Origin of the sequence: Actinomadura sp. NBRC 104425, assembly GCF_030269545.1 — a bacterium.
Taxonomy (GTDB): Bacteria; Actinomycetota; Actinomycetes; order Streptosporangiales; family Streptosporangiaceae; genus Spirillospora; species Spirillospora keratinilytica.
On sequence record NZ_BSTN01000021.1, the window covers coordinates 57,331 to 106,741 of the forward strand.

The following is a 49,411-nucleotide window of genomic DNA, read 5'->3' on the forward strand; positions in this document are numbered from 1 at the left end:
GGCGGCGCGTTCGCGGCGGCGGGCGATGTCGATGCGGACGGCGACGCGGAGCAGGGCGATATGCGCCGCGAACAGGACGACGGCGGGCACGACGGTCCACCAGGGCGCCAGGCCGGTGGCGGCGACGACGGTCGTCACCAGGACGAGGACCGTCAAGCCGAACGTGCGGCGGCGGCGCCGGGCGATGACGGCGGCACGGCCGCGGCCACGGCGACGGCGCGGAGCGGGTGGAGGGGCCTCCTCTTCCTCCTCGACGGGGGTCTCCTCCGTGATCTCGTCTGTTCTCTTGGGACGTGAGGTGTCGCGCCGCAGCCACATGGGGACCAGGACGACCGCCCACACCGCGACGATGGCCAGGTAGAGTACTGCGCTGCTCACCGGCTCACCACCGGAGCCCGGCGAAGAGGCCGCAAGGCACGCCGGACCCGCGCACCGTCTTTCGGCACGCGCACGTGCATTGGGAGCAGGGCCACGCCCCGCACGGTACGAGCCGGTGTCAGACGTTGACGAGCATAAGGGGCGGTGTGTCGCGAGATCGATCCCGCGGTTACTCTTCGTTTGCCGACTCTTCTCCAGCGCAGGATTCTTACGGGGCGGGCGCAGACGATTGTCGGCGCGCCGCCAAGGGTCACGGAGACGAAGAGGAGCGGGGAAATTCCTGGCGGAGCGTGGCCAGCCAGCGGCTGCGCAGGCCGCCCGGCACGTCCTCCACGGTCAGCGCGTAGCAGATGTGGTCGCGCCAGGCCCCGTCGATGTGCAGATGGCGGCGCCGAATTCCCTCTTCGCGAAATCCGAGTTTTTCCACCACGCGTCGGCTGGCGGTGTTCTCCGGGCGGATATTCGCCTCCAGCCGGTGCAAACCGACGGTGAAGAAACAGTGGTCGACGGCCAGTGCGACGGCGGTGGGAATCACGCCGCGGCCGGCCACCTGCCGGTCGATCCAGTAGCCGATCTGCGCGGAGCGCGCCGAGCCCCACACGATCGCGCCGATGGTGAGCTGGCCGGCGAAGCGGCCCTCGTAGGTGACCACCCAGGGCAGGGCCAGCCCCTGCCGGGCCTCGCGGCGCATCGTGTGGACCATGCTGAGGTAGGGGCCGAGGCCGCTGCGGAACAGCGGCGTCTCGGGGTTGGTGGGCTCCCAGGGACGCAGCCAGTCGGCGTTGCGGACCCGCAGTTCCCGCCAGGTCGCGGCGTCACGGTGCCGGAGGGGGCGCAGCCCGACCGGGCCCTCGGACAAGGTGGTCGGCCATCCCCGCATTCGTTCCACGGCTCCATGATTCCCCTGTGGCGGGCTCGGACGCCATCAATTGTCGCCCACGATCCGGCGTGCGGCCCGCGCGCCGTCGAGAACCTGTTGTGCCCGGGGCGGTTGCGGCAGCGTCCCGCAGGACGTCTGAACGCGGCGCAGGGCGGCGGTCAGCGGCGGTGCCCGGCACGAGCCGGCGGCCGTCCTTTACCGGCGGCGATCACCCCCTCAGCCGCTCGGACGAGCTCCGATGCGCCGGGCGTCTCGGGCGCCAGGATGATCACGCGGAGGTGGCCGCATCCGGCCCGCAGGAGGCCACGGAACCCGGCCCGGGGTCCGGGAGCCGCGGCATCCTGGCGACGGGCAGGGGCTCTCCAGGTGGACGCCCCCGGTGGTCAGTCGGTCGGCCGCGGGTGGTCGCCGCCGCCGATCTGGTCGACGGCGTGCGCGAGCACCGGCCCCAGCACCGCCATACCGTCGCGGACGCCGCCGGTCGAGCCGGGCAGGTTGACGATGAGGGTGCGGCCTGCGACACCCGCCAGACCGCGCGACAGGACCGCCGCGGGCACCCGGTCGCGGTTGGCCAGCCGGATCGCGTCCGCGATGCCGGGGATCTCGCGTTCGATGACGCGCCGGGTCATCTCCGGGGTCTGGTCGGTGGGGGTCAGCCCGGTTCCGCCCGTGGTCACGACCACGTCGTAGCCTTCGGCCACCGCGTTGGCCAGCACCTCGGCGACGGGTTCGCCGTCCGGGACGACGACGGGTCCGTGCACCTGGCAGCCGAGGTCCTCCAGCAGTTCCACCAGCACGGGCCCGGACTTGTCGGCGTACACGCCCGCCGCCGCCCGGTTCGACACCGTGACCGCCATGGCCCGGATCATTCCTGCTCCCCCTCAACGCCGTCGTGTCGCATGCCCGCGCCCATCATGCCCGCCGCACGCGGCGACGGGACGGCGGCGGCCCGGGTCAGCGGTGCCAATGGCCGGTCTTGCCGCCGGTCTTCTCCTCGACCCGCACGTCCGTGATGACCGCGGCGGGGTCGAGGGCCTTGACCATGTCGATCAGGGACAGCGCGGCGACCGTGACGGACGTCAACGCCTCCATCTCGACGCCGGTGCGGTCGGCGGTGCGGACGGTCGCGGCGATGGCGACCCCGTCGTCGCGGACGTCCAGGGCGACCTCGACGCCGTGCAGGGCGATGGGGTGGCACAGCGGCACCAGGTCGGGGGTGCGCTTGGCGGCCATGATCCCGGCGATGCGGGCCACCGCGAGGGCGTCCCCCTTGGGCACGTCGCCGGTTCGCAACGCCTTGACGCACGCCTGCGACAACCGGACGAAGCCCGTGGCGACGGCCGAACGGGTCGTCACGTTCTTCTGCGAGACGTCCACCATCCGGGCCGCGCCGGTGTCGTCCAGATGGGTGAACTCCGAGCCCGTGCTCATGACGGCATCCTCATGACGTCGACCTGCGATCCGGCGGGCAGCCTGCCGGCGTCCTCCGGCACGACGATCAGGCCGTCGGCCGACGCGAGGGAGGCCATCTGATGGGAGCCCTGCGCCCCGAGCGGCACCACGGACGGCGGTTCGCCCCCCGGCTGGCGCAGCTTCCCCCGCAGGAACTGGCGTATGCCCGTCGGGGAGATGACGTCATCGGTTAGCACCGCCCGCACCACGGGGAGCGGGTCGGGGGGCAGGCCCTGCATGACGCGCAGGGCGGGCCGTACGAACACCTGGAACGACACGTAGGCGCTGACGGGGTTGCCCGGAAGGGTGAACACGGGTGTGCCTTTGAGAAGCCCGAACCCCTGGGGCTTGCCGGGACGCATCGCGACCTTGTGGAAGCCGACCGTGCCCGTCCCCGCCAGCACCTCCTTGACCACGTCGCGCGCGCCCATCGACACCCCGCCTGAGGTGACGATCGCGTCGGCTCGGGTCAGCTGGTCCTCCAGGGCGTCCATGACCTTCTGGGGATCGTCCCCCACGGTGGCCTGCCGGTAACCGACTCCCCCGGCCTCGGCCACCGCGAGGGTGAGCATGTAGCTGTTGGAGTCCCAGATCTCCCCGGGGGCGAGCCGTTCGCCGGGCTCGCGCAGTTCGGTGCCCGTGGACAGCACCACGACGCGCGGCCTCGGCCGTACGGTGACGCGCGCACGGCCCACCGCGGCGATCATGCCGATCTGCGCCGCGCCCAGGCGGGTGCCGGGCTCGGCCACGACCTGGCCCGCCGCGACGTCCTCACCGGCCCTCCTGATGGAGTTGCCGGGGGGCGCGGGCCGGGTTATGCGCACCGAGGCGGTACCGCCGTCGGTCCACTCCACCGGGACGACCGCGTCGGCCCCCGCGGGGATGGGCGCGCCGGTCATGATGCGCGCCGTCAGCCCCGGGCGTATGGCCGACACCCCCGGGTCCCCCGCGGCGATGTCGCCGACGACCGGGAGCACCACCGGATCGGTCTCCGACGCCCCTGCGACGTCGGCCGCCACCACCGCATACCCGTCCATGGCGGAGTTGTCGAACGGGGGAAGCGGCACGGGCGCCGGCACCGGCTCGGCCAGGACGGTGCCGTGCGCCTCCAGCAATGCCAGGTCCAGCGGCGGAAGCTCCCGGACGGCGCCCAGGATCTCCGCCAAATGCTCGTCGACGGTTCTCATGCCCACGGTCCCCCAGTGTGGCGCGCGGCCACGGCGGCTACGAACCCTCCGCGCCGTCGGCCGCGTCGTGCCGCTTGACGAACTCGCGCAGCCACGGGATGAACTCGGGTGCCAGGTCGGGGCGCTCGGAGGCGAACTGCACCACGGTGCGCAGGTATTCGAGCTTGTTGCCGGTGTCGTAGCGGCGGCCGCGGAACTTCACCCCGTACACGGTGCCGCCCTGCTCCTGCGGCATCTCGGCGAGGGTGCGCAGCGCGTCGGTGAGCTGGATCTCGCCGCCGCGCCCAGGCGGGGTCTTCTCCAGCACGTCGAACACGGCCGGGTCGCACACGTACCGGCCGATGATGATCCAGTTGCTGGGCGCCTCGTCCGCGGCGGGCTTCTCCACCAGGTCGGTGATGCGCACCACGTCGTCCTCGTCGGTGCCCTCGATGGCGGCGCAGCCGTAGGCGGAGACCTGGTCCGGCGGCACCTCCATCAGCGCCACGACGCTGCCGCCGCGCTGCCGGCGCACCTCGATCATGCGGCTGAGCAGCCGGTCCCGGGAGTCGATCATGTCGTCGCCGAGCAGCACGGCGAACGGCTCGTCGCCGACGTGCTGGCGGGCGCAGAGCACCGCGTGCCCGAGGCCGCGCGGCTCGCCCTGCCGGACGTAGTGCATGGTCGCCAGGTCGCTGGACTCGCGGACGGCGGCCAGGCGCTCCTCATCGCCCTTGGCGCGCAGCGCCTCCTCCAGCTCGTAGGCGCGGTCGAAGTGGTCCTCGATCGACCGTTTGCTGCGGCCTGTGATCATCAGCACGTCGGTGAGGCCGGCGTCGACGGCCTCCTCGACGACGTACTGGATCGCGGGCTTGTCGACAACCGGGAGCATCTCCTTGGGGGTCGCCTTGGTGGCGGGCAAGAATCGGGTACCGAGGCCCGCCGCCGGGACCACCGCCTTCTGCACAGGTACGAAGTCGGCCATAGAAAGACCCTAGTCATCAACGAGGACCGCAGCGTGCACCACACCGACGCCAAACTCTCGCGCCGCGCCGAACTGCTGGCCAGGCGCACGGCCATGGATTCGGGCGCGCGCGCCGCCGCGGCCCGTTCACTGCGGGACACGCTGTTGTCCACCCCCGAGGTGGAGATGGCGGGGACCATCGCGGCGTACGTGTCGATCGGCGCCGAGCCCGACACGCGGGGGCTGCTGTTCGCCTTGTGGAAGCGGGGCGCGTACGTGCTGCTGCCCCGTCTCCTGCCGGACCGCGACCTGGACTGGGCCTCCTACGAGGGGCCCGATTCGCTCGCTCCGGGGCCGCGCGGGCTGCTGGAGCCCACCGAGCCTTCCCGTGGGCCGGACGCTGTGGCAAGCGCGGACGTGGTGCTCGTCCCGGCGGTCGCCGTGGACCGCACGGGGATGCGGCTGGGCCGGGGCGGCGGTTCGTACGATCGCGCTCTGGCTCGGGTGGGCCCCGCCATCCTCACCGTGGCGCTGCTGTACGAGGGGGAGCTGGTCGACACCCTGCCCGCCGAACCGCACGACCAGCGGGTGCGAGCCGCCGTGACGCCGTCCGAGGGCCTTGTCCGCTTCCCGTTCTGAAGCTTCCCGTTCTGAAGCTTCCCGTTCTGAAGCTTCCCGTTCTGAAGCTTCCCGTACTGAAGCTTTCCGTACTGAAGCTTTCCGTACTGAAGCTTCCCGTCCTGAAGCTTCCCGTCCTGAAGCTCCCGTCCCAGAGGTCGCGCCGGGGGCGGCGCCATCGCGTACGGGCGGGACCGGGGCGAGTACGGGCGGAAGGTCCGCCGTGCGTAGAGTTTTGATCGTCCGACCCCGTCCGCTGCCCCGCGGTCGCGTGCCGACGCAAGGGAGTCCTTCAGATGACGAAGCCGTGGCGGATCCTCGCCCTGGCCCCGCTGGACCCGTCCCTGATCCGCGGCATCCTCGAACCGGTGGCGGGCGACGCGGCGGAACTCGTCTTCCCCGCGGAGCGGGAACGGAGCGCGCTCCTGGACGCGCTGGCCGACGCCGAGCTGGTGCTGGCGGACTTCAGCGGACGTCTGGCGCTGGACGCCGAGGCCGTGGCGGCGGCACCGCGGCTGGCGTTCGTGCAGATGCCCGCCGTGGGCACGGACAGCCTCGACCTGGACGCGCTCACCGCCGCGGGTGTGCCCGTGGCCAACGCGGCGGGGGCCAACGCCCGTTCGGTGGCCGAGTGGGCGGTCGGCGCCGCGTTCGCTCTCTGCCGCCACCTCGCGTGGTGCGACCGACGCGTCCGCGAGGGCGGATGGCCGCAGGTGGAGATGCTGGGGCGGGGCACCCGGGAACTGCGGGCCCAGCGCGTCGGAATCCTGGGGTACGGGGCGATCGGCTCCGAGACCGCCCGGCTGTTCCAGGCGCTGGGGTGCGCGGTGTCGTACTGGTCTCGCCGGCGGCGCCCCGACGCCACGGCCGCCTACCGTGAGCTGGACGACCTGCTCGCCAACTCGGACATCCTCGTGGTGACGCTGCCGCTCACGGACGAGACACGCGGCCTGCTGGGCCCCGACCGCCTCGCCCGCCTCCCCCAGGGGGCCATGCTGGTCAACGCGGCGCGCGGCGGCATCGCCCCTGACGAGGCGGTGCTGGCGGCGCTGGAGTCCGGGCGGCTGGGCGCCGCCGCGCTGGACGTGTTCGACGAGGAGCCGCCGCCCGCCGACAGCCCTCTGCGCCAGCACGAGAACGTGCTGCTGTCCCCGCATGCGGCCGGTACGACGCTGGACGCGCAGCTGGCGATCGCGTCGGCGGTGCAGGAGAACCTCGCCGCCGTCCTGGCCGGGCGCCCCGTGGCCAACGTCGTGAACGCCGTGGAGCCGCTGGTCCGGCGGCGCTGACGCGCACGGCGGCCGTCGCGGCGACGGCGTCGTTCACGTCCCGGGCCGGATCGCCCCAAGAGCCGGTTAAGCGGCGGCCCCCAGGGCAGTAAACAGGCTGGTTGGGGCATGTCCCGGCCCCCCGCTTCCGGATCGCCCCCAAACCGAATGTGTGTGTGAAGCACATAAATCGGTAGGATCGCGAACGATTTGACTTCGCGGCCCCGCAGGGGAGGGATGTGCGGCTCGAACTCTGGCTACTCTTCGGCTCGATACTCGTACTCATTGCAATCCTAGCGGTCCGGCTGTCCCACAGGGCGGGATTGCCGACCCTTCTGGCGTACATGGGCATCGGCCTGTTCCTCGGCGAGGCCGGGCCCATCGGCCTGCGCTTCGACAACGCCGAACTGGCGGAGGTGCTGGGGCTGGCCGCGCTCGTCCTGATCCTCGCCGAGGGCGGCATCACCACCAACTGGCGCAACGTACGGCCGTCCGTGCCCGCGGCACTGGCCGTCTCCACGCTCGGCACCCTCATCAGCGTGGTCATCGTGGCGGTCGCCGTGCACTGGCTCCTCGACATGGACTGGCACTTGGCGTTCCTGCTGGGGGCCGTCCTGGGCCCCACGGACGCGGCCGCGGTGTTCTCCGTGCTGCGCCGCCTGCCGCTACCGTCCCGGCTCGTCGGGCTCCTGGAGGCCGAGTCGGGATTCAACGACGCCCCCGTCGTCATCGTGGTCGTCTGGCTCAGCACCCACACCGGCATGCCCAACGTGGCGGAACTGGTCGGAATGATGGTGTACGAGCTGGCCGCGGGCGGCGCCTTGGGGTTCCTCATCGGCTGGCTGGGCGCGTACGCGCTGCGCCGGATCGCCCTGCCCGCCTCCGGTCTCTACCCCATCGCCGTGCTGTCCCTGGCGATCGGTTCGTACGGGGCCGCGGCCTTTGTGCACGCCAGCGGTTTCATGGCCGTGTACGTCAGCGCGTTGGTGCTGGGCAATACGCGGCTTCCGCACCGCCCCGCCACCCGGGGGTTCGCCGAGGGCATCGCCTGGCTGGCCCAGATAGGCCTGTTCGTGATGCTGGGGCTGCTGGCCGACCCCGAGGAATTGCCCGCGCAGATCGTCCCCGCACTCGTGGCCGGATTCGTCCTGCTGCTGGTGGCCCGCCCCGTGTCGGTGCTGCTGTCCACGGCGGGGTTCGGGCTGTCGCTGGGCGAGAAGGCGTTCGCCTCCTGGGCGGGCCTGCGCGGCGCCGTGCCGATCGTGCTGGCCACCATCCCGATGGTGGAGGACGTGGCGGGCGCCGACCGGCTCTTCTCCATCGTCTTCACCATCGTCGTGGTGTTCACCCTGCTGCAGGGGCCGACGCTGCCGCTGGCGGCCCGCCTGTGCCGGCTGAAGAGCGACCAGGAGGCCCGCGAGCTGGACGTCGAGGCCGCCCCGTTGGAGGAGCTGCACGCCGACCTGCTGGAGGTCCGGGTGCCCCGCGACTCGCTGCTGAACGGCGTGGAGATCTTCGAGCTGCGGCTGCCGCAGGGCGCCTCGATCACGCTGATCGTGCGGAACGGGACCAGTTTCGTCCCCGGGCCGACGACGGCGCTGCAGGCGGGCGACAGGATGCTGGTGGTCACGACCGCGGCCGTGCGGGAGGCCACGGAACGCCGCCTGCGGGCCGTCAGCCGCCGCGGCAAGCTGGCGGGCTGGTTCGGCGAGACCGGGATGTAGCCGGCGGCACCCGGCCGCCGGGGGCGCGACCTGCGGGAACAGGCCGCGCGCAAATCAGGTTCTACGCATGGGTACCATTAGCAGTCGTTCTAGGTGAGTGCCAGCCCGCGCAGCCGGGCTGAGTCAGCGAGGAGGAACCGTGCCGACGTATGAGTACGTTTGCACCGAGTGCGGCGAACCTCTGGAGGTCGTGCAGAAGTTCAGCGACGCCGCGCTGACGGAGTGCCCGGCGTGCAACGGCAGGCTTCGCAAGGTCTTCTCCGCCGCGGGCATCATCTTCAAGGGTTCCGGCTTCTACCGGACCGACAGCCGCAACTCCGGCTCGTCCTCGACCCGCGGCACCTCCAACGGCTCGAAGAGCTCCTCCTCCAGCACGTCCGAGTCGTCGAGCTCGAACGGCTCGTCCTCGTCGTCGGATTCCTCGTCGAGCTCGTCCTCCTCGTCGTCGAGCAAGGTCGCCTGACCCGCGGACGCACCCGTCCGAAGGATCATGGTCGGTTCCCAGGAGCCGCACCCGCCGCCCATGGTCCTTCGGACTCTTCCCCTTCCCGTTTCGCCTTCCCCCGACGCCCCGGCGCCTCCTCCGGCCCGTGACCGGAAGCGGCCGTCGCCGGGCTCGCCGGCTGCCCGTCCCCAAGGCGCGCGTCACGTTCACGACGCCCGCACAGGACGGATGCCGCCTCCTCCGCGAGGCGTAGCCGCGTTGAGCCGCCCCCATGCGCGGCGGCCTCTCTCCCCGCCCGCCTGACTCCTCCTCCCGCAGCGCCGGTCGCACTGGCAGAGCGGCATGAGCACCAGGCACGCCGCTCTTCTGCGCAGCACCGCCGTCCCATGCCCGCGTCCCCGTGCGTGGGCGACGAGACGCCTCCGCCACCGCCTCTACGCCTCGCGCAGTAGGGGACGGGGCGGAGGCGTGCTTCATCTGAGGTAGCGCCACTCCCGTCCAGCGCGGGACGACCGCCGCCGCGTCCACGGCGGACGATGGTCAGGCCCAGAGCGGAGCAGCGCTCAGCCACCCCTCGGGACGTCCACCCGCTCCGCGAACTCGCGATAGTACTTGACAACCCTCTAATCCCGAGACCCTCCACCCCGCAACCGAAACGCGATATATCTCAAATTTGCGGGAGAAGCCATGAACGCACCCCCTGATGCTCCCCCCGAACCCGGCGGCCCCGGCGGCCGCATCGCGGGGTTCATCGCCGGACGGCGCACCAAGTGGGTCGTGCTGGCCCTCTGGGTCGTGCTGCTGGCCGCCCTCGGCCCGCTCGCCGGCCGGCTCGGCGACGTCGAGGACGACGACGACGCCTCCTGGCTGCCCGGCGGCGCCGAGTCCACGCAGGTCGTCAAGTTGCAGGAGCGGTTCCGCGACGACGAGACGATGCTCGCCGTGATCGTCTACGAGCGGCCGTCCGGCATCACCGCCGCCGACCAGGCCAAGGCCCGCTCCGACCTCGCGGCGTTCGCCGGACTGCCGGGCGCGCAGCAACCGCAGGGGCCGTTCCCCAGCCGGGACGGCAAGAGCCTGCAGACCCTCGTCCCGCTCACCGACATCGACGCCGTCAAGGCCGTCGACGACGCCCGCGACCTGGCCCGGCGCGGCCCGCCCGGGCTGACGGCGCACGTCACCGGCCCCGCGGCCGCCCGCGCCGACATGATCAGGGTCTTCGACACCATCGACGGCTTCCTGCTCATGGCCGCCGGCCTCGTCGTGATCGTCCTGCTGCTGTTCATCTACCGCAGCCCGCTGCTGTGGATCGTCCCGGTGCTCAGCGCCCTGGTCGCGCTCGGCCTGGCCCAGTCGGTGGTGTACCTGCTGGCCCGGTACGCCGACCTGACCGTCAACGGGCAGAGCGCCGGCATCCTGACCGTCCTGGTGTTCGGCGTGGCCACCGACTACGCGCTGCTGCTGGCCGCCCGCTACCGCGAGGAACTGCACCGGCACGCCGACCGGCACGAGGCCATGGCGTTCGCGCTGCGCCGCGCCGCCCCTGCGATCATCGCCTCCGCCGCCACCGTCGCCGTCGGCCTGCTGTGCCTGCTGGTCGCGGAGATGAACTCCACCGCGGGTCTCGGGCCGGTCGCCGCCGCCGGCGTGATCACCGCGCTGGCGTCCATGACCACCCTGCTGCCCGCCCTGCTGGTGATCTGCGGACGGTGGCTGTTGTGGCCTCTGGTGCCCCGCTACGACGCCAGTTACCTGGCGCCCGAGGCGTACGAGGCCGAGCACGGCTTCTGGAGCCGCATGGCCGGGCTGGTCGGCCGCCGCTCCCGGGTGATCTGGGCCGTCACGTCGGTCGGCCTGGTCGCGCTGCTGTTCGGGCTGGGCTCGCTGCCGGCGCAGGGGCTGTCGGACGCCGGCCAGTTCGTCGACAAGCCCGACTCGGTGGCCGGGGCGGAGGCCGTCGCCCGGCACTTCCCGGCGGGCTCGGGCTCGCCCGCCGTCATCATCGCCAACTCCTCCGCCTCCCGGCAGGTCGCCGCCGCCGTCTCCGGCACGCCCGGGGTGGCCGAGCTGAGCCGTCCGGTCACCGCCGCGGGACTGGTGCAGTACGAGGCGACGCTGCGCGACCCCGCCGACAGCAAGGCCGCCCAGCGCACCGTCGACCGCCTGCGCGACGCGGTGCACGCGGTGCCCGGTGCCGACGCCAAGGTCGGCGGTACCACCGCCATCTCCCTTGACACCAACCGCGCCGCCGACCGCGACAACCTGGTCATCATCCCGGTCGTCCTGGCGGTGATCCTGCTCATCCTGGTCGCGCTGCTGCGGGCACTGGTCGCCCCGCTGCTGATGATGGCCACCGTGGTGCTGTCATTCCTGGCCTCCGTGGGCGCCAGCGCACTGGCCTTCCGGCACGTGTTCGGCTTCGAGGGGTCCGACGCCGTGTTCCCCCTGCTGGCGTTCATCTTCCTGGTGGCGCTGGGCGTGGACTACAACATCTTCCTGATGCACCGGGTGCGGGAGGAGTCGCAGGCCCTCGGCACGCGCCGCGGGGTGCTGCGCGGCCTCACCGTCACCGGCGGCGTCATCACCTCGGCCGGGCTGGTGCTGGCGGCCACGTTCGCCGCCCTGACGACCCTGCCGCTGGTCGGCATGGTCGAGATAGGCTTCGTCGTCGCCTTCGGCGTGCTGCTCGACACGCTGATCGTCCGGTCGCTCCTCCTGCCCGCCCTGTCGTACGACCTCGGCCGCCGCATCTGGCTCCCGGGCGCGCTGGGACGGCGCCGCCCGTCCTGCGAGCCGGACTCGTCCAAGGCCCTGACCCAGGTGAGCTGACCCTCACCACCGAAGGGGCCCGGCGCCGCGCCGGACCCCTTCGCATCGGCGCGCCGGACCCGTCCCGAAGATCATTCGGCAGGTTATCCACAATGGGCGGCGGGACTCCCGGCCGGACGCCGCCGATGGCTAGTGTCGGCGCCATGTCCACTGTTTCGCAGCCCTCCCCCTCCGAGCCCGCCGCCGAGATCGGGGTCATCGGCGGCTCCGGCTTCTACTCCTTCCTCGACGACGTCGAGGAGGTCGACGTCGCCACCCCCTACGGGCCGCCCAGCGACCGCATCGCCCTCGGGGTGCTGGGCGGCCGCCGGGTCGCCTTCATCCCCCGGCACGGCCGCGACCACCGCTTCCCGCCGCACCGCATCCCCTACCGGGCCAACATGTGGGCGCTGCGCTCCCTCGGCGTGCGCCAGGTGGTGGCCCCCAGCGCGGTCGGCTCGCTGGTCGCCGAGCACGGCCCCGGCACGCTCGTCGTCCCCGACCAGCTCGTCGACCGCACATCCGGGCGAGCGCAGACGTACTACGACGAGGGCGCCGCCATCCACCTGTCGTTCGCCGACCCGTACTGCCCGGCGGGCCGCCGCACCGCCGTGGCGTCCGCCCGCGACACCGGCTGGGAGCCGGTCGACGGCGGCACCCTCGTCGTCATCGAGGGCCCGCGGTTCTCCACCCGCGCCGAGTCGCGGTGGTATGCGGCGCAGGGCTGGACGCTGGTGGGCATGACCGGCCACCCCGAGGCCGTCCTGGCCCGCGAGCTGGCGCTGTGCTACACGCCGCTGTGCCTGGTCACCGACCTGGACGCCGGAATCGAGGAGGGCGAGGGCGTGACGATGGAGGAGGTCCTGCGCGTCTTCGCCGCCAACATCGACAGGCTGCGCGTCCTGGTCGCCGAGGTGGTCCAGTCCCTGCCCGCGACCCGTGACTGCTTCTGCCCGAACGTCCTGGACGGCATGAAGCTGCCCCTGGAGCTGCCGTGAGGGCGGCGCGTCTGCGGCGGCTCCTGGCGGCGCTGTCGGCCGCGCTCGCCACCGGCCTGGCCGTGCTGGCGCTGCGCCCGTCCCCGGCCGCCACCGTCCGGGTGCTGGCCGCCGCCCGCGACCTGCCCTCCGGCACCGTCCTGGGCCCCCGCGACGTGCGCCCGCTATCGCTGCCGCCCGACGCGGTCCCCGCCGGGGCGTTACGCGAGAACGCCGTCGGCCGCACCCTCGCCGGCCCCATGCGCCGCGGCGAGCCGCTCACCGACGCCCGCCTGCTGACCGGCGGACTCCTGCGCGGCTACGGAGCCGGCACGGTCGCCACCCCCATCCGCATCGCGGACGCGGGGGTGGCCCGCCTCCTGCGGCCCGGCGACCGGATCGACGTGCTCGCCGCGCCGTCCCCCGGCACCCCGTTCTCCCGCACGGTGGTCTCCTCGGCCCCGGTGGTGGCGGTCCCCAGGCTCCGCTCCGACCAGGGAGCCCTGATCGTCCTGGCCACAGACCGCACCCAGGCCGCAGCGCTGGCGGCGGCGGGCTCCTCCCTCTCCGTGACCATCTCCGGCGCTCCGGCCGACCCGCCGCAGAACGATGCCCGCCGATGAACCGGACGGCCCCCTATACCGGCGGACCCGGGAGTTGATATTCTCGCTCCGCAATCTGATAACTACGGAACGTCACGAGTGAGGGCATCGTGAGCGGCTTCAAGAAGTTCCTCCTGCGCGGCAACCTCATCGAACTGGCGGTCGCGGTCGTCGTCGGCGCCGCGTTCAGCGCCCTGGTGACCGCCTTCGTGAACGCCTTCATCGGTCCGCTCATCGCCCTGCTCGGCGGCCAGCCCAACTTCAGCGGCCTGGCTTTCACGATCAGCGGCACCACGTTCCCCTACGGCGTCTTCATCACCGCCGTCATCTCCTTCCTGATCATCGCCGCGGTCGTGTACTTCCTGGTCGTCCTGCCCACCAGCAAGCTGCTAGAGCGGATGAACAGGGCCGAGAAGGCCGGCGAGCAGCAGTGCCCGCACTGCCTCAGCGACATCCCCCAGATGGCCACCCGCTGCAGGTTCTGCACCGCCGAACCGACCCCTGCTTGACCCTGCGTCCCCGGCTCTCCGATAAGCAGTCCGCACAGTCCTCCGAGCCGCTCGCCAACCTCCCGACGCCGGCCGCTTGCCACCCGCCCGCTCAACACCACGCGGACCGACGCACCACACGCCCTCACCGCGCCCGTGCCAACGCACCCATCACAACACCCGCGCCCCTCAAACCACACCGCCAGGGTGTGTCCGGTGGATCATGATGGGCCCGCAGCAGTGCGGTGACCAGGGCGATCCCGACCGCGTTGCTCCGTTGGCAGGCGGCCGCCGCACCGCCCGCTCGCACATGACGGCGGCGAAGCCGCAGACTCGCAAGCACGCAGCGGACGACCCGGCACATCGGCCGCGCAGCTCGGCGCTACACGGAACGAGGCGGTACATGTGCTTGCCGTCCCAACCCTGGAAAGCACCACCGGCCAGTCCTACGCCATCCGGGACCCGAGCCGTGCTGCCGGACGCGCTCAGGCAGCTGATGCGGCAGTCGGTGCTGACCACCCGGTTCTCGGTGGGGTCGGCCGACGCGCTGCGCCGCACCCGCGAGCTGCTGCAGCAGGGGGGCATCTTCGCCGCGGCGCGCCTGGGCACCCGGCGTCGTGGGTCTGGCGTGTCGGCCGTCCGGCGTCACCGGCAGCCCGCGCCGCCGTGGCCGGTGAGGTCGTACCAACGCGTCGGGGCGCTCAGTCGTCCCCTTCGGTGCCGTATTCCCAGTGCCATGGCTCGAAGGGATTGCTGTAGGCCCAGGCGGGGTGGAACCAGCCGTACTTCTTGGAGTTGGCCTCCATCCAGCGGAACTGCACAGAGCCCGCGATCTGCACGCCGCCGCAGAGGTCGACGGCCTGCCCGCGGCCGTGGTTGCTGGTGCCGGGGACGGCCGCGAACCCGGGTCGCTCCGCGTACACCCGCTGCTGGTCCGCCAGGCTGCGATAGGAGTCGGTCACGCAGATGTTGCGTCCGAACCGCCGCTTGTAGGCGTCGTTGAGCTTGTAGAAGGCCAACGCCGCGTCCGCCCGCAACTGCTCGCCCTTCTGCGGCAGCGGGCACAGGTAACGCGAGGGGATCAGCCCGTTGGGGAATTTGCGGGCTCCCGCGGCCAGATTCTTGGGACACATCGCCTGCAGGCGCTTGTCGCGCTCGGCCTGCATCTGGTCGAGCATCGCGGTGAGCTGCTTGGTGAGCTGCGCCGACCTGTCCCGCAGGCTCTGGACCTGCTGCTCCAGCTTGGTCTGCGCCACGGCGTTGCGCGACTGCAGCTCCTGCGCCGTCGAGGCCAGCCGCTGCCGCCGCTGCTGCAGGTCGTCCGCCTGCTGCACCAGCGCCTGCCGTCCCCCTGCGATGTAGGCCATGTCCGCGGTCGACCGCAGCCCCTCGCCGGCGTCCCCAGAGAAGATCGACATCGCGCCCCCGGCCCCCGGCTGCTGGTAGGAGGCGTTGGCCAGCCGGGCCACCGGCTGCCGGATCCGGTTGAGCTCGGCCTCGGCCGCCGCCAGGTCCTTGAGCGTGTCCCGCAGCTTGGCCTGCGACTTGGCCAGCTCCCTCTTGCGGTTCTCCATCTGGCGGGTGGCCTTCTGCAGTTCCGTGCGCGCCTTGTCCGCCTCACGGCGCAGCGATTCCACGGTGTCGCGCTGGCGGGTGGCGGCACCCGTGTGCGGTGCGCCGATGACAGCGAACATCACCAGGAAGACCGCGGTCAGCGCCGCCGACCGAGGAACTGGCACGTCGGGTTCCTCCTGATGCCTGAAGCGGAGAATAGCGGCAGGAACGCTACTACAGCTTCACCATGAACTGGGCGTAACCGAGGTCATCGAACGCGGTAACCGTTCCTTTGACACCATTCGCGCAGGAACGGGTTCTCCGACCAGCCCGGAGGACACACCCGCGGCCGCTCCCACTGGCGCCACCGATCCTGCCGGGTCGGTGAAGCGGTCGGCCGAGGCCGCGCCGACACGGTGGCCTTGGACGACGGCGTCGAACGCGACGTCCGCACAGGCCGCGGCGTGGACGCCGACTGCGGTGTGGACGTCGGCTGCGGCGGCACGTACTCCCCGACCGTCGGACCGACGGACACCGGCGCCGGCGCCACCCGCGCCTGTGCCGTAGCGGCGCTCTGCGGCTCGGTAGGCGGCGTGTCCCGGCGCATCCCCACCACTGCGATCACCGCGACGACCGCGATGACCCCACCGCCGACGAGAAGCCCTCTGCGTGGCCTCCGCCCCTCGGCGCCCTTCGCCGTTGGTCCACCACGATGCCGTCCCGTCACGGCACCGAAGCGTACCGCCGGCGCCGGATCCGGCCTAGGGGACACCGTTCAAGGGGAAGCGATCGCTCGCCGCTTCCCCTACCCTGTAGGTGCCGTCCGCTAGGCTCTAGCGAGACAGGCCTCCGTAGCTCAGGGGATAGAGCACCGCTCTCCTAAAGCGGGTGTCGCAGGTTCGAATCCTGCCGGGGGCACCGATCCCGACAGTTCGCGAAGCTTCTCAGCGCCTACGTCAAAGTAGGCGCTGGGAAAGCGGAACACCGGCTGGACGTGGTGCCGTCCGGTGACGTGGACTTCGTGGACGAGCGACTGGATGAGCGCCTTGCGGGCGGCGGGTGCGCCGTGGTCGACGGCCTCTCGGATGCGGTCTCGTACCTTCGCAAGGTCGTTCTCGGTCGGCGTCTGCGGAACGTCGGCGAGGGCGTCGAGGATTTCGATCTTGCGTTCGCGGAGCTGAGCGACTTTGTCCGCGAGTTCGCGTACGCGGTGCCCGCAGGTGTCTTCGGGCAGGGTCTTGGCCTCGAAGGCATGCAGGTAGCGCTCGATGCCGGCCTCGGCGTCGGTGATCTCTGTTTCCACGACCTGGAGCTCTTTCTGGTCGATCTGTTGTCGTTCGGCGCGGCGTTCGGCCACTGCGGCGACGGCCTTCTCGAACAGGCCGACGTTTTGGTAGGTGGCCGGCAGCGCTTCGATGACGGCTTGGTCGAGTTGCTCGGCGGGCAGCTGTTCGGCGTTGCAGCTGTGGATGCCGTACCTGTTGCGGGAGTAGCAGGTGCAGTACCGGTAGGTGTACTTGTTGCCGGTGGCGGCGGTGCCCAGATAGTGCGTGCAGATGACCCGGCCGGTGAGCATGTAGTCCGAGGCGTTCGAGGCCCGCTTGTTGTGGTCCTCGCCACGGGCGACGAGGATCTCCTGGGCGGCCATGAAGACCTCCCGGTCGACCAGGGCGGTGTGCGGCGCGCTGTCGTAGTGGTCGCGGAAATAGACCTCGCCGAGGTAGACCCGGTTGCGCAGCACGGTCAGGACCGCGTCCCGGCTCCAAGGCATGCCGTTCTTGGTGCGGTGGCCGCGCTTGTTGAGCAGGTTGGCGATGGTCTTGGCGCCGACGTGCTGGTGGGCGTAGCGGTCCAAGTTCAGGGTTTGGACAGGGCCGGCCACCCGCCACGGCAAGCCCCCCGAACTCCACCTCCGCGCATCCACCATCTGGCTACGCAACCTGCCGCCTCTCCCACGATCCGAACTACGAACACGGCCTCGTATGCGGGCATGGCGTTCGCGGAAGTTCTGCTCGCCGCCGGCATGGTTCTCGGCAGCCTTGGCGTGTTGATCGAGGCGCTGCGCCGGCGGCGTTCGCAACCGGCATCGGCACCGGGCATGCCGGTGCCGCCCGAGGCGCTGGATCGGGCGCGCCTCCTGCTGAGCAAAGGCCGCCTGATCGAGGCGGTCAAGAAGGTACGGAAGGCCACCAGCCTGGGCCTTGTCGAGGCCAAACAGGTCGTGGACGCCCTGCGTGGCCATCAGGTGCCCTGACGCCTCACCGCCTCTCGTATGCGCGAACCCCGGTCCGATGCGGTCCTGGCATGGCGCGACCGGTCGGCGTGGCTCTCGCGCGCCGACCCGGCGGCACCTCGTGCTGTCTGCTGATCGGTTCGGTCGGTTGTTCCGCGGAGGTCTTCTGCCTGTGGGAGCGTCTCGCCGCTCTCGTGCTCGCGGGCCTGCCGGGTCGCCTCCGGGTACGTCTCTCGTTTGGCGTGCATGGGCGGCGCCCCCAGGCTTGCGCGGTCACTTTCGCTCCGGAACGATCGTGACCCCGATGGCGAGGCTGAGTGCGCCGATGATGGCGGCGGTGATGGTGGGGGCGGCGTCGCCGCCGGTGGCGAGTGCGAACCCGCCGATGCCGGCGCCGAGAGCGCTGGCGATGTAGATCGCGGATCCGTTGAGTCCGATGGCGACGGGGGCGAGTGTAGGCACGGTCGCGAACAGCCGGTGTTGCTGGGGGACGATGGTGAGGCCGACGGCGAGGCCGAGTGCGGCCATGGTGAGGGTCGCGGCACCGTCGAGGGTGCGGGTGAGGGTCAGGGCCGCGGTGACGATGGTGACGCCGCACGCGCCGAGCAGCAGTGTGGTCCGTGCGCTTTGGCGGCGGACGAGCCGGGGCACGAGGGCTGTTCCGGTGACCTGGCCGGCGCCGTAGGTGAGCATGGCCACGACGATCCGGGCTCCGGAGCTGTGCATGATCGCGGGTAGGTAGGCGATGACGAGGAAGCCCGGGGTCATGACGGTCACGGTGCCGGTCAGGATGCCGAGCACTCGGGTGTCGGTCAGGGCCCTGCCGCGCTGTCGCAGGCTGAGACGGGGGGCGTGGGCCGGGGGCAGGAGGCGGATGGCGAGAGTGGAGACGGTGGCGAGGGCGACGAGGACCCACATCGCGGTGCGCCAGCCCCAGGTCTGGCCTACGAGGATGCCGAAGGGCAGGCCAGCGACCAGGGCGACGGAGCTGCCGCCGGCGACGGTGGCCAGCGATCGGGCGCGGTGTTCGTCGTCGCTGAGGATGCCGGCGGTGCCGTAGGCGGTGGCCTGGTATGCGGCCGCTCCGAGCGCGGCGAGGACGCGGCCGGCGGCGACGGCGGCGAAGGTGGGTCCGGTGGCCTGCATGATCACGCCGGCGATGAACACGGCCATTCCGGTCGCGAGGAGGATGCGGCGGTCCCAGTTGCCGGTGAGTGCCGCGATGACCGGTGAGCCGATGGAGTAGACGAGCGCGAACAGGGTCGTGAGCTGGCCGGCGGTGCTGGCCGAGACGTGCAGGGAATGCGCGACCTGCGGCAGCAGCCCGGACAGGACGAAACCGTCCACGCCGAGGGTGAAGGTACCGATCGACAGGACCAACAGGGCGACGGTGCGCAACGCGCCCGTGGCCGCTGGACGGGGTGTCGTCGTGGTGGGCGGCTGCGTGCGCGCGGTGTTCATCGCTGCGCCTCCGTGAAGAACCGGCCGTGTGCGAGGTCGTCGAGCAGGCCCGGGCCGGACGGCTGCCAGCCGAGCAGGCGGCGGGTGGCGATGCTGGATGCGGGGGCGTCTGTCCCGACCACACTCGACAGCCGACCGAAGTGCGCCTCGGCCTGGTCGGCGGGCACTGAACGCACCGGGATGCCGAGCCGGCCGCCGATGAACTCGGCGATCGCCCGCAACCGGACTCCATCTTCACCGACGGCGTGCAGGACCGACCCGGCCGGCGCGCTGTCCATCGCCAGCCGGAACAGCCGAGCCGCGTCCTGTCGGTGCACGGTCGGCCAGCGCTGCGAGCCGTCCCCGACGTAAGCCGAGATGCCTGTCCTTTCGGCGGTGTCAATGAGCGCGCCGACGAAGCCGCGCCTGACCTGGTCGTGCACCGATGGCGCGAGGCGCACCACCGACACGCGCACGCCGCGGTCGGCCAACGCCAAGGCGGTCTGTTCCGCTCCGGCGCGTGCGGCGCCTGGCGAAGCGGGATCGGGCGGGTCGGCCTCGGTGCCCACCCGGCCCGGTGCCAGCAGGAGCGTTCCCGACGTGACGACGAAGGGCCGCCCCGAACCGGCCAGCACGTCGCCGATCGCCGCTATCGCGCGCCGGTCGGCGCCCGCCGCTTGGTCGTAGGGCTCGCCGTGCTGAAACGCCAGGTGGATCACCCCGTCGGCGGCCTTCGCGGCCGCGCGCAGGCTGTCTGGATCGTCCAGGTCCCCGGGGTGGACGTCGGCCCTCTGCGCGGTCAGTCGTTCGGCCGACTGCGGCGAGCGGGCCAGCGCCACCACGTGGTGGCCGGCATCGAGCAACTGGGTGACCACGGCTGCGCCGATGAACCCCGATGCGCCCGTAACGAATACCTGCATGACGAGTACCTCCCGGCTGAAGCGTCGTACGGCGCGGACGACTTCCGTGCAAGCGTTTCAGAACTCACGATACGACTTCTTGAATGAACGTTCAAGAAGTCGTATCGTGGGCACATGGCCCGCACCGGTCGACCCCGCGCCTTCGACGAACACCAAGCCCTCACCCGCGCCCGCGACCTGTTCTGGTCACGCGGATACGCCGCGACATCGGTACAAGACCTGGTCGATGAGCTGAAGGTCCAGCGCGGCAGCCTCTATGCGGCATTCGGCGACAAGCGCAACCTGTATCTCAAGGCGGTCGCGCTCTACGCACAGGAGAACCGGGAGCGACTCGAAGCGATGCTCGGCGCCGGCCCGGTCCTGCCCGTGCTGCGTCGCATGCTCACCGAGCCCGCCTCACTGACCGGCGCGCAGGAGGGGGTGGAGCGGCGCCGCGGCTGCCTGGTCGGCAACACCACCGCCGAATTGCTTCCCCGCGACGAGCAGGCCGGCACGCTCGTGGCCGCGGCGTTCGAGGCATTCATCCAGACCGTGGCCGCCGCGCTCAGGCGCGGCCAGGAAACAGGAGAGATCGCCACCACGGCCACGCCCGAAGCCCAGGCGCACATGCTACTGATGCTCTTCCAAGGCGCAGCTTTGGTCTCCCGCGCCCAGCCCGCCCACGATCAGTTCGTCGCCGGCATCGACGCGGCACTCGACGCTTTGCGAGAACACTGATCGAGCCCCACAGGCCGTCACATCCGATCCGCCGCTGTGGTTTCCTGCAACTGGGGTATCGGAGGGTTGCGAGTCTCGAAAATGGACTTGCCTGCAGCGGCGCCGCGGTCCAAGAGGTCTCTCCATACTCCAGGACCAGCGTGCGCATGTGCTTGTACGACAACATCGCCGCGATCCCCGCGAGCACCACAACACTGGTGGTCGTCGCCCAGCGGATCGCCAGATCCCGCAGCCGCATCACCACTCACCACCCCCGACACCGTCAAGGCCGGCCCTCCCGGGCTGGTCACCGTTGTCGGCCAGCGAGGATGGAGGGGCTGCGCCCCCCGATCCGGTGCCGTTACCTGCGCGTTTCTGGCTGCGGTAGCCGTCCCGGCGGATCTTGGCGTGGACCGGGGCTACCTGCACCACCGGCCCCTCGATCAGGGGCGAAAGGTTCTTATTGTGTCGGGTTGGGTGCACCGCGGTGATCAGCAACAATAGGCCCTTACCAACACGAACGCCGGTCAGGGTCTTATTGTCCGAGCGTCGTTCGGCGCTCTTGAGCGACGCTGACCGACGCTTGGCGCTCCTGTTTCCCCCACTCTGATCATGGTTGCGTGTCGAGGTTGGCCCTGCCCGATCGGGAGGCGGCCGAGGATCTGCACCGCGGGACGCAGCCCGCGGTGAAATCCTCGGGCGTAGGCGCGCTGGGCCTCGGCCAGCCGGGGTGGCGGCGCATCCGGGCTGGTCGCCGACGGGGCCGTGGTCGGCAGGTCGAGGAGCCCGAGGAGCAGGTCACGGTCGCCCGGGGTCAGCGGCGCGGGGACGCGGCCGCCGGTCATCGCCGTGCACCGGTCGCGCCCGCGATCCGGGCGATCAGGCTTTCCAACGCCCGGCCGTAGGCGACGAACGCGTCCCGGTCGCCGGCACCGGACCCGCGATGCGGCCGCAGCGACACCGCCGTACCCGCTGCGCGGCAGCACCCCCAGGCACTCGACGACCCGGGCCTCGTCTTCGCCGGACGGGACGTAGACGACCTCGCCGCCGACGCCGACACGCGCGTCCTTCACGTGCACATGCACCACGTGGGACACGATCTCCCGGAGCATCGGCAGCGGCATATCCGTGCGCCACGCCGTTGCCGATGTCGAACAGAAGCCGCAGCGCCGGGCTGCCGATGCCGGTGACGAGGTCCAGCATCCGGTCGGCGCGGTCGCCCGCCCACCCGGTGCAGTTCGCCGGCATCGCCATTCGCACCGGCATCGCCCATCGGCGCCGCCGCCCTCGCGGCGGCCTCGCTCACCTCCGCCGCACCGGAGGGCGTGATCGTCGTTTTCCTGACCGAGGGCACCCAAGTCTCCTGGGCGGGAACCAGGCTGCGGAAGTACCCGGCGTGCCGGCCCCTGCCTCCGGGCGCGCACGTGGCCGCCGACCACAGCAACGGCACGCTGTTCTTCTACACGGACCCGTTCTGTGTTTCTCCGGTCCCACCGCCGTTCAAATTCATCCCTCCCGATTACAGCGCGCGCGTCTCCCCGAACGGCAGCTTCAGGGTCGGCTGACCGCACGCCGCGCTCCCACTGGCCGAGCTCCCACGGCAGGTCGGACGCCGACGACCGGCATCCCGGACGCACCGGCCGCCTCACCGCCGCCACCGGTCCGCCGTGCTCTCGAGCATCGGCGGCAGGAACACCACCAGGTCGAGGCCGACCCCAGGGCTGGTCAGTTGACGTTCGGCCATGTTGCGGCGGGTGTGGCGCCGGTGGTGGCCGGTCGTCGGTTATTGAAGGTTGCACTGAACGCGCGGGCAAACGATCAAAATGCCATTTGACCGCAAAGACTGGTCAATGCCTCCATTTGGCGCTCCACAGCCGTGCTTACGATGTGTCTAGCGGCAAGTCGGAATACACGTAGATTTCTTCAGGTGTACGTGAAGCTACGGGGGGGGCGAAGATGAACATGGCACCTGCATCCGGCGGCGGGCACGAGGCCGTACAGCGGTCGCTGGAGAACCTGGCGAGCAGGCTGGAGAAGACGCGGGGGCTGCGCGACGGACACGCGCTCCTGCACCTGGCCGGTGCAGGAGGGGGGACGTACGTGCTCTCCGCCGAGCGCGGTGAGGCGGCGGTCGCCACAAGCGAGGCCGGGGCCGCCCGCTCCGGCGAACCACCGGTGGTCGAGGTGATGGGAGACGCCGAGACCGTCCGGGCGATCCTGGACGGCGAGATCGACGCCCGCGAGCGCTTCCTGCAGGGAGGCCTGCGGGTACGCGGCGACCTCCGCTACCTCAGCGACGTCGCCCTCGAACTCGGGCTGCTTCGGCACCCGCTGTGAGCCGCACGAAAGGAGCACTGTCATGGCCGACACGGTCGCGACGGTCGGCCTGGTCCAGCGGGTCGCCGCGTCCACCGACTTCACCTGCGCATGGATCGGGCCCACGCCCACCGACGCCGAGCTGCTCATCGTGACCCACGACGGCACGGCGCCCGACATCGCACTGGCCGCCAGCCTCACCCAGATGCTGTCCGGCGCGGCCACCAACTACCGGGAGGTCCGGGCCCTGCACGCCAGTGACGACGCCAAGATCCTCACACTCCAGATCGATCCGGTGTAGCCGAAGGAGAAGGCCATGGCCGAGACGCAGGGCTTCGTCCAACGGTTCACCTGGCTGTCGGGACCGATGGGCTGCGCGTGGGTCGGCGCCGACGAGGCGCATGCCGAGCTGCTGACCCTGGCGCCCCCGGAGTCCGGCGACAGCGGGATGGGGGACGCGCTGGTCGAGGCGGCCCTGGGCGGCTGGCAGGTCCATGTGCTCCATGACGACGACTCCGCAAGGATCACGGGGGTGCGGCTGCCCGCACCCGACGTCGTCGCTCAGCCGCTGCAGATGGACGCGATGGAGGTGACTCAAGCGATCCAGGACCTGTCCCACTCCGTACCGCTCATCGCGCGCAAACGCACGGTCGTGCGCGTCTACCTGAGCTACTACGGCACCACGCCGGTCACGGTCTCGGGCGAACTGGCGGTGCGGCACCCGTCCAACGGCACAGAGGAGATCCTGCTGTCGGAGAACACGGCGACGCTGAACCCGGCGGACGCCGGCAACGTCGCGCTCGCCCGCTCGGACGCGTCCCGGACACTGAACTTCGTGCTGCAGGGCGCCGATGTTCCGCCCGGACGGCTGACGCTGCGGGTCAACCGGGTGACCGACGCGCTGAACGGGGCGAGCCTGTCCGTCGGCGGCGAGCGGCGGCCGGTCCTCTTCTTCCACCAGGGCGCGCCGCTCCGGGTGAGAGTGATCGGCTTCACCTACCAGTGGGGCACCCCGCCGACCACGATCGCGCCGACCGACCGCGACTTCCGCCTGCTGCTGTCCTGGTTGGGACGGGCGTACCCGGTGGCGGAGGTCCAAGGCAGCCAGGGCATCGTCGCGGCCACGGCGGATCCGCCGTTCGGCTGCGGCGCCATCAACGCCCAGCTGGCCGCGATCCGCGCCGTGGACGTCAACGCGGGCACCGACGCGCGCACCCACTACTACGGGCTGGTCGGCGACGCGGGCTTCTTCATGCGGGGATGCGCTGCCGGGATCCCGAGCGCGCCCGCCCCCGAAACCGTGGCCAGCGGGCCGACCGGGCCGAACAGCTGGGGCTGGGACTTCGACGGGTCGTACGGCGACTGGTACGGAGGCCACGAGATCGGGCACACGCTGGGCAGGCTGCATCCGGGGTTCTGCGGTGAGTCGCAGGACGACCTGAACCACTACCCGTTCCCCGCGGGGCAACTGTCGGCGACCGATGACGGGTTCGCCGGGTTCGACGTCGGCGACCCCGCCAACGCCCTGCCGCTGCGAGCGCTGCCGGGACCCCAGTGGCACGACTGCATGACCTACTGCGACCGCCAGTGGCTGTCGGTCTACACCTACCTGGGGATCCTTGAGCGCCTTCGTCAGGAGGACGCGCTGCCCTCCGGGGCCGGACGGGCCCGGACTCCGCGGGTCGCCGCCGCGGGCGGTGGCGGCCGGCCCGACCAGCGGCGCTTCCCCGACACGCGACGGACCGGACCCGCGCCCGGGCCGCGGGCGGAGGAGGCGGGCGGGCCGGAACCGGAGGAGGCGGCGACCAGCGTCGTCGCCCGGGTCGACCTGACCGGACGACGCGGGACGATCTCCCACGTCAACGCGGTGCCGAACCTGGCGCCCACCCCGCCGTCCGAAGGGGCCGAAGCCACCGTGCGGGTGGTCGATCCGGATGGCCGGTCGCTCATGGACCTTCCGGTGCCCGTCAAGCTGGACTCCGAGCTGGGCGCGGGCGACAACCGCACCGGGCTCGTCGACGCCGTCGTCGCCGTCCCGCCCGGTGCCGCAGCGATCGAGCTGCTGCTCGGCGACCAGGTGGTGGACACCTTCCGGCTGGGCGGCCCGCCGCCGCGGATCGGGTCGGTGCGGGTGCTGCCGGCGGACGACGGGGTCCGGGTCGCGGTGGATCTCGACCGGCCGGCCGAGGCGGGCCAGACGTTCGCGCTCCAGGTCAGCGAGGACGGCGGCGCCACCTGGCAGACCGTGGGCGTGTCGCTCGACCGGCCGCCCTTCCACCTGCCGCAGCCCGGACCGGCCGCCCGCGGCGAGCTCCTCTTCAAAGTGATCGCGACGAACGGCGTCAGCACGTCCGAGGCCGTCAGCGCCCCCACCCGGTTGCGGTGACCGGCGCCGGCGTCAACCGTCGCCTCATCGGGGGCCGGGGCAGGCGACCGCTTGTGGACGTGGAGCTGTCAGACCTTGTCGACCGCCCGGTCTGCTGTGGGTGTCGACGAGGTGGGGGAAGCTGGTCGAGCTGTTGGGCGTCCGCCTCGGCGTGCTGATCGCCCAGGGTTGCAGCGCCGCTGCGGGCGTATCGGTCACCCCCGGCCGCGCCACCGCGGTCGACCGGTTGCGGACGCTTCAAATGCCCGAGAAATCCGCGGCCGGGGATGGGCACCGGCCACCTCGGCGTACGGGTGGGGTGACGCCGTCGTCGGTGAACGCGATCGACCGGACCTGTGGGCCTGGTCGGGGGCGGTGCGGGAGATGTGCTTCCGGTCGGCGGGCATGCGGGTTATCCCGGTCGGCTGCATTGCTGCCGTACCGGACCGGGGCGCGCGTATATGACCGCTCCATGCGCGGGTTGTGGAAAGCATGACGATTGGGCGGCGGTGCGTCAATGTCGCCGGTGTTCAACTGAGGCGGCCGCGCGGTTGGACAACGGCGGAGTGATTCTTGCGTCCTGAGCCCGGCCGTATTAGTCCGGAGACCGGGGAATGCGGGGCCACGATCGGAACCGGCCGCCTGTGCCGTGTCCGATCCGCGACGTCCGGTGCGCGCGGCCGGCGGCCGAGTCTGTCGCTGTATGCCGGGAACCAGCTCTCAGACCAGGCGCGACCTGCGGGGAGGCCGAGGAGCCGGCGCACGGGCACGGCCCGTCGAAGACCGGGTGCGGCGGCCCACCATGGACAGTACTCCGGGTGGCGGACAGGGGCGCAACAGAGCATGCTTTCCCCAGCGAGAACCCCAACCGAAAGGCGACGGGAATGAGCACCGGCAACCATGAGGAATTCGATGTCGTCGTCGTTGGGGGCGGGCCCGGCGGCTCGACACTGGCGGCGCTGGTGGCGATGCGGGGACACCGCGTCCTGATCCTGGAGAAGGAGTCGTTCCCGCGTTACCAGATCGGTGAATCCCTGTTACCGGCGACGGTGCACGGGATCTGCCGCCTCAGCGGCGCGGCGGACGATCTGGCCAAGGCCGGATTCATCCTCAAGCGCGGCGGCACCTTCCGCTGGGGGGCCAATCCCGACCCTTGGACGTTCGCGTTCTCGATCTCCCAGAAGACGGCGGGCAGCACCTCGTTCGCCTACCAGGTCGAGCGGATGAAGTTCGACAAGATCCTGCTCGACAACGCGCGCCGCAAAGGCGTGGACGTCCGCGAGCGCTGCCCGGTCACCAGCGTCATCGACGACGGCGACAAGGTGCGCGGCGTGACCTACACCGACGCCGACGGAAACGAGCACCGGGTGACGGCCCGGTACGTGGTCGACGCCTCCGGCCACACCAGCCGCATCTACAAGCACGTCGGCGGCACCCGCGAGTACTCGGAGTTCTTCCGCAGCCTGGCGCTGTTCGGATACTTCGAGGGCGGCAAGCGGCTCCCGGCGCCCAACTCGGGCAACATCCTGTGCGCGGCGTTCCCCAGCGGATGGTTCTGGTACATCCCGCTGAGCGACACGCTGACCAGCGTCGGCGCGGTGGTGCGCCGCGAGGACGCCGCGAAGATCCAGGGCGACCCCGACATCGCCCTGCGCAACCTCATCGACGAGTGTCCGCTGATCAAGGACTTCCTGTCCGACGCGACGCGGGTCACCACCGGCGAGTACGGCCGGCTGCGGGTGCGCAAGGACTACTCCTACAACAACACCCGGTTCTGGAAGCCGGGAATGGTGCTCATCGGCGACGCCGCCTGCTTCGTCGACCCGGTGTTCTCCTCGGGCGTGCACCTGGCGACCTACAGCGCGCTGCTGGCGGCCCGGTCCATCAACAGCGTCCTGGCCGGGTCGGTCGACGAGGAGGCCGCCTTCACCGAGTTCGAGCACCGGTACCGCCGCGAGTACGGCGTCTTCTACGAGTTCCTGATGTCCTTCTATGACATGCACGTCGACGAGAACTCCTACTTCTGGTCGGCGAAGAAGGTCACCAAGAACACCCGCGGCGAGCTGGAGTCGTTCATCGAGCTGGTCGCGGGCATCTCGGCGGACGAGTTCGACCTGAGCGACGCCGAGTCGGCCGCGCTGCGGCTGAAGCAGCGGTCGGCGGAGTTCGCCGACGCGGTCGACGAGGTCGTCCGCGACAACGAGCGCACGATGGCGCCGCTGTTCAAGTCGTCGGTGGTCAGCCATGCGATGGCGCAGGGATCGCAGGAGCAGACCCGGGCGCTGCTCGGCGCGGACGCCGACGCCGACACGCCGATCTTCAGCGGTGGGCTGGTGCCGTCCGAGGACGGCCTGCACTGGACGCGTCCTCAGGGCGGCTGACCAGCGGCCCGGCAGCAGAATCCGTGGAACGTCAGGCCCTCGCACGACGACACGCGAATGAGCGGCGTCGCCGTCCCGGGGGCCTGATGCGCGCGGCATGGGGAAACGGGTGGTTCCCCGCCCGGCTGGGACGGGGCCTTCCCGGGCGGTGGATGGCGCCGGGGTCGTGTCCCCCAGAAAATGGCTGCGTTGACCCGGTAAACCGGTAAATCTACAATTCCCCCGCGATCATCGGCTGGCGGGGTCCCGGCTGACTGGATCGCGGGCATACCGCGGCGGGGGACAACGCCGGCCGCCCCAACCGAACGAAACAAACGGCGAGGTGGCGGGTGACCTCACAGGCGAACGCAGAAACGTTCACCTTTCAGGCCGAGGTGACGCAGCTGCTGGACCTCATGGCCCATTCCCTCTACAGCAACAAGGAGATCTTCCTGCGCGAGCTGATCTCCAATGCGTCCGACGCGATCGACCGGTTGCGTTTCGAACGGCTGTCGCGGCCCGACCTGGGCGAGGACGACGATCCGCCGCGCATCCGAGTCGAATACGACAAGGACGCGCGCACGATCACCGTGGCCGACAACGGCATCGGGATGAGCCGGGCCGAAGTGATCGACAACATCGGCACCATCGCGCGGTCCGGCACCGCCGAGTTCCTGCGCGCGCTGAGCGGCGACCAGCGCGGCGACGCCGCCCTCATCGGGCAGTTCGGCGTCGGGTTCTACTCGGCGTTCGTCGTCGCCGACCGGGTGACGCTGACCACGCGGCGGGCCGGGGCCTCCGCCGAGGAGGGGGTCCGCTGGTCCTCCGACGGCAAGGGCGAGTACACCCTGGAGACCGTCGAGCGCGCGGAGCGGGGCACCACGATCGTGCTGCACCTGCGCGAGGGCGAAGAGGACCTGCTGAACGAGCACCGCCTGCGGTCGATCATCAAGAAGTACTCCGACCACATCAGCGTGCCGATCGTGCTGGGCGCGCAGGGCGGATCCGGGACGGACCAGGCCGGCGGGGAGAGCCCCGTCAACCAGGCGTCGGCGCTGTGGACGCGTCCCAAGAACGAGCTGGCCGAGCGCGACTACCACGACTTCTACCGGCACATCACCAACGACTTCTCCGACCCGCTCGCCTACCTGCACGCCAAGGTGGAGGGCCGGTACGAGTACACGCTGCTGCTCTACATCCCCTCCCACGCCCCGTACGACCTGTGGATGCCGCAGGCGCGCCAGGGCGTCCGGCTGCATGTCCAGCGGGTGTTCATCCTGGAGGACAACGGCCGGCTGCTGCCGAAGTACCTGCGCTTCGTGCGCGGCGTCATCGACTCCGCGGACCTGCCGCTGAACGTCTCCCGGGAGATGCTGCAGGGCAGCCGCGCCGTCGACCACATCCGCTCCACCGCGGTCAAGCGGGTGCTCCGCCTGCTGAAGGACATGGCCGACAACGAGCCGGACAAGTACGCCGAGTTCTGGAAGCAGTTCGGCAGCGTGCTGAAAGAGGGCATCGCCGACGACCCGGCCAACCGCGAGGACATCGCCGAGCTCCTGCGCTTCACCAGCACGCACTCCGCGACGCAGGAGCCGGACGTGTCGCTGCACGACTACGTGGGCCGCATGAAGGAGGGCCAGGACAAGATCTACTACCTGCTCGCCCCCACCCTGGCCGCCGCCACCGCCAGCCCGCACCTGGAGGCGTTCCGCAAGAAGGGCATCGAGGTGCTGCTGCTGAGCGAGGCCGTGGACAACTGGGTGGTGACCGGGCTGCTGCAGGAGTACGGCGGCAAGCGGCTGCAGTCGGTCGCGCAGGGCGTCCCGGACTTCGGCGACCTGGCCGACGAGGCGGAGAAGCAGGAGGCGGAGCAGGCAGCCGCCGACTACGCCGACCTGCTCGGCAAGCTGAAGGAGGCGCTGTCCGGGAAGGCGTGGGACGTGCGGGTGTCCAGCCGCCTCACCACGTCCCCCGCCTGCATCGTGGCCAACGAGGCCGACACCGAGCTGACGCTGGCGCGGCGGTTGCGCGGCTCCGGGCTGCCGAACCAACCGGTACTGGAGATCAATCCGCGGCATCCGCTGGTCGAACGGCTCAACCGCGATCTGGACGACCCGCGCCTGGCCGACTGGGCCCACGTCCTGTTCACCCAGGCTGTCCTCACCCTGGGGGCACGCGTGGACGACCCGTCCGACTTCGTCAACCGGCTCAACGGCCTGCTGGTGGACCTGACCGGCGGCGCCGGCGATTGATCCGAAGACGGCGCCACGACCGCGCGGTCGTGGCGCCGTCGCATCCGGCGGCTGCGCCATTCGGCCAGGTCGCGAAGCACGGTCGGCGCCGAGCCGGCGCAGCAGCCGGCCTCCGTCGTCGGCCGGCCAGAGCGATCAAGACCTGCTTGTGGCCGGCCGGGGCAAGGGGCGGCGGCGCATCACCACGGAGCGCGTGTCCGCACCAGGTCGGGCAGGATGTCGGCCAGTGAGCGGGTGCCGGTGAGGGTCATGGCGTCCTCGAGTTCCTCGAGGAGGATGTCGAGCACCCCGCCGACGCCGTCCTCGCCGTCGGCGGCCAGGCCGTGCAGGACGGGGCGGCCGACCAGTGCCGCGTCGGCGCCGAGGGCGAGGCAGGCCAGCACGTCGCGGCCGCGGCGGATGCCGCCGTCGATGAGGACGGGGCAGGCGCTGCGCACCGCCGCCGTGATCTCCGGCAGCGCCTCCAGCGTGGCGGGGACGCCGTCGAGCTGCCGGCCGCCGTGGTTGGAGACGATGATGCCGTCCACGCCGGCCTCCACCGCGCGCAGCGCGTCCGGCGCCGTCAGGATGCCCTTCACCAGGATCGGCAGCGAGCTGACCGAGCGCAGCCAAGGCACCGCGGACCAGTCCAGCGACGGGTCGAGTTCGGCGCGGGCGTGCGCGGCGGGCGAGGAGAACCCGCCGCCGTCGAGGTTGGCCGGGACGACGTGCGGCGGCAGCCGGAAGTCGTTGCGCACGTCGCGCAGGCGTCGGCCGAGCCGCGGGGCGTCGACCGTGAGGACCAGCGCCTCCACGCCCGCGCGCTCGGCGCGTTCGATCAGCCGCCGGGTGACCGACCGGTCGCGGAAGCAGTAGAGCTGGAGCCACAGCGGCGCCCCGTCGGCGGCCGCGGCCAGCTCTTCGCAGGCGCGCCCGGCGAACGTGCTGATGGTGACGGGTATGCCCCGGGCGGCGGCCGCCCGGACGGTGGCCAGTTCCCCGTCGGGGTGGGCCAGGGTGTGGAAGGCCATAGGGGCGACCCCGATCGGCGCCGCCCACGTCCGGCCGAGGATCTTGCAGGTGGTGTCCGGGCCGGCGGCGGGGCGCAGCACGGTGGGACGCAGCCGCACCCGGTCGAACGCCCGCTCGTTGGCCGCGAGGGTGTGCTCCTCGCCCGCGCCTCCCTCGAAGAAGTCCCAGACCGGCCGCTCCATCCGCCCCTGGGCCAGCCGCCGGTAGTCCTGCAGCGTCAAAGCGGGCGTCTCCATGCCGCCTCCTCCTGGTGTGTGCGTGCGTCTCGGCGCGCCGGCGGCGGTCACCCCGCGAGGTCCGGGCGCAGCGCGGCGGCCCCGCGCAGGTAGACGTGGTCCACCTCGGCGGCCGGCAGATCGGTATGGGCGTGCGCCATGAGCCGCACCACCCGCGGCAGCGCCCCGGGGACGTCGATCTCGCCGGCGCACATCAGCGGCACCCCGTCCAGGCCGACGCGGCGCGCGGCGAGCGCGGGGAACTCGGCGGTCAGGTCCGGGGTGGCGGTGAACAGCACGCTGATGACGTCGTCGGGTTCCAGCCGGTTGCGTTTCATCACCTCGACGACGAGTTCGGTGGTCGCCTCCAGGATGTGGTCCCGGGTGTCGGCCTCGACCTGGGTGGCGCCGCGTATGGCCCGCACGGTCATGGCATCACCTCCTGCTGGTGTGGCTCGTGCCGCACGCCGTCGGCGGTGTCGTGCGCGGTCTCGCGGATGCTCCCGCGCGCCTTCGCGTGCCCGGTCGTGCGTGCGGCGGCCGCCCCGGGCTTGCGCAGATCGTCTTCGCCGGCGCGGATCCTGGCGCGGCCGGCGATGCCGCGGTCCAGCAGGTCGGTGACCGTGCGCATGCTCTGCGCGCCGTTGCGGTTTCCCGGCAGGGCCAGGTCATTGAGCGCGGCCAGCAGGCCGGTGATGTCCGCCTGCAGGTCGCCCAGGATCCGGGCGACCGGGGCGGCGTTGGCCCGCAGGATGTCGCTCCACAGCAGCGAGCTGCCGCCGGCGATGCGGGTGACGTCGTCCAGCCCCCGGCCCGCCAGCAGCGGCGTCTCCTCGGGGCCGTCCAGCAGGCGCGCCGCCAGCAGGCTCGCGACGACGTGCGGCAGGTGGGAGGTGAGGGCGACGACCTCGTCGTGGACGCGGCTCGGCATCACCAGCGGCACGCCGCCGCACAGCTCGACCAGCTCCCGCCCCCGGTTCAGGGCGTGCTGCGAGGTCAGCGGCGACGGCGTGAGCACCCAGGCGCGGCCGCTGAACAGGTCGGCGCGGGCCGCCAGCGGCCCCGAGCGCTCCCCGCCGGCGAGGGGATGGCCGCCCACGAACGCCGACGGTTCGGGGGCGCGCTCCAGGACCTGGCTTTCGGGTTCGGCTTTGACGCTGGCGACATCGGTGTAGCTGCGCGCCAGCCCCTTCTTCTGCTGCTCGACGAGCACGGGGCCGACCTGGCTCGGCGGGACGGCCAGGACCGCCAGGTCGACCGGTCCGGGCGGGGGCTCGGCCCGTCCCGCGCCCCGTGCCGCCGCTGCCGCGGCCGCCGACTCGTCGCGGTCCGCCAGGTACACGGTCAGGCCGCGCCGGCTCGCCGCGAGGGCGACCGAGGTACCGATCAGACCGGTGCCGATGACGGCCATGCTGCGAATCACTCGGCATCTCCTGTGCGACGTCGCCGGAGGACATGAATTGCGGGCGCGGCCGCGCACACGTCACCGGCATTTTGCCGAAGAAGTATCCCACCGGGCCGGCCGTCCAACCCATATGGGAACGGCGGGCGGGAAAGCGGCGGGATGCATTACCCGTCCGCACGCCGATAGCGGCGGACGCGAACAAAGGAATGCACATCGGCCGGCGGCCGTTGCCGGCCGGCGGGTTTTCGCGGCGGGAAATGCCCCGGCGAATCCGGGGGCAGTGCCGCCGGCCCATGGCCTCCCGCCGCCATCACCGACGGGGGCCGTGGACGCGGTGATGGCGGCGGCAGGCCGCGGTCGGCGGGACCGGGGGTGCGCCGCCCCAGCCACCGCGCCGGTTCAGGAGCCGGCGGGCTGGTCGGCGGCCCGGCGCCGCTCGACGGCCTCGTACAGGGCCTTGATGTTGTTGCTGCCGAAGGTCTGCGCGCCGCGCCGCTCGATCAGCTCCCAGAACAGGGTCCGGCGCGGGTGCGTGGACTCGGTGAAGATTTGCAGCATCTCGCCGAAGGAGTCGCGGTCGGCCAGGATGTTGAACTCGCGCAGCGTGTCGACGGGCAGGTCGGCGCTGCCGAGCCGACCGGGCAGGGCGTCGTAGTAGGCGTCCGGCGTGGTCAGGAACCGCACGCCCCGGGCGGTGCAGTCGCGCACCGCGGCCGCGATGTCGGCGGTGAGGAACGCCAGGTGCTGGACGCCGGCGCCGTCGTGGTCGGCCACGAACTCGTCGATCTGGCCGGGGGCGCGGGTGGTGTCGGGCTCCAGGATGGTGAAGGTTACCTTGCCGGACGAGCTCTGCACGACCTTGGAGTCCATCGCCTGGGAGCCGACCACGATCCGCTCTTCGAAGATCTGGTCGAAGCCGAAGACCTGCTGGTAGCGGCGGACGAGTCCGGCCAGCTCGCCGGCGGGCACGCACACGGCGATGTGGTCGACGGACTGCAGCAGCCCGGTCGCGCCGGTGTCGCCGGTCTCGTCGATGACACCGGGGGCGAACGGCGCGTCGGACGCCTCGCGGGAGGCGAAGCGGTGCTCGACGTCGCCGAAGCCCGTCACCGACGCGAACGTGACCCGGGCGCCTTCGGGGCCGGACTCCTCCGGGGGGCTGACGGGCTCCGCGCCCCGCTCCAGCGCCGCGGCGAAGGCGGCGCGGGCGTCGTCGACGGCCAGGCCGATCACCGCCACGCCGTCGCCGTGCCGCCGCACGTACTCGGCCGCCCGGTGCGCCGGGTCGAGCGCCTCGGTCACCAGCAGGGTGATCTCCCGCTGCCGCAGCAGGATCGTCCGGCAGCCGTGCAGGCCGGTGTCGGGGCCACCGCGTCCGGCCACCGCGAACCCGAAGGAATCGCACAGGCGCCCCGCGGTCCCCTCGGCGTCCTCGACGTATAACTCGATGTGGTCGATCGAGTCGATTTTCATACCGCCAAACCTCCGTTGGTGCGCGTCGGCGTCCTTTCTGGACTCCGGCCGAGCGGTGTACCCCCATCCTCACAGATTCCGGAAGAAAGGAGAGTTGTCCAACCCGAAATCATCGGCGTCCGGTGGTTGCGGCCGCCGCGGAACTTCGGCTGGCCGAGCGGACACCGGTATTTCAGCGGGCCGGAAACAACGTGTTCTCCGCCGCAGGACGGCGCCGGGTGCGCACGCGCACGCCCGGCGCCGTCCCCTGCGGTCCGGCGGGCGGCCCTCCCCCGGGGGCCCGCCCGTCCGGTCAGTGCGCCGCGCGGCGCAGGGCGCGGTCGCAGGCGGCCAGGTGCGCGCCGAGCGCGTCCTCGAAGCTGATCGCGGTGGCCTCGAACATCAGCTGCCGCCGGATCGCCAGTTCGCTGCCGGTCAGCCCGGCCGCCTGGTCGGCGATCTTTGCGAGGGCGGCCGCCGGGTCGCCGGTCAGTTCGTCGATCAGGCCGAGCGTCAGCGCCTCGCCCGCTTCGATCGGCGTGCCCAGCAGCGCGGCCCGGCGGACGCGGGCCGTGCCGGCCTGCTGGACGAGCCGGTACAGGGCCATGCCGGGCCAGGTGGCCTCGCCGTGCCGCGCGACCAGCAGCCGCGTGCCGGGGGCGGCGATGCGCAGGTCGGCGGCGAGCAGGACGTCGAGGGCGGTGCCGCCGACGTCCCCGGACGCCACCGCGGCCGTCGGCCTGCCGAGCCGTTCGAGCCGCCGCACGGCGCGTTCCCATTTGGAGACCAGGCCCACGGCGAGGCCGGCGGTCCAGTTCCCCTCGGGGACGCCCGAGACGTGCAGGGTCACGAGGCCGGGGCCGGTGCGGTCCTCGGCGGCGTCGCACAGCGCCTGGACCGCTTCGACGGACGCCGCCGTGACGGGCCGGGAGCCGTCGATGTGGAGCACGAGTTCGTCGCCCATCGCCGTCACCACCGCACCAGCGCCGTCTCGATGGTGGAACCGGGGCCCATGGTCATGAGCACGCCGTGATCGCCGGGCCGCGCCGCGTTCTCCTGCTGGAGGCGTTCGAAGGAGAACAGGAACGACCCGCTGGAGACGTTCCCGTAGTCGCGCAGCACGCTGATGGTGTGCCGGACGTCGTGGCGGCTCAGCCCGAGGTTGACCACGACGGCGTCGATGACCTTCTTGCCGCCCGAGTGCACCAGCCAGTGGTCGATGTCGCTGCGGCGCAGGCCCGTCCCGGCGAGCAGGCGGTTCACCGCGATCTCCGCGTGCGCGCCGACCACGTAGGGGATCTGCGGGTCGAGGAAGAAGCTGAACCGGTCCTGGTCCCGGTCCCAGTCGTAGCGCATCGCCTCGATCGCGTCGGTGATGATGAAGCTGGAGAACTTCAGCACGCGCGGGCCGCGCGCCACGTGGTCGCCGTCGCCGCCTGAGACGAGGGCGAGGGCGGCGGCGCCGTCGCCGAAGAGGCTGTTGACCACGGCCGTGCGCATCGTGCCGTCCAGCGCGTAGGCCGCCGAGCACGCCTCGGTGCACAGCACGACGGCCAGTTCGCCGGGGTGCGCGGCGGACCAGCCGGCGACGAGGTTGAGCGCGTTGAGCCCGGCGTTGCAGCCCATGCCGACGATGTCGGAGCGGCTGCAGTGGGGGTCGATGCCCAGTTCGCGGATGATCAGGGCGCTGAGGCCGGGGGTGAGGAACCCGGTGGAGGTGACGCAGCACAGGTGCCGCAGGTCGGCGAGGGTCGCCCCGGCGTCCTTCAGGCAGTCCTCCAGGGCCTTGACGCCCATCTCCACGGCCAGCCGCTTGTGCTTGTCCAGCAGGTCGCCCTGGGGTTCGCTGGTCCGCCTGCCGTGCTCGTCGGGCTCGGGAAGGGTGAGGTGGCGGCGGTCGATCGCGCTGTTGAGGAACACCGAGCGGATGCGGGGATCGGTGATGTCCAGCAGGTCGAGCAGTTCGGGCTGGGTGACGGGCTCGCCCGACACCGCGGTCCCCACGCCCGCGACCCGCGTCAGCTCCGGCAGCGCGGCGGCCGGGGCGGCGGGTAACTCGTGCGGGGCTTCGAGGCTGATCGTCATCGGTAGATCCACCCCCATCTGCGCGGCTGGCTCCGCAGCAGCGTCTTGACGTGCTCGGCCGACATGCTCCCCGTCCTTTCTGTAATGGATCTCTGTAATGGATCGTGCGGGTGCGGGGCGATCCGAACGCTAAACCGCGTGCTCGCCCCCAACAAGGGTGCGCAGGCGGCCGTCCAACCGGGAGACCCGGGCGGTTGGACACGCGTCTGTGGCGCTCGGGGATACCGTGCCGAAACCGGCCGTGCGGCATTCTGAGGTGTCGCAAGGGTTGAGCTTGGACACCGGTTTTATGGGGGCGTGGATGCGCGTTCTGGTGGTCGAGGACGACGAGGAGATGGCCAACGCGGTGGCCTCGGGGCTGCGCCGCATGCGGATGGCGGTCGACGTCGCGTTCGACGGCACCGACGGGCTGGAGCGCGCGCTGACCAACGACTACGACGTCATCGTGCTCGACCGCGACCTGCCCGGCACCCACGGCGACGAGGTGTGCGGGACGCTGGTGTCGGCGGAGACCCGCGGCCGGATCCTGATGCTGACCGCGGCGTCGTCCACCGACGACCTGGTGGACGGGCTGGGCCTGGGCGCCGACGACTACCTGCCCAAGCCGTTCGACTTCCCGGTGCTGGTGGCGCGGATCACGGCGCTGGCCCGGCGGGCCCATCCGGTGGTGCCGCCGGTGCTGCGGCACGGCGACCTGGTGGTCGACACCGCGCGGCGCAAGGCCAGCCGGGGCGACCGCCCGCTGGATTTGACGCCCAAGGAGTTCGGGGTGCTGGAGCTGCTGCTGGCCTCCAAGGGCCGGGCGGTGTCGGCCGAGGAGCTGCTGGAGCGGGTGTGGGACGAGACCGCCGACCCGTTCACCCACGCGGTGAAGGTGACGATCAGCAGGCTGCGCGCCAAGCTCGGCGACCCGCCGATCATCGAGACGGTGGCCCGGCGCGGCTACCGGATCTGAACGCGCGGCGCCGGACGGCCGCCTGCGGCGGCGAGGCCCGGTCGCGGATCGCCTCCGCGACCGGGCCTCGCCGCTTCATCCCGTCACGGCGTCACGGGCACACCGGGGACGCCGTCATCCCGACCGTGAGCAGGCGGTGGTGTTGAGGGTGAACTTGTCCGGGGCCGGGTTGCTGCCGTTCCAGCCGGCTGTGATCTCGACCTGGCGGGTGCGGCCGGGCGGTATCGCGGTGCCGGCGGAGCCGGTGACGGTGACGTCGGTGCCCTTCTGCGCGGCGGTGCCGCCCCGCGCCCCGGTGACCTTCTGCCCGTTCAGGTAGCGGAAGCGCAGCGCCCATTCGCTGATGGGCCGCCGCCCCGTGTTGGTGATCTGCACCCGGGCGGTGAAGGTGCCCGAGCCGGAGCCCTGCTGCCCGGTGACCCGGTAGGCGACGTGGCAGCGTTCGGGCGGGACCTGCCCGCCGACGTAGAAGACGGTGCTCGGCAGCTCGGACCGCTCCAGGTCGGTGTTGTCGGCGATGATGTCGCCGAGGTTCCTGCGGAAGTCGATGCCGTAGGCCTTCTTGATGGCGTTCAGGGTGCGCATCTGGTTGCCGTAGAAGAACCGGTCGCCGTCGCGAAGCCGCTGGAACTCCCTGGTCCAAATCGCCTTCTCCAGCTCGCCGAGCTCCTCGCCGGGGGCGTGCGGTTCGGCGAGCATGCCCGCGTACGCCTCGACGTTGTCGACCGAGCCGTAGATGGCCTTCAGGCGCGCGGCCAGCGGGGTTCGGCGGGTGAACGCGACCGGGTCGGTCAGCGCCGCCTCGTCCCGCATGTCCAGGTCGGTGCCGAACAGGTTGGTCAGGCGGGTGAAGTCGAGGCTGTCGGGGTCGTTGATCTCGTCGCCGGGGGTGAGCTCCGGGTCGGAGGGGAAGTCCTCGGACGACTCGCCGGTGATCGCCTTGAACGACGTCTTGGGCGGCAGTCCGTAGGCCTTGCGCAGCTGGTTGTAGCTGGGGATGCCGTGGTCGCGGGTGCGGGACAGGTCGATGGCGGCCAGGTCGGACACGCAGGTGGGCGGGTCGGAGCACACCACGTTGCGCACCAGCTCCTCGACCAGTTCGTCGTTGCGGTACTGCGCCTTGCCGCCGATCCCCTGCAGCATCGGGCCGAGCTGGAGCCGCTTCATCAGCGCCGGGTTGTGCATGGCCCGGTTGAGCACGACGGTCAGCGTGATCTTCTTGCCGTCGTCGCTCAGCGTCGGCATGAGCCCCTCGTCGCGGAACACGTCGAGGTCGGCCTGGCTGTAGCGGCTCGCGTCGGTCTCCAGGACGACATCGCCGTGGATCATGCTGTGCACGCGGAACCCGACGCTGGCGAACTCGGTGCTGAGGGTGGCGTTGACCCGCGGGTTGTACCCGGTGTAGGGCGCCAGGCGGACGCCCATGGCGGACAGGAACTCGTTGTAGGTGATGTACTGCATCTCCGCGATGACGACGCGGCGGGCGATCTGGAACTTCTGCTCGTCCGGCATCGACTTCGGCAGCAGCCCCACGATCCGGTTGTGCTCGCGCGCGAAGAGGGTCTGCACCGCGGTGATGAGGATGTTCTCGTTGGCCCGCATGTCGCCCGCCACGACGGCGCCGGCGGGGTCGGAGACGAGCTTGCCGCCCAGTTCCATCGCCGGGGCCGTGGAGGCGTCTCCTCTGGCGTCGCGGCGCGGCAGGTAGCCGTCCGGCATGAGCAGCCGCGCGCCGTTGTTGGACGGGTCGCCGTCGACGGTGCCTTCGCGCATCCAGTCGAGCCGCTGCTTGGTGCCCCCGTACACGTTGAACGCGTCGATGTAGGAGCTGGCCGTGTTGACCTGCTGGCGCGGTGAGGTGACACCGGTGCCGAGGGCGGGCGCGGAGCGGGTGAACGGGACCTTGGCGGGGAACTTCATGTTCTCCAGCGGGTCCTCGGGATCCAGCGGGATGTCGGCCTCCTCGCCGTGCGGGTCGCCCTCCTCCCTCCCCAGGGCCAGGCCGACGGTGTGGTCGATGAACTGCCCCCAGACCCAGCCCCACTGGGAGACCTGGTTCTCCGAGAAGATGTTCACCGAGTTGAGCCTGCCGTCGGGGTCCCGTCCCTGGTCGCTGAATAACCGGTTGGAGACGTAGCGCGCATTCGGCCCGTTCCACATCGAGTTGAGGCCGTCGCCGTACCGGGCGGGGGCCAGCCGCGAATAGTTCGAGCCCGCGCGGCCCCAGTCGGGATGCCTCAGGTTGTTGCCGCTGCCGTCCAGGCTCTGCACGTCGACGGGGGCCGCCAGCGCGCCGGCCGGGCCCGAAAGGACGGTGACGCCCCCCGTGAGCAATGCGGCGGCCGTCGCTGTGAACGGCCGCCGCATTTTCCCTGATCTCATGTCCGCTCCCTTTCGGAGACGTGATCTCCGCGCACTTCCGCCTCAGTATCCGCGGGGCGGTGCATGCGCGGAAAGCGTCCAGGAGCGGGACGGTCACACAGTGCGCAGCGCCTCCGTCGGGGACATCCGGGCGGCCCGGATCGCCGGGAGCAGGCCCGCCACCGCCCCGATGGCCACCGCCGCCGCCAGGCCGCCGCCCCACGCCAGCGGCGGGATGACGATCTGCCAGTTCTGGACTGCGGCGTACACCGCGACCGCCACTCCCCCGACGACCACGCCGACGACGCCGCCGAGCATGGTGAGCAGGATCGCCTCCGACAGAAACTGGGTGCGGATATGGCCCCGGGTGGCGCCGAGCGCGCGCCGCAACCCGATCTCGGAGCGGCGCTCCAGCACCGAAATGATCATCGTGTTGGCGACGCCGACCCCGCCGACCAGCAGTCCCACCGCGCCGAGCGCCAGGAACAGCCCGTTCAGCGCGGACTTGGCCGCCGCCCGGGCGACCAGCGCGGCAGAGGGCCGGCTGACCTCGACCTGGGTCGGGTTCTGCGGGTTGGCCGTGGCGGCCAGCACCGCGTGCACGTTCTCCACCTGGTCGGTGGCGGAGCGGACATAGATGGTGGACGGGTGGCCGTCGAACCCGAGGAACCGCTGCGCCGCGGGGAACCCGATGAGGATCGAGGAGTCGACCTCCGGCGCCAGCGTCGCGGACTTCAGGATGCCGGCGATGTAGAACCACTCGCCGCCCACCGAGATCCGCTGCCCCTGGTTGATGCGGTCGATGCCGAGCCGCTTGGCGGCGGTGGAGCCGAGCACGGCGACGGCCTGCTCGGCCGTGGCCGCGTTGAGGAAGCGGCCCTGGGCGACCGAGGTGCGGACCGCCTCCGGCAGGCCCAGGCTGGTGGCGGCCACCGTGATCGCGTTGGTGTTCACCTTCGGGATCAGCGGGCTGCGGTAGACCTTGGCGTCGACGACGCCGGTGTACTGCACCTGCTGCACGGGACCGATCCGGCGGATCATCCCGGGCGCCTCCTTGGGCAACTTGGTCTCCTCGCCCGACAGATCCTTGCCGTTGGTGACGGTCAGCAGGTTGGTGCCGAGCTGGTCGATCTGCGCGAGCAGGCCCGCCTGGGAGGACGCCGACAGCCCCAGGACGGCCACGATCGACGCCACGCCGATCGCGATGCCGAGCGCCGACAGCGCGGCGCGCAGCTTCCTGGTGCGCAGGCCGACGCTGGCCGTCCGGGCGAGGTCGGCGGGCTGCATCCGCAGCGGCGCGGCGACGCTCATGACAGCCTCCCTTCGTCGGTGGTGTCGGCGATGATGTGGCCGTCGAGGACCTCGATGCGGCGCGGCAGCCGGTTGGCCAGATCGCGGTCGTGCGTGATGATCGCGATGGTGGCGCCCTCGGCGTTGAGGTCCTTGAGCAGCTGGAAGATGCTGGCACCGTTGTTGCTGTCGAGGTTGCCGGTCGGCTCGTCGGCCAGCAGGATCGCCGGCCGGCCGACGAGGGCCCGGGCGATGGCCACGCGCTGGCGCTCACCGCCCGACAGCTTGCCGGGCTTGAACGACGCGCGGTGCGACAGCCCCACCCGGTCCAGCGCCTCTGCGGCCAGCGCGCGCCGCTTGCTGCGCGGCACGCCCGCGTACAGCAGCCCGTCGGCGACGTTCTCCAGCACCGTGGAGTACTCGGCGAGGAAGAACTGCTGGAACACGAACCCGATGGTGGTGGCCCGCAGCCCGGCGAGCTCCCCGTCGCTGAGTTCGGCGACGTCCTCGCCGAGCAGCCGGATGGTGCCGGTGGTGGGGCGGTCGAGGGTGCCCATGAGGTGCAGCAGGGTCGACTTGCCCGACCCGGACGGCCCGACGATCGCGACCAGCTCGCCCTGCCGGATGGTGAAGCTGACCTGGTCGAGCGCGAGCACCGGCGACTCGCCCGGGTAGACCTTGCTCACCTGGTCCAGTTGGAGGACCGGGACGCCGCCGCGGCCCTCGTGGAGCGCCACGGCGGTTTCCGGAGCCGCGTAGTCACCGGTCATGACGCGGGCACCACGACTTTCTGTCCGGCGGTCAGGCCCTGGCCGGTGACCGCGACCCTGCCCGCCTCGTTGTCGAAGATCCCCAGTTCGACGGGCACCAGGGTGCGCGCGCCGTTGGCGCCGACGACCTCGACGGCGTAGCCGCCGCCCGCCAGGGCCAGCAGCGCGTTCACCGGCACCGACAGGACGCTGTTCTCGGTCTCGGTGACGATGGACACCTGCACCGGCGCCTTGTCGAGGGTGCCGGTCGCCTTCTTGTCGAGCGGCCGGATGGTGACATTGACGGTGAGCGAGCCGTCGTCGGCCTTCTTGGCGACGGCGCCGACGGCCGTCACGACGCCCTGGGTGGTCTTGAGGTTGGGCAGCGTGATGGTGACCTTGTCGCCGGGCTTGACGTTGCCCTGGTTGCTGGCCTCCAGGTCGACCGAGATCTGCCGGTCGGTGGAGCTGGCGGAGAACACGGTCATGTCGGTGCCGGCCCGGGTGCCGTTGGTGGCGTTGACCTCGGTGACCCGCAGCTGGTCGCGGGGCAGGAACACGACCATGTCGGTGCCGACCTCGCCGGTCTCCTCCAGGCCCATGTCGTCCTGGAGCTCCTCGACGGCGTCCTCGGTGGCCCAGCCGAAGTAGCTGGACTTGGGGTTGACTTCGCTGCGGTCGGCGTAGCCGAGGGCGACCAGCGCGGTGTTGAGCGCCCGCACGTCGGCGCCCTTGAGGCCGCGCTTGAGGTCGCGGTAGACCGGCGTGCTGCCCTTGAGGAAGATCACCGGCTTGCCGTCCACCCGGTACATGACCTGGCCGGACTTGATCGTCTGACCGACCTTGGGCAGCTTGGTGAAGGTGCCGCTCGCCTTGTTGATGACCTTGTAGCTGCCGGCGTAGCCGAGCGTGCCGCTGACCGGGATCCGCGACGACAGGCGGCCCTGGGTGACCGAGGCCAGCGCGGTCGGCGAGTTGTTGGTCCAGCTGCTGTTCTTCTCCTCGGACGAGCCGGAGGTGGACACCGCGTAGGCGACCCCCGCCGCACCGACGACGGCGACCGCGGCGCCGGCGGCCACGATGCGGCGGCGCCGGCGGCGGCGCGGACGGCGCGGCTTCAGCCGGGGCTCGGTGGCCTGCCCGGCCGGGTCTGCGGCCAGGCCGGCGGTGCGCCCGGACTCCGAGTCGCCCGACGGCGCGCTGTGCACGGGCTGCGTGGTGCTCACGTCATCCTCCCGCATTCCCGTTCCCGGTGGTGGATTTGCCCGCGCCGGGCCCGCCCGGCTGGTACTTGGCGCAGGCCTCCGCCGCCTTCTTGAACTGCGGCGAGTCCTGGTCGACCTCGTTGGCGTTGAGCTTGATCCCGCCCTGCGGGTCAGGGTCGGGGAACTTGGTGACGCCCTGCTGGCGCATGCACTTGGCGTACTCGACCGCGGCGTTGCGGTCGGTCTGCGGGGCGCCCTCGCCCGACTTGGGCTCGTAGGCCTTGCAGGCCTGCTGCGCCTTCTTGAACTGTGCGGATTCGGGGTTCAGCTGGTTGTCCGGTCCGCCGGTGATGCGGATGGCGCCGTTGGCGTCGGGGTCGGGGAAGTTCGGCAGCCCGTTGGCGCGCATGCACTTGGAGTACGCGACCGGGTCGCCCGACCCCGCCTTGCCACCGCTTCCGGAGGCGGCGCTGCTCTTCCCGCCGACGTTGGCGACACCGGGCCCCTCGGATTCGCCGGAACAGGCCCCGGTGAACATCAGCATGAGCAGCAGGCCGCCCGCCACCGCGACGGCGGACCTGCCGTGACGTTGCCTCATTTCATTTCCCTTCTGGAGGGATCGCCTGAGTCATTGGTACCGGGGGAATGGTTTCGGGCCCGTATCGTCTCGGCGGACCGTCAGGATCCGCTCTCCGGACCGCGGGTCGAGATCGAGGTCGGGGCGCCCCCGCCGGGCATGAGGCTGCCGCACTTCTGCTGCGCCTTCTGGAATTCCGGCGAGGCCGGGTCGACCAGGTCGCCGTTCATCTGAATCGCGCCCGACGCGTCCGGGTCGGGGAAGTTCTTCAGGCCGTTGGCGCGCATGCACTTGGAGTACTCCAGCACCTTGGCCCGGTCGATCTTGCCGGCCGGCTTCAGCGGCGCGCCGGACGGCTGGTTGGTCTGCGTCACCTTCTCGCCGCCCGGAGCGGCGGGCTTGGTGCCCTGCTCTGCCGCCTTGGACGGCGCGGCGCTCCCGGAGGAGTCGTCCTCGCCGCCGCAGGCCGCCAGGAACAGCGGCAGGGCGGCCACGGCCGCGATGACGACACCGGCATTCTTCCGCATTTTCGTTCTCCTTCGCATGGACCTTGCGTCGACACTGTTCTATGGGAATCACGGTTTCGCGGGGGTATCACCGGAGCGGCCCACCAATTGCCGCGAGGTACGGTGAAACCAGGCAGAAACCCTTGATCTGGAAATATGAGCATGACCGCCGCCCCGAAGGAGCGATGATGCGCGTGCCGCTTCGCCTGCCCGGAAAGTTCCGGCTGCCCAGGCAGACCATCCGGCTACGGCTGACGCTGCTGTACGGGGTGCTGTTCCTGCTCTCCGGCGCGCTGCTGCTCGGCATCACCTACGTGCTGGTCAGCAGAGCCACCGACCACGGGTACACCTACACCGCGCCGGGCGGCGCGAGCGCCAGGGTCGAGGGCAAGCACCTGGAACCCAAGCCCGGCAACGTGGTGGTGAGCGCCCGGGGCCTCACCGAGGAGCAGGTGCTGCAGCAGTCCCGGCTGCTGGAGGCGCAGGCCGAGCAGCAGCGCGCCGACCAGCTGCGCGAGCTGCTCGTTCAGTCGGGCGTCGCGCTGTGCATCATGGCCTTCATCTCCATCCTGCTCGGGTGGATCGTCGCCGGCCGGGTGCTGCGCCGGGTCCGCACCATCACCGCGACCGCCCGCGAGATCTCGGCGAACAACCTGCACGAACGGCTCGCCCTGGAGGGCCCGGTGGACGAGCTCAAGGAGCTCGGCGACACCATCGACGACCTGCTGGCCCGGCTGGAGTCGGCGTTCCAGGCGCAGCGCCGGTTCATCGCCAACGCCTCGCACGAGCTGCGCACCCCGCTGGCCCGGCAGCGGGTCATCGTCCAGGTCGCGCTGTCGGATCCCGACGCCACGGTCGAGTCCCTGCGCGCCGCGCACGAGCGGGTGCTCGTCTCCGGCGAGCAGCAGGAGCGGCTGATCAACGCGCTGCTCACCCTCGCTCGCGGCCAGGCCGGGCTGGACGTCCGCAAGCCGTTCGACCTGGCCGAGGTGGTGCGGCAGGTGGTGGCGTCCCGGCGGGCCGACGCCGACGTCCGCGGCGTCCGGCTGAGCGCGCGGCTGACGCCGGCCCGCGCGGCGGGCAAGGCCGACCTCGTGGAACGCCTCGTGGTCAACCTCGTCGACAACGCGCTGCGCTACAACGTCCCCGACGGCGTGGTGGACGTCGCCGTGGAGGACCGCGGCGGGCAGGCCGTGCTGTCGGTGACCAACACCGGCCCCGTCGTCGCCGAGGCCGACCTGGAACGGCTGTTTCAGCCGTTCCAGCGGCTCAAGCGCACCGAACGCCGCGGCGACGGCGGCCTCGGGCTCGGCCTGTCCATCGTGCAGGCCATCGTGACGGCGCACGGCGCCTCGCTCGACGCCGTGCCCCGCCCGGGGGGCGGGCTGGCCATCACGGTGACCTTCCCACCGCCCCATCAGTCCTCCAGCCAGTCGGACAGCACCCGGCCCACCTCGGCCATCGACCGGGGCTTGACCATGTCGCGGTGAGCCGACTCCACCCGGTGGCTCACCACGCCGCCCCGCACGTACGGCGCCCAGATCTGCGGGGCCTGCTCGGCCGGGGAGAAGTCCGGACGGTCGAGGGCCGCGACGAACAGCAGCAGGTCGCCGTGGAACACCGCCGGGGTGAACCTCTTCATCAAGGCCTCGTTGTTGGCGTCGATCCGGTCGATCGCCGCCAACGTCTCGTCGGCGCCCTCCCCGGCGTCCAGCTCCGGACGGTTGTCGAACCACTCCGTCACCGGTTCCTCTTCCCCGGCCCGCTCCGCTGCGTCGGCGGGGAGCTCGTCGCGGCGGTCCACCACCTGGAACGGGTAGGAGTCGAGGATCGCCAGCAGTTCGACCTGCTCCCCGCACTCCTGGATGTGGGTGGCGAGGGCGTGCGCGACCAGGCCGCCGAACGACCAGCCGAGCACCCGGTACGGCCCCTCGGGCTGGATGGCGCGCATCCGCTGGAAGTAGTCCGCCGCCATCTCCTCGACGCTCTGCGGCAGCGGCTCCTCGCCGTCCAGGCCGCGGGCCTGCAGCCCGTACACCGGGTACCGGTCCGGCAGGTGGCGGAGCAGCTCGGTGTAGCACCAGCTCAGCCCGTGCCCCGCGTGGACGCAGAACACCGGGCGTTCGTCGCCTGCGACTACCCGCAGCGGCAGCACCGGGGCGAAGTCGTAGGACTCTCCCCCTTCGTGCAGCGCCGCCGCCAGGGCCTCCACGGTCGGGGTGAGGAACAGCGTCTGGACGCTCAGTTCGGTGTCGAGCCTGCCGCGGATCTGCGCGATCAGCTTCATGGCCAGCAGCGAGTCACCGCCGAGATCGAAGAAGCTGACGTCCGCGCCGACCTTGGGCAGCCCGAGCACCTCGGCGAACAGGCCGCACAGCACCTCCTCCACCGCCGTTGCCGGCTCGCGGCCGGAGGCGGTGGCGATGTCGCCGGGGGCGGGCAGGGCGGCCCGGTCGAGCTTGCCGTTGACGGTCAGCGGCAGCGACTCCAGCATCAGGAACGCCGACGGGACCATGTAGTCGGGCAGGACCGCGGCCAGGTGCTCGCGGAGGTCGGCGGCGTCGGCGCCGCTGGTCGTGGGCACGACGTAGGCGACCAGGCGCTTGTCGCCGGGCCGGTCCTCGCGGGCGATGACCGCCACCCGGTCGACGCTCTCGTGCTCGGCCAGGACGGTCTCGACCTCGCCCGGCTCCACACGGAACCCACGAATCTTCACCTGCTCGTCGGCCCGGCCGACGAACTCCAACCGGCCATCACTCGTCCAGCAGGCCAGGTCGCCGGTGCGGTACATGCGCTCGCCGGGGGTGAACGGGCAGGCCACAAAGCGCTCGGCGGTCAGGGCGGGGCGGTTGACGTAGCCGCGGGTGACCCCGGCGCCGGCGACGTAGAGTTCGCCGGTCACCCCGGCGGGAACGGGCTGGAGGAACTCGTCTAGGACGAAGGTCTTGGTGTTGCCGATCGGGCAGCCGATCGGCGGCGTGCCCGGACCGTCCACCACACCGACTGTGGCCATGACGGTCGTCTCGGTCGGCCCGTAGGTGTTCCAGAGTCGATCGCCACCTGCCCAGCGGGCGGCCAGGTCCGCCGACAGCCGCTCGGCGCCCAGCACCCACCGGCCCACACCTTCGACCTGCGCCGGATCGAGCACGCGCAACAGCGACGGCACGATGCTCGCCGCATCCACGCCCTGCTCGTTGAGCATCCGGGTCAACACCGCCGAGTCGGCACGCTCCTGCGGCGTGGCGATGACAAGGGTGGCACCCGACGAGAGCGTCACCGCGATGTCCAAGACGGAGGCGTCGAAGCTGAATGAGGCGAACTGCAGAACTGACTTGCCCGGGGCCGCGCCCAGGACCGGCCGCAGCGCCTCCACCAGGTTCACCATGCCGCCGTGGTGCCCCATCACGCCCTTGGGACGGCCCGTGGAACCGGAGGTGTAGATGACGTACGCCAGGCTCGCCGGGTCCAACTCGACCCCCAGCGGCTCGGAAGACTGCTCCGCGATCAGGTCATCGAGCGAGTCGATGCGCAGGGACGCACCGCTGTCGGCGAGCATGAACTCCAGCCGGTCGACCGGATACTCCGGATCCAGCGGCACATAGGCGGCACCCGCCTTCCACACACCCACCATCGCCACCACCGCGTCCACACCACGCGGCAGACTCAGACCCACCACCGACTCACGACCGACCCCGGCCTCTCGCAGGTACCGGGCCAACCGGTTGGACCGCGCCTCCAACTCGGCATACGTCAGGGACACCTCACCGCACCGCAACGCCACCGCATCCGGTGTGCGCTCCGCCCACGCCTGGATCTGCTCGGGGATCGTGGTCCCGGGGATCTCCGCGGCGGTGTCGTTCCAGCCGGTGAGCAGCGCGTCGCGCTCCACCTCGTCAAGAATCTCGATCCGGCTGACGCGGGTGTCGGCGTCGGCGGCGACCTGCGCCAGTACGTGGACCAGCCGTTCGGCGATCCGGCGGACGGTGGGCTCGTCGAACAGGTCGGTGGCGTACTGGATGTCGCCGCCGATCCCGGCGGGAGCCCCGTCGGGGTTGCGCTGTTCGACCAGCGTGACCGACAGGTCGAACCTGGCCGCCTCCGTGCCCTCCAGCGGCGGCATCGGCTGCACGTGCAAGCCCGGCAGCTCCCACTCGCCCTCGGCACGGGGAGTGTTCTGGACGGCGAGCATCACCTGGAACAGCGGGTGCCGGGACAGCGAGCGGGACGGGCTGAGGTCGTCCACCAGCCGCTCGAACGGCACGTCCTGGTGGGCGTAGGCGGCCAGGTCGGCCTCGCGGACCCGGGCGAGCAGGTCACCGAACGTGGGGTCACCGCTGACGTCGGTGCGCAGCACGAGGGTGTTGACGAAGAACCCGGTGACGTTGTCGAGGGCGGCGTCGCCCCGTCCCGCGATCGCGGTGCCGAACGGGATGTCGGTGCCGGCGCCGAGTCGGGCGAGCAGGACGGCCAGCGCGGCCTGCGCGACCATGAAGACGGTTGCTCCACCGCGCCGGGCGACCTCCAGGAGACCGGCGTGGACCTTCGGGTCAAGCCGGAGAGGCACGGACGCGCCCTTGAACGAGGGAACGGCGGGACGCGGCCGGTCGGTGGGCAGCGCCAGCTCTTCGGGCAGCCCGGCGAGCGCGTCGCGCCAGTAGGCGAGCTGGGAGCTGATCAGGCTGTCCGGATCGTCCAGGTCACCGAGAACCTCGCGCTGCCAGATCGCGTAGTCGGCGTACTGGACGGGCAGCGGCGCCCAGTCCGGTTCCCGGCCTTCCAGCCGGGCGGCGTAGGCGATGCCCAGGTCGCGGGCCAGGACGCCCATCGACCAGCCGTCCACCGCGATGTGGTGGGCGACGATCAGGAGCAGGTACTCGTCGTCTCCCAGTGCCATCAGCCGGATCCGCCAGGGCAGGTCCCTGCCGACGTCGAAGCCTCGGTTTGCCTCGGCCGCCAGCACCTCGCCCAGTTCGTCCTGCGTGACCTCGGTGAGGACCAGCGGCGGGCGGCCGGCCGGTCCGGTCAGGATGCGCTGGACGGGGGTCCCGCCGGTCTCGGGGTAGATGGTGCGGAGGGTTTCGTGCCGGTCGGCGAGGTCGCCCAAAGCGGCTTCCAGGGCGGCCGTGTCCAGCCGTCCCGAGAGGCGCAGCGCCATTGGCAGGACGTAGCCGGCGCCCGCACCCGCTTCTTCGAGCCGGTTGAGGAACCACATGCGCTGCTGCCCGTAGGACAGCGGCAGCACTTGCGGCCGAGGCCGGGCCGTGAGCGCCGCACGGACGCCCCCCGCCCCAGCCGCGCTGATCGCCCTGGCCACGGCTGCGACGGTGGGGTCGGTGAACAAGGTCCGGATGCCGATCTCGGTGTCGAAGACCGCGCGTATCCGGGCGAGCAGCCGCATCGCCAGCAGCGAGTCACCGCCCAGGTCGAAGAAGGAGTCTTCCGCTCCGACCTGCTCCAAGCCGAGCACCTCGGCGAACAGGCCGCAGAGAACCTCCTCGGTGGGAGTGGCAGGGGCGCGGCTCGCCGACCGGCCCGCGAAATCGGAGGCAGGCAACGCGGCACGGTCCAGCTTCCCGTTGACCGTCAGCGGCAACTCCTCCAGCTGCACGAAGGCGGCCGGAACCATGTACTCGGGCACAGCGGCCGACAGATGCTCGCGCAGAGCCGCAGCGTCTACCGCACCGTTGGACGGCA

At 71.5% G+C, this 49,411-nt stretch carries 39 protein-coding genes, 1 tRNA gene and 2 pseudogenes (1 of these 42 cut by a window edge); 18 read left to right on the forward strand and 24 right to left on the reverse strand.

Annotated elements, in window-relative coordinates; all coding sequences use genetic code 11:
- The 6 genes from sepX to galU form a co-directional block, all read right to left on the reverse strand.
- Positions 1 to 378, reverse strand: the 5' portion of a protein-coding gene (sepX, locus tag QSK22_RS25505) for a divisome protein SepX/GlpR (RefSeq protein ID WP_285496904.1). It extends 147 nt beyond the left edge of the window; 378 of the gene's 525 nt are visible here — the first part of the coding sequence; it begins with the start codon at positions 376 to 378; the stop codon falls past the left edge of the window.
- 250 nt (positions 379 to 628) lie between these two features.
- Positions 629 to 1,258 (reverse strand): GNAT family N-acetyltransferase, encoded by a 630-nt coding sequence (locus QSK22_RS25510; RefSeq protein WP_285496945.1) that lies wholly within the window; start codon positions 1,256 to 1,258, stop codon positions 629 to 631.
- A 383-nt stretch (positions 1,259 to 1,641) separates the two neighbouring features.
- A complete protein-coding gene (locus QSK22_RS25515; protein ID WP_502872362.1) occupies positions 1,642 to 2,127 on the reverse strand; it encodes a MogA/MoaB family molybdenum cofactor biosynthesis protein in 486 nt (161 codons plus the stop codon).
- 85 nt (positions 2,128 to 2,212) lie between these two features.
- Positions 2,213 to 2,689, reverse strand: a complete 477-nt coding sequence (gene moaC, locus QSK22_RS25520; RefSeq protein ID WP_285496906.1) for a cyclic pyranopterin monophosphate synthase MoaC — start codon at positions 2,687 to 2,689, stop codon at positions 2,213 to 2,215.
- Complete coding sequence (glp, locus tag QSK22_RS25525; protein ID WP_285496907.1) at positions 2,686 to 3,897, reverse strand: molybdotransferase-like divisome protein Glp; 1,212 nt, start codon at positions 3,895 to 3,897, stop codon at positions 2,686 to 2,688. Before glp ends, moaC begins: the two co-directional genes overlap by 4 nt.
- Positions 3,898 to 3,934: 37 nt before the next feature.
- Positions 3,935 to 4,861, reverse strand: a complete 927-nt coding sequence (gene galU, locus QSK22_RS25530; RefSeq protein ID WP_285496908.1) for a UTP--glucose-1-phosphate uridylyltransferase GalU — start codon at positions 4,859 to 4,861, stop codon at positions 3,935 to 3,937.
- 33 nt (positions 4,862 to 4,894) lie between these two features.
- Between galU and QSK22_RS25535 the strand changes: the two genes are divergently transcribed.
- From QSK22_RS25535 to QSK22_RS34060, 4 genes and pseudogenes are all read left to right on the forward strand, one after another.
- On the forward strand, positions 4,895 to 5,479 hold the full coding sequence (locus tag QSK22_RS25535; protein WP_285496909.1) for a 5-formyltetrahydrofolate cyclo-ligase: 585 nt from the start codon (positions 4,895 to 4,897) through the stop codon (positions 5,477 to 5,479).
- Positions 5,480 to 5,754: 275 nt separating this feature from the next.
- Positions 5,755 to 6,747 (forward strand): NAD(P)-dependent oxidoreductase, encoded by a 993-nt coding sequence (locus tag QSK22_RS25540; RefSeq protein ID WP_285496910.1) that lies wholly within the window; start codon positions 5,755 to 5,757, stop codon positions 6,745 to 6,747.
- 218 nt (positions 6,748 to 6,965) lie between these two features.
- Positions 6,966 to 8,450: a potassium/proton antiporter gene (locus QSK22_RS25545; protein ID WP_285496911.1), complete on the forward strand. Its 1,485-nt coding sequence runs from the start codon at positions 6,966 to 6,968 to the stop codon at positions 8,448 to 8,450.
- A 139-nt stretch (positions 8,451 to 8,589) separates the two neighbouring features.
- Positions 8,590 to 8,730 (forward strand): annotated as a pseudogene (locus QSK22_RS34060) (FmdB family zinc ribbon protein); the annotation flags it as partial.
- A 14-nt stretch (positions 8,731 to 8,744) separates the two neighbouring features.
- Here QSK22_RS34060 and QSK22_RS34065 read toward each other — a convergent pair.
- Positions 8,745 to 8,942 carry a hypothetical protein gene (locus tag QSK22_RS34065; RefSeq protein WP_502872363.1) on the reverse strand — a complete coding sequence of 66 codons (198 nt, stop codon included), beginning with the start codon at positions 8,940 to 8,942 and terminating at the stop codon, positions 8,745 to 8,747.
- 640 nt (positions 8,943 to 9,582) lie between these two features.
- Between QSK22_RS34065 and QSK22_RS25555 the strand changes: the two genes are divergently transcribed.
- The 4 genes from QSK22_RS25555 to mscL all read left to right on the forward strand — a co-directional run bounded on the left by QSK22_RS25555 (position 9,583) and on the right by mscL (position 13,791).
- Entirely contained in the window at positions 9,583 to 11,724 is a 2,142-nt protein-coding gene (locus QSK22_RS25555) for an MMPL family transporter (protein WP_285496913.1), read from the forward strand.
- 143 nt (positions 11,725 to 11,867) lie between these two features.
- A complete protein-coding gene (locus QSK22_RS25560) occupies positions 11,868 to 12,701 on the forward strand; it encodes an S-methyl-5'-thioadenosine phosphorylase (RefSeq protein ID WP_285496914.1) in 834 nt (277 codons plus the stop codon).
- A complete protein-coding gene (locus QSK22_RS25565; RefSeq protein WP_285496915.1) occupies positions 12,698 to 13,303 on the forward strand; it encodes an SAF domain-containing protein in 606 nt (201 codons plus the stop codon). Before QSK22_RS25560 ends, QSK22_RS25565 begins: the two co-directional genes overlap by 4 nt.
- Before the next feature lie 89 nt (positions 13,304 to 13,392).
- Complete coding sequence (mscL, locus tag QSK22_RS25570) at positions 13,393 to 13,791, forward strand: large conductance mechanosensitive channel protein MscL (protein ID WP_285496916.1); 399 nt, start codon at positions 13,393 to 13,395, stop codon at positions 13,789 to 13,791.
- Positions 13,792 to 14,471: 680 nt separating this feature from the next.
- Here the strand turns inward: mscL and QSK22_RS25575 are convergent.
- A complete protein-coding gene (locus QSK22_RS25575; protein ID WP_285496917.1) occupies positions 14,472 to 15,509 on the reverse strand; it encodes a D-alanyl-D-alanine carboxypeptidase family protein in 1,038 nt (345 codons plus the stop codon).
- A 660-nt stretch (positions 15,510 to 16,169) separates the two neighbouring features.
- Here QSK22_RS25575 and QSK22_RS25580 point away from each other — a divergent pair.
- Positions 16,170 to 16,242 (forward strand) — tRNA-Arg (locus QSK22_RS25580).
- Positions 16,243 to 16,789: 547 nt separating this feature from the next.
- Here QSK22_RS25580 and QSK22_RS33830 read toward each other — a convergent pair.
- The 3 genes and pseudogenes from QSK22_RS33830 to QSK22_RS25595 all read right to left on the reverse strand — a co-directional run.
- Positions 16,790 to 17,566 (reverse strand): annotated as a pseudogene (locus QSK22_RS33830) (recombinase family protein); the annotation flags it as partial.
- A gap of 264 nt (positions 17,567 to 17,830) precedes the next feature.
- Entirely contained in the window at positions 17,831 to 19,018 is a 1,188-nt protein-coding gene (locus QSK22_RS25590; protein WP_285496919.1) for an MFS transporter, read from the reverse strand.
- Positions 19,015 to 19,917, reverse strand: coding sequence for an SDR family oxidoreductase (locus QSK22_RS25595; RefSeq protein WP_285496920.1), 903 nt, complete (start codon positions 19,915 to 19,917; stop codon positions 19,015 to 19,017). The genes QSK22_RS25590 and QSK22_RS25595 overlap by 4 nt, the downstream gene beginning before the upstream one ends.
- 114 nt (positions 19,918 to 20,031) lie before the next feature.
- Between QSK22_RS25595 and QSK22_RS25600 the strand changes: the two genes are divergently transcribed.
- From QSK22_RS25600 to htpG, 7 genes are all read left to right on the forward strand, one after another.
- On the forward strand, positions 20,032 to 20,634 hold the full coding sequence (locus QSK22_RS25600; protein WP_285496921.1) for a TetR/AcrR family transcriptional regulator: 603 nt from the start codon (positions 20,032 to 20,034) through the stop codon (positions 20,632 to 20,634).
- A gap of 1,304 nt (positions 20,635 to 21,938) precedes the next feature.
- Positions 21,939 to 22,178, forward strand: a complete 240-nt coding sequence (locus tag QSK22_RS25605; RefSeq protein WP_285496922.1) for a hypothetical protein — start codon at positions 21,939 to 21,941, stop codon at positions 22,176 to 22,178.
- Between the two features lie 397 nt (positions 22,179 to 22,575).
- The gene (locus QSK22_RS25610) at positions 22,576 to 22,950 is read left to right on the forward strand and encodes an SCP2 sterol-binding domain-containing protein (protein ID WP_285496923.1); all 375 of its coding nucleotides are present in this window, start codon (positions 22,576 to 22,578) and stop codon (positions 22,948 to 22,950) included.
- A gap of 22 nt (positions 22,951 to 22,972) precedes the next feature.
- Positions 22,973 to 23,230, forward strand: a complete 258-nt coding sequence (locus tag QSK22_RS25615) for a hypothetical protein (protein ID WP_285496924.1) — start codon at positions 22,973 to 22,975, stop codon at positions 23,228 to 23,230.
- Positions 23,231 to 23,245: 15 nt separating this feature from the next.
- A complete protein-coding gene (locus QSK22_RS25620; protein WP_285496925.1) occupies positions 23,246 to 25,315 on the forward strand; it encodes a hypothetical protein in 2,070 nt (689 codons plus the stop codon).
- 863 nt (positions 25,316 to 26,178) lie between these two features.
- On the forward strand, positions 26,179 to 27,675 hold the full coding sequence (locus QSK22_RS25625; RefSeq protein WP_285496926.1) for a tryptophan 7-halogenase: 1,497 nt from the start codon (positions 26,179 to 26,181) through the stop codon (positions 27,673 to 27,675).
- A gap of 329 nt (positions 27,676 to 28,004) precedes the next feature.
- Positions 28,005 to 29,906 (forward strand): molecular chaperone HtpG, encoded by a 1,902-nt coding sequence (htpG, locus tag QSK22_RS25630; protein ID WP_285496927.1) that lies wholly within the window; start codon positions 28,005 to 28,007, stop codon positions 29,904 to 29,906.
- A 179-nt stretch (positions 29,907 to 30,085) separates the two neighbouring features.
- Here htpG and QSK22_RS25635 read toward each other — a convergent pair whose 3' ends face one another.
- From QSK22_RS25635 to dpgA, 6 genes are all read right to left on the reverse strand, one after another.
- Positions 30,086 to 31,153 (reverse strand): alpha-hydroxy acid oxidase, encoded by a 1,068-nt coding sequence (locus tag QSK22_RS25635; RefSeq protein ID WP_285496928.1) that lies wholly within the window; start codon positions 31,151 to 31,153, stop codon positions 30,086 to 30,088.
- A 47-nt stretch (positions 31,154 to 31,200) separates the two neighbouring features.
- Positions 31,201 to 31,563, reverse strand: a complete 363-nt coding sequence (gene aroH / locus QSK22_RS25640) for a chorismate mutase (protein WP_285496929.1) — start codon at positions 31,561 to 31,563, stop codon at positions 31,201 to 31,203.
- A complete protein-coding gene (locus tag QSK22_RS25645) occupies positions 31,560 to 32,555 on the reverse strand; it encodes a prephenate dehydrogenase (RefSeq protein ID WP_285496930.1) in 996 nt (331 codons plus the stop codon). The genes aroH and QSK22_RS25645 overlap by 4 nt, the downstream gene beginning before the upstream one ends.
- 381 nt (positions 32,556 to 32,936) lie before the next feature.
- Positions 32,937 to 34,010 carry a 4-hydroxyphenylpyruvate dioxygenase gene (hppD, locus tag QSK22_RS25650; protein WP_285496931.1) on the reverse strand — a complete coding sequence of 358 codons (1,074 nt, stop codon included), beginning with the start codon at positions 34,008 to 34,010 and terminating at the stop codon, positions 32,937 to 32,939.
- A gap of 292 nt (positions 34,011 to 34,302) precedes the next feature.
- Entirely contained in the window at positions 34,303 to 34,953 is a 651-nt protein-coding gene (gene dpgB / locus QSK22_RS25655) for an enoyl-CoA-hydratase DpgB (RefSeq protein WP_285496932.1), read from the reverse strand.
- Between the two features lie 5 nt (positions 34,954 to 34,958).
- A complete protein-coding gene (dpgA, locus tag QSK22_RS25660; protein ID WP_285496933.1) occupies positions 34,959 to 36,074 on the reverse strand; it encodes a 3,5-dihydroxyphenylacetyl-CoA synthase DpgA in 1,116 nt (371 codons plus the stop codon).
- 301 nt (positions 36,075 to 36,375) lie between these two features.
- Between dpgA and QSK22_RS25665 the strand changes: the two genes are divergently transcribed.
- Positions 36,376 to 37,029 carry a response regulator transcription factor gene (locus QSK22_RS25665; RefSeq protein WP_285496934.1) on the forward strand — a complete coding sequence of 218 codons (654 nt, stop codon included), beginning with the start codon at positions 36,376 to 36,378 and terminating at the stop codon, positions 37,027 to 37,029.
- A 114-nt stretch (positions 37,030 to 37,143) separates the two neighbouring features.
- Here QSK22_RS25665 and QSK22_RS25670 read toward each other — a convergent pair whose 3' ends face one another.
- From QSK22_RS25670 to QSK22_RS25695, 6 genes are all read right to left on the reverse strand, one after another.
- Positions 37,144 to 39,411, reverse strand: a complete 2,268-nt coding sequence (locus QSK22_RS25670) for a peroxidase family protein (RefSeq protein WP_285496935.1) — start codon at positions 39,409 to 39,411, stop codon at positions 37,144 to 37,146.
- A gap of 93 nt (positions 39,412 to 39,504) precedes the next feature.
- Entirely contained in the window at positions 39,505 to 40,701 is a 1,197-nt protein-coding gene (locus QSK22_RS25675; RefSeq protein ID WP_285496936.1) for an ABC transporter permease, read from the reverse strand.
- Complete coding sequence (locus QSK22_RS25680) at positions 40,698 to 41,450, reverse strand: ABC transporter ATP-binding protein (RefSeq protein WP_285496937.1); 753 nt, start codon at positions 41,448 to 41,450, stop codon at positions 40,698 to 40,700. The genes QSK22_RS25675 and QSK22_RS25680 overlap by 4 nt, the downstream gene beginning before the upstream one ends.
- A complete protein-coding gene (locus tag QSK22_RS25685; RefSeq protein ID WP_285496938.1) occupies positions 41,447 to 42,655 on the reverse strand; it encodes an efflux RND transporter periplasmic adaptor subunit in 1,209 nt (402 codons plus the stop codon). The genes QSK22_RS25680 and QSK22_RS25685 overlap by 4 nt, the downstream gene beginning before the upstream one ends.
- Before the next feature lies 1 nt (position 42,656).
- A complete protein-coding gene (locus QSK22_RS25690; protein ID WP_285496939.1) occupies positions 42,657 to 43,232 on the reverse strand; it encodes a hypothetical protein in 576 nt (191 codons plus the stop codon).
- An 80-nt stretch (positions 43,233 to 43,312) separates the two neighbouring features.
- Entirely contained in the window at positions 43,313 to 43,738 is a 426-nt protein-coding gene (locus tag QSK22_RS25695) for a hypothetical protein (protein WP_285496940.1), read from the reverse strand.
- Positions 43,739 to 43,905: 167 nt separating this feature from the next.
- Here QSK22_RS25695 and QSK22_RS25700 point away from each other — a divergent pair, with 167 nt between their 5' ends.
- The gene (locus QSK22_RS25700; protein ID WP_285496941.1) at positions 43,906 to 45,207 is read left to right on the forward strand and encodes a sensor histidine kinase; all 1,302 of its coding nucleotides are present in this window, start codon (positions 43,906 to 43,908) and stop codon (positions 45,205 to 45,207) included.
- Here QSK22_RS25700 and QSK22_RS25705 read toward each other — a convergent pair.
- Positions 45,135 to 49,355, reverse strand: a complete 4,221-nt coding sequence (locus QSK22_RS25705; protein ID WP_285496942.1) for a non-ribosomal peptide synthetase — start codon at positions 49,353 to 49,355, stop codon at positions 45,135 to 45,137. The genes QSK22_RS25700 and QSK22_RS25705 overlap by 73 nt on opposite strands.
- Between the last annotated feature and the right edge of the window lie 56 nt (positions 49,356 to 49,411).

What these genes read in the sequence shown, in the direction of transcription:
- QSK22_RS25510 (WP_285496945.1), bottom strand. Translation starts at nt 1,258, where the DNA reads ATGCGGGGATGGCCGACCACCTTGTCCGAGGGCCCGGTCGGGCTGCGC.
- QSK22_RS25515 (WP_502872362.1), bottom strand. Translation starts at nt 2,127, where the DNA reads ATGATCCGGGCCATGGCGGTCACGGTGTCGAACCGGGCGGCGGCGGGC.
- moaC (WP_285496906.1), bottom strand. Translation starts at nt 2,689, where the DNA reads ATGAGCACGGGCTCGGAGTTCACCCATCTGGACGACACCGGCGCGGCC.
- glp (WP_285496907.1), bottom strand. Translation starts at nt 3,897, where the DNA reads ATGAGAACCGTCGACGAGCATTTGGCGGAGATCCTGGGCGCCGTCCGG.
- galU (WP_285496908.1), bottom strand. Translation starts at nt 4,861, where the DNA reads ATGGCCGACTTCGTACCTGTGCAGAAGGCGGTGGTCCCGGCGGCGGGC.
- QSK22_RS25540 (WP_285496910.1), top strand. Translation starts at nt 5,755, where the DNA reads ATGACGAAGCCGTGGCGGATCCTCGCCCTGGCCCCGCTGGACCCGTCC.
- QSK22_RS34065 (WP_502872363.1), bottom strand. Translation starts at nt 8,942, where the DNA reads ATGATCCTTCGGACGGGTGCGTCCGCGGGTCAGGCGACCTTGCTCGAC.
- QSK22_RS25555 (WP_285496913.1), top strand. Translation starts at nt 9,583, where the DNA reads ATGAACGCACCCCCTGATGCTCCCCCCGAACCCGGCGGCCCCGGCGGC.
- QSK22_RS25560 (WP_285496914.1), top strand. Translation starts at nt 11,868, where the DNA reads ATGTCCACTGTTTCGCAGCCCTCCCCCTCCGAGCCCGCCGCCGAGATC.
- QSK22_RS25590 (WP_285496919.1), bottom strand. Translation starts at nt 19,018, where the DNA reads ATGAACACCGCGCGCACGCAGCCGCCCACCACGACGACACCCCGTCCA.
- QSK22_RS25595 (WP_285496920.1), bottom strand. Translation starts at nt 19,917, where the DNA reads ATGCAGGTATTCGTTACGGGCGCATCGGGGTTCATCGGCGCAGCCGTG.
- QSK22_RS25600 (WP_285496921.1), top strand. Translation starts at nt 20,032, where the DNA reads ATGGCCCGCACCGGTCGACCCCGCGCCTTCGACGAACACCAAGCCCTC.
- QSK22_RS25610 (WP_285496923.1), top strand. Translation starts at nt 22,576, where the DNA reads ATGGCACCTGCATCCGGCGGCGGGCACGAGGCCGTACAGCGGTCGCTG.
- QSK22_RS25615 (WP_285496924.1), top strand. Translation starts at nt 22,973, where the DNA reads ATGGCCGACACGGTCGCGACGGTCGGCCTGGTCCAGCGGGTCGCCGCG.
- QSK22_RS25620 (WP_285496925.1), top strand. Translation starts at nt 23,246, where the DNA reads ATGGCCGAGACGCAGGGCTTCGTCCAACGGTTCACCTGGCTGTCGGGA.
- QSK22_RS25625 (WP_285496926.1), top strand. Translation starts at nt 26,179, where the DNA reads ATGAGCACCGGCAACCATGAGGAATTCGATGTCGTCGTCGTTGGGGGC.
- QSK22_RS25635 (WP_285496928.1), bottom strand. Translation starts at nt 31,153, where the DNA reads ATGGAGACGCCCGCTTTGACGCTGCAGGACTACCGGCGGCTGGCCCAG.
- aroH (WP_285496929.1), bottom strand. Translation starts at nt 31,563, where the DNA reads ATGACCGTGCGGGCCATACGCGGCGCCACCCAGGTCGAGGCCGACACC.
- hppD (WP_285496931.1), bottom strand. Translation starts at nt 34,010, where the DNA reads ATGAAAATCGACTCGATCGACCACATCGAGTTATACGTCGAGGACGCC.
- dpgB (WP_285496932.1), bottom strand. Translation starts at nt 34,953, where the DNA reads ATGGGCGACGAACTCGTGCTCCACATCGACGGCTCCCGGCCCGTCACG.
- dpgA (WP_285496933.1), bottom strand. Translation starts at nt 36,074, where the DNA reads ATGACGATCAGCCTCGAAGCCCCGCACGAGTTACCCGCCGCCCCGGCC.
- QSK22_RS25665 (WP_285496934.1), top strand. Translation starts at nt 36,376, where the DNA reads ATGCGCGTTCTGGTGGTCGAGGACGACGAGGAGATGGCCAACGCGGTG.
- QSK22_RS25670 (WP_285496935.1), bottom strand. Translation starts at nt 39,411, where the DNA reads ATGAGATCAGGGAAAATGCGGCGGCCGTTCACAGCGACGGCCGCCGCA.
- QSK22_RS25675 (WP_285496936.1), bottom strand. Translation starts at nt 40,701, where the DNA reads ATGAGCGTCGCCGCGCCGCTGCGGATGCAGCCCGCCGACCTCGCCCGG.
- QSK22_RS25680 (WP_285496937.1), bottom strand. Translation starts at nt 41,450, where the DNA reads ATGACCGGTGACTACGCGGCTCCGGAAACCGCCGTGGCGCTCCACGAG.
- QSK22_RS25690 (WP_285496939.1), bottom strand. Translation starts at nt 43,232, where the DNA reads ATGAGGCAACGTCACGGCAGGTCCGCCGTCGCGGTGGCGGGCGGCCTG.
- QSK22_RS25695 (WP_285496940.1), bottom strand. Translation starts at nt 43,738, where the DNA reads ATGCGGAAGAATGCCGGTGTCGTCATCGCGGCCGTGGCCGCCCTGCCG.
- QSK22_RS25700 (WP_285496941.1), top strand. Translation starts at nt 43,906, where the DNA reads ATGCGCGTGCCGCTTCGCCTGCCCGGAAAGTTCCGGCTGCCCAGGCAG.